This window comes from Streptomyces sp. NPDC003077 (assembly GCF_040611095.1).
Taxonomy (GTDB): domain Bacteria; phylum Actinomycetota; class Actinomycetes; order Streptomycetales; family Streptomycetaceae; genus Streptomyces.
On record NZ_JBEXNM010000005.1, the window covers coordinates 1 to 56552 of the forward strand.

Annotated in this window: 50 protein-coding genes, 2 pseudogenes and 1 CRISPR repeat array (1 of these 53 running past the window's edge); of the genes and pseudogenes, 26 read left to right on the plus strand and 26 right to left on the minus strand. The window is 71.4% G+C overall.

Annotated elements, in window-relative coordinates:
* The first annotated feature begins 239 nt into the window (after positions 1-239).
* Positions 240-1118 (plus strand): carbohydrate-binding protein, encoded by an 879-nt coding sequence (locus ABZX96_RS05155; RefSeq protein WP_355538081.1) that lies wholly within the window; start codon positions 240-242, stop codon positions 1116-1118.
* A gap of 175 nt (positions 1119-1293) precedes the next feature.
* Here ABZX96_RS05155 and ABZX96_RS05160 read toward each other — a convergent pair whose 3' ends face one another.
* Together ABZX96_RS05160 and ABZX96_RS05165 are read right to left on the minus strand one after the other, a co-directional pair.
* Positions 1294-3981 carry an MFS transporter gene (locus ABZX96_RS05160; protein WP_355538084.1) on the minus strand — a complete coding sequence of 896 codons (2688 nt, stop codon included), beginning with the start codon at positions 3979-3981 and terminating at the stop codon, positions 1294-1296.
* Between the two features lie 266 nt (positions 3982-4247).
* A complete protein-coding gene (locus ABZX96_RS05165) occupies positions 4248-4691 on the minus strand; it encodes an SRPBCC family protein (RefSeq protein WP_355538086.1) in 444 nt (147 codons plus the stop codon).
* A gap of 324 nt (positions 4692-5015) precedes the next feature.
* Between ABZX96_RS05165 and ABZX96_RS05170 the strand changes: the two genes are divergently transcribed.
* Entirely contained in the window at positions 5016-6041 is a 1026-nt protein-coding gene (locus ABZX96_RS05170) for an Rv2578c family radical SAM protein (RefSeq protein WP_355538089.1), read from the plus strand.
* A gap of 70 nt (positions 6042-6111) precedes the next feature.
* Here ABZX96_RS05170 and ABZX96_RS05175 read toward each other — a convergent pair whose 3' ends face one another.
* Positions 6112-6309, minus strand: a complete 198-nt coding sequence (locus ABZX96_RS05175; RefSeq protein WP_355538092.1) for a hypothetical protein — start codon at positions 6307-6309, stop codon at positions 6112-6114.
* A 286-nt stretch (positions 6310-6595) separates the two neighbouring features.
* On the opposite strand from ABZX96_RS05175, the gene ABZX96_RS05180 reads away from it, so the two are divergent.
* Positions 6596-7177, plus strand: a complete 582-nt coding sequence (locus ABZX96_RS05180; protein ID WP_355538607.1) for an XRE family transcriptional regulator — start codon at positions 6596-6598, stop codon at positions 7175-7177.
* Between the two features lie 77 nt (positions 7178-7254).
* On the opposite strand, the gene ABZX96_RS05185 is transcribed toward ABZX96_RS05180, so the two are convergent.
* The 3 genes from ABZX96_RS05185 to ABZX96_RS05195 all read right to left on the minus strand — a co-directional run bounded on the left by ABZX96_RS05185 (position 7255) and on the right by ABZX96_RS05195 (position 10106).
* Positions 7255-7653: a MerR family transcriptional regulator gene (locus ABZX96_RS05185; RefSeq protein WP_355538095.1), complete on the minus strand. Its 399-nt coding sequence runs from the start codon at positions 7651-7653 to the stop codon at positions 7255-7257.
* Between the two features lie 75 nt (positions 7654-7728).
* Positions 7729-8496: an SDR family oxidoreductase gene (locus tag ABZX96_RS05190; RefSeq protein WP_355538610.1), complete on the minus strand. Its 768-nt coding sequence runs from the start codon at positions 8494-8496 to the stop codon at positions 7729-7731.
* Positions 8497-8627: 131 nt separating this feature from the next.
* Entirely contained in the window at positions 8628-10106 is a 1479-nt protein-coding gene (locus ABZX96_RS05195; protein WP_355538098.1) for a SulP family inorganic anion transporter, read from the minus strand.
* A 295-nt stretch (positions 10107-10401) separates the two neighbouring features.
* Here ABZX96_RS05195 and ABZX96_RS05200 point away from each other — a divergent pair, with 295 nt between their 5' ends.
* Together ABZX96_RS05200 and ABZX96_RS05205 are read left to right on the plus strand one after the other, a co-directional pair.
* Positions 10402-10794 (plus strand): MerR family transcriptional regulator, encoded by a 393-nt coding sequence (locus ABZX96_RS05200; protein ID WP_355538101.1) that lies wholly within the window; start codon positions 10402-10404, stop codon positions 10792-10794.
* A gap of 10 nt (positions 10795-10804) precedes the next feature.
* Complete coding sequence (locus ABZX96_RS05205) at positions 10805-11329, plus strand: GNAT family N-acetyltransferase (protein ID WP_355538104.1); 525 nt, start codon at positions 10805-10807, stop codon at positions 11327-11329.
* 85 nt (positions 11330-11414) lie between these two features.
* Here the strand turns inward: ABZX96_RS05205 and ABZX96_RS05210 are convergent, their stop codons facing one another.
* On the minus strand, positions 11415-12038 hold the full coding sequence (locus ABZX96_RS05210; RefSeq protein WP_355538107.1) for a HEAT repeat domain-containing protein: 624 nt from the start codon (positions 12036-12038) through the stop codon (positions 11415-11417).
* Between the two features lie 342 nt (positions 12039-12380).
* Between ABZX96_RS05210 and ABZX96_RS05215 the strand changes: the two genes are divergently transcribed.
* From ABZX96_RS05215 to pssA, 9 genes and pseudogenes are all read left to right on the plus strand, one after another.
* Positions 12381-14264 (plus strand): 3-hydroxyacyl-CoA dehydrogenase family protein, encoded by a 1884-nt coding sequence (locus ABZX96_RS05215; protein ID WP_355538110.1) that lies wholly within the window; start codon positions 12381-12383, stop codon positions 14262-14264.
* A gap of 139 nt (positions 14265-14403) precedes the next feature.
* Positions 14404-15213 carry a TetR family transcriptional regulator gene (locus ABZX96_RS05220; protein ID WP_355538113.1) on the plus strand — a complete coding sequence of 270 codons (810 nt, stop codon included), beginning with the start codon at positions 14404-14406 and terminating at the stop codon, positions 15211-15213.
* 497 nt (positions 15214-15710) lie between these two features.
* Positions 15711-17057, plus strand: a complete 1347-nt coding sequence (ccrA, locus tag ABZX96_RS05225; RefSeq protein ID WP_355538116.1) for a crotonyl-CoA carboxylase/reductase — start codon at positions 15711-15713, stop codon at positions 17055-17057.
* An 18-nt stretch (positions 17058-17075) separates the two neighbouring features.
* On the plus strand, positions 17076-19175 hold the full coding sequence (locus ABZX96_RS05230) for a methylmalonyl-CoA mutase family protein (RefSeq protein ID WP_355538119.1): 2100 nt from the start codon (positions 17076-17078) through the stop codon (positions 19173-19175).
* Positions 19172-20185 (plus strand): CoA ester lyase, encoded by a 1014-nt coding sequence (locus tag ABZX96_RS05235; RefSeq protein WP_355538122.1) that lies wholly within the window; start codon positions 19172-19174, stop codon positions 20183-20185. The genes ABZX96_RS05230 and ABZX96_RS05235 overlap by 4 nt, the downstream gene beginning before the upstream one ends.
* Before the next feature lie 3 nt (positions 20186-20188).
* Positions 20189-20683, plus strand: a pseudogene (locus ABZX96_RS05240) (MaoC family dehydratase); the annotation flags it as partial.
* Between the two features lie 214 nt (positions 20684-20897).
* A complete protein-coding gene (locus ABZX96_RS05245) occupies positions 20898-22103 on the plus strand; it encodes an acyl-CoA dehydrogenase family protein (protein WP_355538125.1) in 1206 nt (401 codons plus the stop codon).
* A gap of 169 nt (positions 22104-22272) precedes the next feature.
* Positions 22273-22920, plus strand: a complete 648-nt coding sequence (locus ABZX96_RS05250) for a phosphatidylserine decarboxylase (protein ID WP_355538128.1) — start codon at positions 22273-22275, stop codon at positions 22918-22920.
* Complete coding sequence (gene pssA, locus ABZX96_RS05255) at positions 22907-23764, plus strand: CDP-diacylglycerol--serine O-phosphatidyltransferase (RefSeq protein WP_355538131.1); 858 nt, start codon at positions 22907-22909, stop codon at positions 23762-23764. The genes ABZX96_RS05250 and pssA overlap by 14 nt, the downstream gene beginning before the upstream one ends.
* Positions 23765-24345: 581 nt before the next feature.
* On the opposite strand, the gene ABZX96_RS05260 is transcribed toward pssA, so the two are convergent.
* Positions 24346-25470 carry a glycerate kinase gene (locus ABZX96_RS05260; RefSeq protein ID WP_355538613.1) on the minus strand — a complete coding sequence of 375 codons (1125 nt, stop codon included), beginning with the start codon at positions 25468-25470 and terminating at the stop codon, positions 24346-24348.
* A gap of 328 nt (positions 25471-25798) precedes the next feature.
* On the opposite strand from ABZX96_RS05260, the gene ABZX96_RS05265 reads away from it, so the two are divergent.
* Both ABZX96_RS05265 and ABZX96_RS05270 read left to right on the plus strand, forming a co-directional pair.
* Positions 25799-26314, plus strand: a complete 516-nt coding sequence (locus ABZX96_RS05265) for an NUDIX hydrolase (protein WP_355538134.1) — start codon at positions 25799-25801, stop codon at positions 26312-26314.
* A 231-nt stretch (positions 26315-26545) separates the two neighbouring features.
* Complete coding sequence (locus ABZX96_RS05270; protein ID WP_355538137.1) at positions 26546-27355, plus strand: nucleotidyltransferase domain-containing protein; 810 nt, start codon at positions 26546-26548, stop codon at positions 27353-27355.
* 64 nt (positions 27356-27419) lie between these two features.
* Here ABZX96_RS05270 and ABZX96_RS05275 read toward each other — a convergent pair whose 3' ends face one another.
* Positions 27420-27626 carry a DUF397 domain-containing protein gene (locus ABZX96_RS05275; RefSeq protein WP_355538140.1) on the minus strand — a complete coding sequence of 69 codons (207 nt, stop codon included), beginning with the start codon at positions 27624-27626 and terminating at the stop codon, positions 27420-27422.
* 29 nt (positions 27627-27655) lie between these two features.
* A complete protein-coding gene (locus ABZX96_RS05280; RefSeq protein WP_355538143.1) occupies positions 27656-28555 on the minus strand; it encodes a helix-turn-helix transcriptional regulator in 900 nt (299 codons plus the stop codon).
* Between the two features lie 340 nt (positions 28556-28895).
* On the opposite strand from ABZX96_RS05280, the gene ABZX96_RS05285 reads away from it, so the two are divergent.
* Entirely contained in the window at positions 28896-29819 is a 924-nt protein-coding gene (locus ABZX96_RS05285; protein WP_355538146.1) for an ATP-binding protein, read from the plus strand.
* A 213-nt stretch (positions 29820-30032) separates the two neighbouring features.
* A CRISPR array of direct repeats spans positions 30033-30672; the repeat unit is 29 nt; unit sequence GTGGTCCCCGCGCGTGCGGGGGTGGTCCC.
* A 16-nt stretch (positions 30673-30688) separates the two neighbouring features.
* On the opposite strand, the gene ABZX96_RS05290 is transcribed toward ABZX96_RS05285, so the two are convergent.
* Both ABZX96_RS05290 and ABZX96_RS05295 read right to left on the minus strand, forming a co-directional pair.
* Positions 30689-31192, minus strand: a complete 504-nt coding sequence (locus tag ABZX96_RS05290) for a methylated-DNA--[protein]-cysteine S-methyltransferase (RefSeq protein WP_355538149.1) — start codon at positions 31190-31192, stop codon at positions 30689-30691.
* Between the two features lie 136 nt (positions 31193-31328).
* Entirely contained in the window at positions 31329-32801 is a 1473-nt protein-coding gene (locus ABZX96_RS05295) for an AlkA N-terminal domain-containing protein (RefSeq protein WP_355538152.1), read from the minus strand.
* 240 nt (positions 32802-33041) lie between these two features.
* On the opposite strand from ABZX96_RS05295, the gene ABZX96_RS05300 reads away from it, so the two are divergent.
* Together ABZX96_RS05300 and ABZX96_RS05305 are read left to right on the plus strand one after the other, a co-directional pair.
* A complete protein-coding gene (locus ABZX96_RS05300; protein ID WP_355538155.1) occupies positions 33042-33728 on the plus strand; it encodes a phosphoribosylanthranilate isomerase in 687 nt (228 codons plus the stop codon).
* A 789-nt stretch (positions 33729-34517) separates the two neighbouring features.
* The gene (locus tag ABZX96_RS05305; protein WP_355538158.1) at positions 34518-35165 is read left to right on the plus strand and encodes an XRE family transcriptional regulator; all 648 of its coding nucleotides are present in this window, start codon (positions 34518-34520) and stop codon (positions 35163-35165) included.
* Positions 35166-35506: 341 nt separating this feature from the next.
* Here the strand turns inward: ABZX96_RS05305 and ABZX96_RS05310 are convergent, their stop codons facing one another.
* Together ABZX96_RS05310 and ABZX96_RS05315 are read right to left on the minus strand one after the other, a co-directional pair.
* A complete protein-coding gene (locus ABZX96_RS05310) occupies positions 35507-36406 on the minus strand; it encodes a dihydrodipicolinate synthase family protein (RefSeq protein ID WP_355538161.1) in 900 nt (299 codons plus the stop codon).
* A gap of 1 nt (position 36407) precedes the next feature.
* The gene (locus ABZX96_RS05315; protein ID WP_355538164.1) at positions 36408-37343 is read right to left on the minus strand and encodes an aldolase; all 936 of its coding nucleotides are present in this window, start codon (positions 37341-37343) and stop codon (positions 36408-36410) included.
* Between the two features lie 395 nt (positions 37344-37738).
* On the opposite strand from ABZX96_RS05315, the gene ABZX96_RS05320 reads away from it, so the two are divergent.
* Entirely contained in the window at positions 37739-38977 is a 1239-nt protein-coding gene (locus tag ABZX96_RS05320; protein WP_355538167.1) for a GNAT family N-acetyltransferase, read from the plus strand.
* A 293-nt stretch (positions 38978-39270) separates the two neighbouring features.
* Entirely contained in the window at positions 39271-39867 is a 597-nt protein-coding gene (locus ABZX96_RS05325) for a cupin domain-containing protein (protein WP_355538170.1), read from the plus strand.
* 280 nt (positions 39868-40147) lie between these two features.
* On the opposite strand, the gene ABZX96_RS05330 is transcribed toward ABZX96_RS05325, so the two are convergent.
* From ABZX96_RS05330 to ABZX96_RS05340, 3 genes are all read right to left on the minus strand, one after another.
* A complete protein-coding gene (locus ABZX96_RS05330) occupies positions 40148-40669 on the minus strand; it encodes an O-acetyl-ADP-ribose deacetylase (RefSeq protein WP_355538173.1) in 522 nt (173 codons plus the stop codon).
* 130 nt (positions 40670-40799) lie between these two features.
* A complete protein-coding gene (locus ABZX96_RS05335; RefSeq protein ID WP_355538176.1) occupies positions 40800-42230 on the minus strand; it encodes an NAD(P)/FAD-dependent oxidoreductase in 1431 nt (476 codons plus the stop codon).
* A gap of 61 nt (positions 42231-42291) precedes the next feature.
* Positions 42292-43236: an inositol monophosphatase family protein gene (locus ABZX96_RS05340; protein ID WP_355538179.1), complete on the minus strand. Its 945-nt coding sequence runs from the start codon at positions 43234-43236 to the stop codon at positions 42292-42294.
* A gap of 643 nt (positions 43237-43879) precedes the next feature.
* Here ABZX96_RS05340 and ABZX96_RS05345 point away from each other — a divergent pair.
* A complete protein-coding gene (locus ABZX96_RS05345; RefSeq protein ID WP_355538182.1) occupies positions 43880-44131 on the plus strand; it encodes a hypothetical protein in 252 nt (83 codons plus the stop codon).
* Between the two features lie 2 nt (positions 44132-44133).
* Positions 44134-44346 carry a hypothetical protein gene (locus ABZX96_RS05350; protein WP_355538185.1) on the plus strand — a complete coding sequence of 71 codons (213 nt, stop codon included), beginning with the start codon at positions 44134-44136 and terminating at the stop codon, positions 44344-44346.
* A 167-nt stretch (positions 44347-44513) separates the two neighbouring features.
* On the opposite strand, the gene ABZX96_RS05355 is transcribed toward ABZX96_RS05350, so the two are convergent.
* From ABZX96_RS05355 to ABZX96_RS05365, 3 genes are all read right to left on the minus strand, one after another.
* Complete coding sequence (locus ABZX96_RS05355; protein WP_355538188.1) at positions 44514-45704, minus strand: spore photoproduct lyase family protein; 1191 nt, start codon at positions 45702-45704, stop codon at positions 44514-44516.
* A gap of 268 nt (positions 45705-45972) precedes the next feature.
* On the minus strand, positions 45973-47889 hold the full coding sequence (locus ABZX96_RS05360) for a gamma-glutamyltransferase (RefSeq protein ID WP_355538191.1): 1917 nt from the start codon (positions 47887-47889) through the stop codon (positions 45973-45975).
* Positions 47890-48135: 246 nt separating this feature from the next.
* Positions 48136-48369 (minus strand): aminoglycoside adenylyltransferase domain-containing protein, encoded by a 234-nt coding sequence (locus ABZX96_RS05365; RefSeq protein WP_355538194.1) that lies wholly within the window; start codon positions 48367-48369, stop codon positions 48136-48138.
* A gap of 254 nt (positions 48370-48623) precedes the next feature.
* Here ABZX96_RS05365 and ABZX96_RS05370 point away from each other — a divergent pair, with 254 nt between their 5' ends.
* Entirely contained in the window at positions 48624-49688 is a 1065-nt protein-coding gene (locus ABZX96_RS05370) for a biotin/lipoate A/B protein ligase family protein (protein ID WP_355538616.1), read from the plus strand.
* Positions 49689-49730: 42 nt separating this feature from the next.
* On the opposite strand, the pseudogene ABZX96_RS05375 reads toward ABZX96_RS05370, so the two are convergent.
* The 6 genes and pseudogenes from ABZX96_RS05375 to ABZX96_RS05400 form a co-directional block, all read right to left on the minus strand.
* A pseudogene (locus ABZX96_RS05375) lies at positions 49731-50120 on the minus strand (alpha/beta fold hydrolase); the annotation flags it as partial.
* A gap of 48 nt (positions 50121-50168) precedes the next feature.
* Complete coding sequence (locus ABZX96_RS05380) at positions 50169-51167, minus strand: TIGR03842 family LLM class F420-dependent oxidoreductase (protein ID WP_355538197.1); 999 nt, start codon at positions 51165-51167, stop codon at positions 50169-50171.
* A gap of 66 nt (positions 51168-51233) precedes the next feature.
* Positions 51234-52640, minus strand: a complete 1407-nt coding sequence (gene hydA / locus ABZX96_RS05385; RefSeq protein ID WP_355538200.1) for a dihydropyrimidinase — start codon at positions 52638-52640, stop codon at positions 51234-51236.
* A gap of 199 nt (positions 52641-52839) precedes the next feature.
* Positions 52840-53070: a hypothetical protein gene (locus ABZX96_RS05390; RefSeq protein WP_355538203.1), complete on the minus strand. Its 231-nt coding sequence runs from the start codon at positions 53068-53070 to the stop codon at positions 52840-52842.
* Between the two features lie 125 nt (positions 53071-53195).
* Positions 53196-53516, minus strand: a complete 321-nt coding sequence (locus ABZX96_RS05395) for a plasmid stabilization protein (protein ID WP_355538206.1) — start codon at positions 53514-53516, stop codon at positions 53196-53198.
* 113 nt (positions 53517-53629) lie between these two features.
* Positions 53630-54076, minus strand: coding sequence for a hypothetical protein (locus tag ABZX96_RS05400; protein ID WP_355538209.1), 447 nt, complete (start codon positions 54074-54076; stop codon positions 53630-53632).
* Positions 54077-54403: 327 nt separating this feature from the next.
* Between ABZX96_RS05400 and ABZX96_RS05405 the strand changes: the two genes are divergently transcribed.
* Both ABZX96_RS05405 and ABZX96_RS05410 read left to right on the plus strand, forming a co-directional pair.
* The gene (locus ABZX96_RS05405; protein ID WP_355538212.1) at positions 54404-55300 is read left to right on the plus strand and encodes an SDR family oxidoreductase; all 897 of its coding nucleotides are present in this window, start codon (positions 54404-54406) and stop codon (positions 55298-55300) included.
* Positions 55301-55503: 203 nt separating this feature from the next.
* Positions 55504-56552, plus strand: the 5' portion of a protein-coding gene (locus ABZX96_RS05410; protein ID WP_355538215.1) for an FAD-dependent oxidoreductase. The gene runs 520 nt beyond the window's last position; the window shows 1049 of its 1569 coding nt (coding positions 1-1049); the start codon lies at positions 55504-55506; the stop codon falls past the right edge of the window.

The window sequence follows — 56552 nt, forward strand, 5'->3', positions numbered from 1 at the left end:
GCCGCTGTACGGCGGTGCAGCGGCCCGCGCGACGGCCGGCACACGCCCCGGTGGATCCGGGACGGCGCCGCCGGCGGTGGCATCCGCACGTCACCGCCGGTCCGACCGCGGGGCCGGCCGCCGCACCCACGCACCATCGAACGGCGCACCACCGGACAACCCCACCCCCCAACGGAAAGCCCCGCCGGGACCGCTCCGGCGCCCCCAAGAACGGCCCCTTTCCCCCGAAGGAGCGCACGATGGAACACTCTGGAGACCACCGGTACGACGCCGGCACCGGCCCGGACGCGGGCGCCGCGGACGGCGCGGCGCCCGCCGCCCGGCGCGGCCTCACCCGGAAGAACCTGCTCAAGGCCGCGGTCGCCGCGGTACCGCTCCCCCTGCTGATGGGCAGCGTCGCGCTGGCCCGGGACGCCAAGCCCGTCAACGGCGAACTGGAGCCCACTCCGTACTGTGACGACGGCGACGAGCCCACCATCCCGCAGATGGAGGGCCCGTACTTCAAGCCGAACTCGCCGCTGCGCAGCTCGCTCGTCGACGCCGGCACGCAGGGCACGCGCCTGACGGTGAGCGGGTACGTCTTCGGGCTGACCTGCCAGCCGATCGCCAACGCGTTGCTGGACTTCTGGCAGGCGGACGTGAACGGGGCCTACGACAACGTGGGATTCCGTTTCCGCGGGCACCAGTTCACCGACTCCCGCGGGGCGTTCAAGCTCTCCACGATCGTCCCGGGCCTGTACCCGGGCCGGACCCGGCACATCCACGTCAAGGTCCAGGCGCCGAACCAGCCCATCCTCACGACCCAGCTCTACTTCCCGGGCGAGCCGCGCAACAACACCGACACCATCTTCGACCCGCGGCTGCTGATGAACGTGCGCAACGTCGGGACCGCCAAGGAGGCCACGTTCGACTTCGTCCTGCGGGTGCGGGGGCAGCAGCCGACCGGGCAGCCCACAGGGCAGCCGACGCAGCCCGGCGGAACCTGGGCCGCGGGCACCGCCTACCGGCAGGGTGACCAGGTCACCTACAACGGCGTGTCGTACCAGTGCATCCAGGCGCACACCGCCCAGCCCGGGTGGGAGCCGCCGTCCGCTCCGTCCCTGTGGCGGGCCGCCTGATCCCAGTGGAGCGACGTCGGCGGCGCGAGGGGCGCCGGCGGCTCCGCTCGGGCGCCGGCGGCCGGTACCCGTAAGGGTTCCGGCCGCCGGCGGTCAGGGTTTTCCGGGGGAAGAGTCGTGTGAGGGGCTCGGGATACCTGGGAAAACCCAGGATTGTGAGTGCCCCTCCACTGCCTCAGTCCTCGTACCCGAGGTGCAGGTCCCGCTCCGTCCGGCCGCCACCCGCCATGTGCAGGACGGTGGCGACCGGCGGGTACCCGGCCGCGATGACCGTGTACTCGCCCGCCGCCAGGTCGACGAACCGGAACTGTCCGTCCGGCCCGGTGGTGACGGTGTCCACCACGTTGCCCGCCGCGTCCAGCAGCGTCACCCGGGCGTCGCCCACCGCCCGGCCGCCGCCGGCCCGCACGGTCCCGCGCAGCACCGCGCCCCCGGCCAGTTCGATGTCCTGGCGGGTCTCGCGCGAGGACTGGACCGTCACCGGCAGCGCCGCGGGCCGGAAGGCCGGGGCGCTGGAGGCCAGGGTGTACTCCCCCGCCACCAGTTCCGTGATCACATAACCGCCCTCGCGCCCGCTGCGCGTGCTCGCCACCACCTCGCCGCGCACGTCCGTGAGGGTCACCAGGGCGTCGCGGACGGGCGTGCCGTCGGCGGTGGTCACCGCGCCCGCCAGCCGGCCGGCGCCGCCGAGCACCACGTCCAGCTCCACCGGCCGTTCGCCGACCGTGACGCCGACCGCCCGCGGCTGGTGGCCGCCGGCCGCGGCGATCAGCACGTACGCCCCGGCGCCCGGTGTGCCCAGCGCGTACCGGCCGTCCTCCCCGGTGGCACCGCGTCCGACCTGCCTCCCGGCGACGTCGATCAGGGTGAGGGCGGCACGCGGGACGCTCGTGCCGTCGTGGTGCCGGACGGTCCCGCAGACCGGGACGCCGGCCATGGCCGCCCGGCGCGCGGCCTCGTACGGATCGTCTTCGTAGGCGTCCCTCTCGTACGCGTCCCTCTCGTACGCGGGTGACTCCGGGCGCCGGGCCGTCGCGGCGCGGGCGTGCGGCACTTCCGGGGAACCGGGGCGGTCCGGCGCCGGACCCTGGCCGTGCGGGGCGTACGGCGAGGTCAGAGGCTGGCCCTGGGGCGGCGGGGCGACGACGTTGTGCGGGTCGGCGGCCTCCTCCGGGCCGTGCGCGGTACGGGGGAACGGCGCGGTCGCGGCCTGGGAACCGGCGGGGTCTCCCGTGGGGACGTGCGGGGTGCGGGTGGCGTAGGACAAGGGCTTCGCTTTCAGGAAGAGGGCGAGCAGGAAGGCGAGGACGAGTACCGGGACGAGCCAGAGGAAGAGCCCGGACACGGCCTGCGCACCGGAGGACAGGCCGTCGCGCAGCGCGGCGGGGAGCGCGTGCGCCGCCTGCGGGACCACCGGCTGGGGACCGGGCAGGCGGGCGGCCTCCGGAAGAGCGTGGTCCAGTCGCCGCCCCAGGGGGCCGGCGAGGAGCGCGCCGAGGACGGCCGCGCCGGCCGCGCCACCGATCTGCCGGGCGTAGGTCTGGGCGCTGGTGGCGACACCGAGGTCGGTGGGATGGACGGAGTTCTGGACGGCCACCAGGAGGGCGGTGAGGACGAGACCGGCGCCCGCGCCCAGCAGGCCCGTCCCGAGGAGGACGGTGTGCCCGGGGTCCATGCCCCACGGCCCGGTGACCGCGCCCACGCGGGACAGCAGCCACATTCCGGCCGCGGCCAGCGCGCAGCCCAGGGGCGGCGGGAGGCGGTAGCCGCCGGTGCGGCTGATGACCGGGCCGATCACCAGGCAGGCGAGGGCGGCGCCGCCCGCCAGCGGCAGGACCCACAGCCCCGCCTCGGCCGCCGGGACGCCGTGGGCAAGCTGGAGCAGGAGCGGCAGGTAGCCGACGACCGCGTACAGCGCCACGCCGGTGAGCGCGGCCAGGACACCGCCGAGGACGAAGACCGGATCGAGGAAGAGCCGCAGCGGGACGAGCGGGTCGGTGACGAAGAACTCCACGGCCACGAAGAGCAGGACCGTGCCGAGCGCCCCCGCCCCCAGGCCCACGACGACCTGGGAATCCCACGCGTACGCGGTGCCGCTCCAGCCGGCGAGCAGGACGAGGAAGGTGGAGAAGGCGGCCAGCAGCAGGGCGCCGAGCACGTCCGGCCTGCGCCGCGTCCCGTTCCGGGCCGGTTCGGGGAGCCGCAGCGCGAAACCGAGGACGGCCAGGGCCGCGAGGCCGAGGGGGACGGCGGTCAGGAAGCACCAGCGCCAGGAGGCGTGTTCCACCAGGTAGCCGCCGAGCACGGGTCCGGCGCCGCAGCCGAGCGCCAGGGCCGCGCCCAGCGGTCCCAGGAGCCGTCCGCGGCGGCGGGCGGAGGCGAGGTCCGCGGCGACCGCCTGGGCGCCGGCCACCAGGCCGCCCGCCCCCAGTCCCTGCAGGGACCGGAAGATGATCAGCTGTTCCATGTCGCGCGCCCGGCCGGCCAGCGCCGCGCCGACGACGCACAGGAGTACGGCGCAGATCAGGACGGGTTTGCGGCCGAAGAGGTCGCCGAGCTTGCCGTAGACGGGCAGGCCGACCGCGGTGGCCAGCAGCGGGGCGGTCAGGAGCCAGGAGGCCGCGTCCAGGCCGTGGAGGTCGCCGGCGATGGCGGGGAGCGCGGCGGTGGTGATCGTCTGTTCCAGCCCCGCGAGCAGCAGCGCGAGCGCCAGTCCCAGGACCACCACCGGGACGCGGCCGGGGCCGGGCCGGTCCGGCTCCGGCCCGGCCGTCTCACCGGTGCGGGGACGGGGTAGTCCGGGGGCGGGCACCTCGTACCACCCGTCCCATTCATCCCCTTTTTTCAGGGTCGAACCACCCACGTACTGCTCCCCTCGTCACGCCTGCACTGCCGCCCATTTCTCGCATCGGGCGACAACAGCGAGCAACCACGACAAATCGGAGCGCGCGGGGCAGAGCCCGTGGTGAACTTCCTTGGACCCCGCACCCCTTGGCCCTCATCAGGGCTTTCCGTATGACGACGAGGGGAACGACCGCACAGCGGGCCACGACGGAAACCACCCGAACCGGTGAGCATGACGATGCCCCCGGCCGGACGCAAGAGCCCGCCCTCGACCCTATGGGCGGGTCACTTCTCCGTTTCGGCGGCGAGGTTGGCCAGGATGGCGTCGTAGATCCGGTTCAGCCCCTTGGGTGCGAACGTCTTCTCGAAGAAACCGCCGATGCCGCCGGCGCCGGTCCAGGTGGTGGTGACGGTCACCTTGGCGCGGCGCTCCCCGGCGGGGGTGACGACCCAGCGGGTCACCATGGAGGAGTTGCGGTCCTTCTCCACCAGCTCGCCGTCGGTCGGCTCGTCCACCTCCAGCAGGCAGTCCCGCACCCGCTTGCTCGTGGCCTGGAGCTTCCAGTGCACGAGGGTGCCCTTGCCGTCGCCGCCCTCGCGCACCTCGTACTCGCTGAACTGCTCCGGGAGCAGCTTGCGGCGGGTGCCGCTGTAGTCGGCGAGCGCGTCGAACACGTCCTCCGGGTCCGCCGCGATCTCGCGCTGCGTGGTGGCCTCGACCTGGCCCATCTGCCTCTTCCTCCGTACTCGGCTCCGGTGCCGCGCGGCCCGTCCCGGCGCCGCCCGGTGGTGCGGCCCCGCCACCGCGCGACGGCGCAAGCCAACCACCACCGGGCGGCGCGCCCAAAATCCCCGGGGCCGAACGAGTCCCGGACTCCGGCGCGGGGCGCGCGGAGCGGCGCCCGCGATGGGCGGCGCCCGCCCGTACGGCAGTCCCGTACCGGATCAGAGAGGACAGAACGGTCACCTCGTACGAACGCTTGTTCTATTATCGTCGCCGGGGGCACGCCGGTACCGACAGCGGGGCAGCAGCCCCGGGCAAGGAGAGACGCGATGCGCTGGGACAACCTGAGCGAGGGCTCCGCCGCACTCTTCGGCACGGACGTCGTCAGCCGCACGTTCGACACCCCCGAATTCCGCGGGATCACCTTCCACGAGGTCCGGGCCCGTTCGATCGTGAACCGGGTGCCCGGGGCCTCCCGGATGCCGTTCGAATGGACCGTGAATCCGTACCGCGGCTGCACCCACGCCTGCGTCTACTGCTTCGCCCGCAAGACGCACGCCTACCTCGACCTGGACACCGGCACCGGCTTCGACTCGCAGATCGTGGTGAAGGTCAACGCACCCGACCTGCTGCGCCGCGCCCTCAGCGGGTCCCACCCGCGCGGCGAGCACATCGCGATGGGCACGAACGTGGACTGCTACCAGCGCGCGGAGGGCCGCTACCGCCTGATGCCGGGCATCATCGAGGCGCTGCGCGACCACGCCAACCCGTTCTCCATCCTCACCAAGGGCACCCTCCTCCTACGGGACCTCGACCTGCTGCGGCAGGCCGCCGAGGTGACCGAGGTCGGCATCTCCGTCTCCGTCGGCTTCACCGACCCCGAGCTGTGGCGCACCGTCGAGCCCGGCACGCCGTCCCCCGAACGCCGCCTGGACATGGTGCGGACGCTCTCCGAGCACGGCATCCGGTGCGGCGTCCTGATGGCCCCCGTGATCCCCTTCCTCGGCGACACCCCGGAGCAGCTGCGAGCGACCGTACGAGCCATCGCCGCGGCGGGCGCCACCTCCGTCACCCCGCTCGCCCTCCACCTGCGCCCCGGCGCCCGCGAGTGGTACCTGGCCTGGCTCGCCCGGGAACACCCGCACCTGGTGCCGCGCTACCAGCGGATGTACGCGGGCGGGGCCTACGCGCCCAAGTGGTACCAGCGGCAGATCACCCGCCAGGTGCACGAGTTCGCCGCCGAGTACGGCATCGGACCGGCGCACCGGGGCGAGGCGCGGCGCATTCCCGAACGGCCCGCCGGGGAGCACACGGGGCGCCCTATGGGCGAGGCGATGCAGTTGTCGTTGCTGTGAGGGGTGGGTGTCCTCTCATAGACACCCACGCGCCCCGGGTTGGGTGCCGGTGATCATCCGGCCCCGCCGGTCATCCGTGCCCCTCCGGGTGTCGACGCAGAAAGACGTTGCAGTCGGTGACGGTCGTCATATCGCCCACAGCACGGGCGCGGTCACGCACGGCGGCGAGTTCGGCGCACCCCGCGCACCCCTCGACAGGGGTGGGCTCCAGATCGAGTCGCCATGGCAGTTCAAGCGGAGTGGTGCTGTATCGGGTCGGTTCCGTCATGGCGTGATCGTGGCCCACCCTTACGGACGTAGCTCCCCCCATGCCAAGGACCCTTGGGCCGTAGAGCGCTAGGTTCACAGAAAGCCCAAAAGCCCATGGCAAAGGGGTTGACTTGAACGCTGCTCTCCAGCTGGCCATAGATGATGCGGGCGTGTCCCCACGGCAGCTGGCGCTACGAGTGGGGGTATCCCCCAAGCAAGTGGAACGCTGGCTGGGTAACGCCGACCTGACACCACACCCGAGAAACCGAGCGGACGCCTGTCGAGCGCTGGGAGTGGACGAGACAATGTTGTGGCCGAAGGCCGTACAGGACCGCGTGAAAACCGGCACCGACCGGGAACTGATCCACAGCTATCCCTATCGCTCCGCCTGCCCGTCCACCGTGTGGGCCGAACTCGTGGAGACGGCGGACGACGACCTTTTCTTCGCCGGTTACACCAATTACTTCTTCTGGACCCAGGTCCCGCACTTCGCCGACACCATCCGCCGCAAAGCCGAGTCCGGCTGCCGGGTACGGTTCCTGCTCGGCGCACCCGACGGAGAGGTGACCCGGCAGCGCGAGGCCGTTGAGAACGTGGCACTGTCGGTCTCCACGCGCATCAGGACGACACTGGAGCAACTGGACCGCATCGGCCCGGTGGAGGGCTTGGAGACCCGGTTCTCCGCGCCGCTGGACGCCATCAACCACGTGAGCCTGTCGGTGTTCCGGTTCGACCATGACGCACTCGTCACACCGCACCTGGCACGGCTTGTCGGCCACGACTCGCCGCTGTTCCACCTCCGCCGCCAGGGAGACGGAGGGATGTTCGCCCGGTTCGCGGAACACGGCGAGGAACTGTGGGAACGGGCGGAGCCGGAGATCCGCTGAGCGCGCGGGGCGGCCCGGACGGCTCGGAAGCTGCGTAAGGATTCCCTGCGGCCACCCCTCAGCCCAGCGATCATCCCTCAGCCCACCGACACCCCCACCCCCGCAGACGCCCCGGCTTCCGCCGACATCGCCTCCGCCCGGTCCAGCGCCCCCGCGAGGCGGTTTCGGGCCTCCGTCTGGGCGGCTATCCGGGCGTCGATCACCGCCAGGCGCTCGCGGGCTATGCGCAGGCCCTCCGGGGACGGCGGGGCCGTGGTCATGTCGCCGTCCAGGCAGTGTGTGAAGCAGCGGACGTCGGCGAGTGTCAGGCCCGCGGACAGCAGGTGGCGGATGTTGCGCACCCGTATCGCCGCCCGTTCGTCGTACTCGCGGTAGCCGTTGGCCGCCCGTGTCGAGCCGATCAGGCCCTCGTCCTCGTAATGCCGCAGTGCCTTGGGGGTCGCCCCCGTGGCCGCCGCCAGTGCGCCGATCCGCATCGTCCCCTCACCTCCGCCACCGTTGTATCAGCGGGCACTGACAACGCGACCGGACCCGGCCGGCGGCCGGGTTTCTCACGCCACCACCGCGCCCCCGTCCACCGGCAGCACGACGCCCGTCACGAACGACGCCTGGGGCGCGGCGAGCTGGGTGATCGCCCAGGCCACCTCTTCCGGGCGGCCGATCCGGCCCAGCGGTGTGTGCCCGATCTGCCACGTGCGGATCGCGGCCCGCTCCTGCGGGGTGTAGCCCGTGTGCTCGCCGATCGGGGTTTCCACGGCGCCCGGCGCCACGGCGACGACCCGGACGCCGCGCGGCGCCAGTTCCACCGCCCAACTGCGGGTCAGCAGTTCCAGGGCGGTCTTCGTCGCCGCGTAGAAGGAGTTGCCCGGCCAGGCCCTCTGGCCGACCGAGGTGGTGACGTTGACGATCACGCCGCCGCTCTCTTCCAGGGCGGGCAGGGCGGCCTGGGTGAGCAGGACGGGCGCCAGCAGGTTGGTGCCGAGCTGGTGGTTCATCGTCTCTCCGGTGAACGAGCCGAGGGCGCCCTTGCCCACGATGCCCGCGTTGTTGACCAGCACGTCCAGCCGCCTGTGGGTGCGCAGGGTGTGCCGGACGATCTCCTCAGGGGCGTCCGGGGCGGTGATGTCCACGCTCAGCGGCGTGATGGCGGGCCGCCCTTCGGCGGTCTCCGCGAGCGGGCCGGGGCGCCGCCCCACCGCGACCACCCGTACCCCGGTGTCCGCGAGCGCGTGCGCGGTGGCGCGGCCGATGCCGGTGCCCGCCCCGGTGACGACGGCCACCCGGGGCACGTCCGAGGAAGAAGAGGACGGAGAGGGCAGAGAAGACGGAGCGGACGGGAGGGACGAGATGGCCGTGTGGTCCTGAGAGGCGTTGCCGTTCATGGCGAGGAGTCTGGAACCCTCCTTCCAGGGGCAAGGTCAAACGCCCGCGGAAACCCGGCCGAGGATCCCTACCCCAGCCGCCCCGCCAGCCGCCCGTGGAGCGCCGCGCTCCCCTCGTTGAGCCCCGTGATGGTGACCCGCTTGCCGCGCTGGGCGTACTTCGTCTCGATCGCGTCCAGCGCGGCGACGGACGAGGCGTCCCAGATGTGGGCGGTCGAGAGGTCGATCACCACCTCGTCCGGGTCGTCCTGGTAGGAGAACCGGGTCACCAGCTCGTTCGATGAGGCGAAGAACAGCTCGCCGGTGACCGCGTAGCGAACCCGCTCGCCGTCGGTTTCGACCGTGCGGCGCACTCCCACCAGGTGGGCCACCCGGCGCGCGAAGATCACCATGGCGGTGACGGAACCCACCACGACCCCGACGGCCAGGTTGTGGGTGGCCACCACGCACGCCACCGTCACCACCATCACGATCGTCTCGCCGGGCGGCATCCGGCGCAGCGTCCGGGGCCGGACGGAGTGCCAGTCGAAGGTGCCGACCGAGACCAGGACCATGACGGCGACCAGCGCGGCCATCGGGATCCGCGAGACGAGCGGACCGCAGGCGAGGCACAGGACCAGGAGGAAGGTTCCGGCGAGGAAGGTGGACAGCCGGGTCCGGGCGCCGCTCGCCTTCACGTTGATCATCGTCTGGCCGATCATGGCGCAGCCGCCCATGCCGCCGAGGAACCCGGTCACCACGTTGGCGATGCCCTGGCCGATGGACTCGCGGGTCTTGCCGGAGCGGGTGTCGGTGATGTCGTCGACGAGCTTCGCCGTCATCAGCGACTCCATGAGGCCCACCAGCGCCATCGCCAGCGCGTACGGCGCGATGGTGGCCAGGGTGCCGAACGTGAGGGGCACGTCGGGCAGGCCCGGGACCGGGAGCGAGGACGGCAGCGCGCCCTTGTCGCCGACCGTGGGGACCGCGATGTGCGCGGCGATGGTGACGGCCGTGAGGACGACGACGGAGACCAGCGGCGCGGGGACCGCCTTGGTCAGTTTCGGGAAGACCACCATGAGGGCCAGCCCCGCCGCGAAGAGCGGGTAGACCGGCCACGGGACGTGCCACAGCTCCGGGAGCTGCCCCATGAAGACCAGGACGGCCAGCGCGTTCACGAAGCCGACCATGACGCTGCGCGGCACGAACCGCAGCAGCCTGGCCACCCCGAGGGCGCCCAGCACGATCTGGAAGACGCCGGCCAGGATGACGGTGGCGATCAGGTAGCCGAAACCGTGTTCCCGGTTGACCGGGGCGATGACCAGCGCCACCGCGCCGGTGGCCGCCGAGATCATCGCGGGCCGGCCGCCGACGAAGGCGATGGTGACCGCCATCGTGGCGGCGGCGAAGAGGCCGACCTTCGGCTCGACCCCCGCGATGACCGAGAAGGAGATCGCCTCGGGGATCAGCGCCAGCCCGACGACCAGGCCGGCCAGCACCTCGGTGCGCAAGACCCTCGGCGAGGCCAGCCAGGCGGGGCGGGAGAAGGGGAGGACAGGAGCGGACATGCGACCGTTTCTCGTCGGACGGGGAGGGAGGGGGCCGGCCGGCGCCGGCCGCACCCGGGCGCCACCGGCCGACGGCCGCGACCCGGGACACCGATTGACGGCCGCCACCCGGGAGCACCGGCCGGCGGGCGTCGGGCGGCCGGCCCGGGATCGCGTCGGGCATCATGGCCCCGGAATCGGAGGGCGGAATTCCGCCCCGCCATCCACACTCTACCCTTACGTAAGGGTAGAGATGGATACGCGCCCGAGGGACCTCACGCCCCGGCGCCACGTACCGGGGAGAGGGACCACGGCGATGGCCGAAGCACGGATGCGGATCGGTGAGGTGGCCGAACGTACGGGCCTGTCGCTGCGCACGATCCGGCACTACGAGGAAGTGGGCCTGGTCACCCCGTCCGCCCGCAGCAAGGGCGGCTTCCGCCTCTACACCGCCACCGACGTGGACCGCCTGATGGTCGTCCGCCGGATGAAGCCGCTGGACTTCACCCTGGACGAGATGCGCGAGCTGCTGGAGGTCACCGACCGCCTCTCCGACCCGCGGCGACCGCCCGCCGAGGACGAGACGCGGCAGCTCCGTGCCCGCCTGGAGGACTACCACGCCGCCGCCCTCTCCCGGGTGGAGAAGCTGCGCACCCGTCTGGCCATGGCCGAGGAATTCGCCGCGACATTGCACGACCGCCTCTCCTAACCTGCCGCCCATGAGCGGATTACGCATACGGGAGATGACCGAAGCGGACGTCGAGGATGTCTCGGCCCTCCGCATCCGGGGCTGGCAGGTCGCCTACCCGGGACTCGTCCCGCAGCCGTACCTGGACGGGCTGGACATCGCCGAGGACGTCGAACAGCGGCGGAAGTTCCTCGCCGACGCGCCGCCGGACGTGGTGAACCTGATCGCCGAGCGCGCCGGCGAGGTCGTCGGCTGGCTCGCCTTCGGCCCCGCCCGCGACCGTGACGTGCCCGCCGGCGAGGGCGAGGTATACGCCGTCTACGTCCGGCCGGGCGACTTCGGCACGGGCGTCGGCCGCGCCCTGATGAAGGCCTGCCTGGCCCGGGCCCGGGACGACGGCCGGCGCGCGCTGCGCCTCTGGGTCATCGACGGCAACGTCCCGGCGCAGCGCTTCTACGAGCGGGCGGGGTTCACCGCGGACGGCGCGGTGAACTCCTTCGAGGTGACCGGCGGGCGGGTGCACGAGTCGCGCTACGCGCTCGTACTGATCCCGTAGGGGGCGAGGCAAGGAGTCCCGCCCGCACGGAACCCGCGGAAAGGGCGGCTCCCCATAAGAGCCCCCTCAAGCCATGACAGACCCCTCAAGCCCCCTCCTCCCGCCGCCCCTCCGGCACCTCCAGACGGGCCAGCGCCGCCGACGCGGCGGCGGCGAGGCGGGGGTGTTCGCGGGCGGCGGTGAGGACCGGCAGGGCGCGGCGGTCGCCGAGGGCGCCCAGGCCCTCCACACAGGCGAGCGCCACCCGCCAGTACGGGGTGTTCGGGACGAGCAACCGTTCCAGCGTGGCGATGAGCGCCGGTACGGATTCGGGGGCGCGCAGTTCCGCCAGCAGCCGTACGGGGTGCAGCGCGTAGGCCGTGCGCAGCGGGTTGGTGGCCAGGGCCGCGGCGGCGCGGGCGGTGCGCGGGTCGCCGAGGCGGGCCAGGGCGTAGGCGGCGGTGGCGCAACGCGCCGGGTCGCGGTGGTTGAGCAGCAGGACCAGCGTCTCGAAGGCCCGGGCGTCGCCGGCGCACCCCAGGACGAAGGCAGCGATCTCACGGACCCATAGAGGACGCTCGTCTGCGGTGAGCGTCCGGGCCAGTTCCTCGCGGGCGGCGGGGGTGCCCTTGCGGGCGAGGCCGAGCAGCCGCTCGTAGGCGACGAGGTCCTGTGGCGTGCGAAGCTCGGCGCGCGCCCGGTCCGTCAGTTCGTGGAACTCCTCTTCCATGTGCGGCTCCCCTTCCGCGAATGGATACCCCGATGTGACGGTTCCCTTCCTCAGCGTAATTCCCGGGTCACCTCTGGCGCTCTTGGTTACCGGCCAGTTAATGTTCGAGGACGGACAGCACACCTGTCCGGGCGGCTTGGTGACGCAGCCGCCTTGGCATGACGTCGGTTCGGCACGTGCACCCGCTCCCCCGCCACGACGGGGAGCGCTTCGGGCGCGGCCCCGGGACAGGGCCCGCCGCAACTCCCGCCCCGCGCAGGCAATGCGCGCCCGCGCGCGGCCGGCGAACCCCAGTCGTCACCTCTCCCCTGCCCGTAGGGGAACACCCTCAGGAGTCTCGTGATGGACCGACAGTCCACCCCTGACCTCTCCACCACCCCACCCTCCGCGTCCGCCGACAACGTCGCGTCCGCCGAATCATTCCCTTCCGTCCCACCGGCCACTCCCCCCACGCTCCTCCCCACCGTCGCCGTCATCGGCCTCGGCACCATGGGCACCGGCATCGCCGACCTGCTCACCCGCTCCGGCCGTGAGGTCATCGGCATCGACGTCGACGAGGCCGCGGCCCGGAACGCCGTCGCGGCCCTGGAGGCCGCCACCGCCCGCGCGGTGCGCCGCGAGCGCATCGGCGAGCGCGAGCGCCGCGCCGTCCTGGCCCGCTTCCGCACCTTCGCGGACCTGAGGGCGGCAGCCGAGGCCGATCTCGTCATCGAGGTCGTGCCGGAGGACTACGCGCTCAAGGAACGGGTCATCGCCGCCCTGGACGAGGTGGTCCGGCCCGACGCCATCCTCGCCACCGGCACCAACGCCCTGTCGGTGACCCGGCTGGCGGCCGGCTCCCGGCACCCCGAACGCGTCCTGGGCCTGCACTTCTTCAACCCGGCGCAGGCCATGAGGCTCGTCGAGGTGGTCTCCTCGGTGCTCACCGCGCCCGGCGCGGTGGCCGCCGTCACCCAACTCGCCCGCGACCTGGGCAAGGATCCGATCGCGGTGGGCGACCGGCCCGGCTTCGTCGCCGACGGCCTGCTGTTCGGCTACCTCAACCAGGCCGCGGCCATGTACGAGTCCAGGTACGCCTCCCGGGAGGACATCGACGCCGCCATGCGGCTCGGCTGCGGCCTGCCCATGGGGCCGCTGGCGCTGCTCGACCTGATCGGGGTGGACACCGCCCGCACCGTCCTGGAGGCGATGTACGCCGCGTCCCACGACCGGCTGCACGCGCCGGCGCCCATCCTGGGGCAACTCACCGAGGCGGGGCTGACCGGCCGCAAGGCGGGCCGCGGCTTCTACACGTACGCCGCCCCCGGCAGCGCGGAGGTGGTCCCGGACACCCCCGGCGCGCCGTCCCGGGTCCCGGAGGCCGCCGGCCGTCCGGTGCGCACCGTGGGCGTGGCGGGGTCGGGAACGATGGCGAGCGGCATCGCCGAGGTGTTCGCCAAGGCGGGGCTGCCGGTGGTGCTGGTCGCCCGGTCCGCGGAGAAGGCCGCCCGGGCGCGGGGCCGCGTCGCCGCGTCGCTGGACCGCTCGGTGGCCAAGGGACGGCTGACGGAGGCGGCCCGTGACGCCGCGCTGGCGGCCGTCACCCCGGCGCACTCCCTGGAGGCGCTGGCGGACGCGGACCTGGTGGTGGAGGCCGTCGCCGAGGACCTCGCCGTCAAACAGGAGCTGTTCGCCACTTTGGACAAGGTGTGCAAGCCGGGCGCCGTCCTCGCCACGACCACCTCCTCCCTCCCGGTCATCGCCTGCGCCCGCGCCACCGCGCGCCCCCAGGACGTCGTCGGGATGCACTTCTTCAACCCGGCGCCGGCCATGAAGCTGGTCGAGGTGGTCCGCACGGTGCTGACCGCCGACGACGCCCACGCGACCGTGCGGGCGGTGTGCGCCCGGGTGCGCAAGCACCCGGTGGACTGCGGGGACCGGGCCGGTTTCATCGTCAACGCGCTGCTGTTCCCGTATCTGAACAACGCGGTGAAGATGGTGCAGGAGCACTACGCGTCCCCGGACGACATCGACGCCGCGATGAAGCTCGGCGGCGGCTATCCGATGGGGCCCTTCGAGCTCCTGGACGTGGTCGGGCTGGACGTGTCGCTGGCCATCGAGAGGGTGCTGCACGCCGAGTTCCGCGACCCGGGGCTCGCGCCGGCGCCGCTGCTGGAGCATCTCGTCGCGGCAGGCTGCCTGGGCCGCAAGACCGGCCGCGGCTTCCGTGAGTACGCCCGGCGCTGATCCCTGGGAGCACTCCGGGAGGTACGCCGGGGACGGGTGGGGCGGACTGTTCGCGCGTTCCGACGGTCCGCCCCGCGCGTCCGGGGGCCGCCGCCCACCTCATGCCGCAGGCCGCAGGAATATGCAGTACCGTCCCCCCATGTCCCAGCCCGCCCGTACGCAGCCCACCGACGGAACCGACGCCAGCACCCCCGGCACCCGCCGCGCCGCCGCCCAACGCCTGAAAATGCGCCGCACTCTGGCCGCGGCGGCAATGGAGCTGTTCGCCACCAAGGGCTACGAAGCGACGACGGTCGACGAGATCGCCGCAGCCGCCGGCGTCGCCCGGCGCACCTTCTTCCGCCACTTCCGCTCCAAGGAAGAGGCGATCTTCCCCGACCACGACGACACCCTCGTACGCGCCGAAGCGGTCCTGGAGGCCGCCCCGCCGCACGAGAACCCCCTGGACACGGTGTGCCGCGGCATCAAGGAGGTCATGCGGATGTACGCGGCCTCCCCGTCCGTCTCCGTGGCCCGCTACCGCCTCACCCGTGAGGTGCCCACCCTGCGGGAGGCGGAGATCGCCTCGGTCGCCCGGTACGAGCGGCTGTTCACCCGTTATCTGCTCGGGCACTTCGACGAGGGCGCGCACCACGAGGGCGACGACGACCCGCTGCTCGCGGAGGTCGCCGCGTCCGCCGTCGTCACCGCGCACAACCACGTGCTGCGGCGCTGGCTGCGGGCGGGCGCCGAGGGTGACGTGGAGAGCCAGCTCGACCACGCCTTCGCCATCGTGCGGAAGACCTTCGGCGCCGGCATCGGCATCGGGCGCGGCCTCAACGGCCGTCCGGAGGCGGCGCCTTCGGTGACCAGCGCGCACGAGGGCGAGGTGCTGGTGACGGTGGCCCGTACGGACGCGCCGGTGGAGGAGATCATGCGGACGATCCAGAAGGCGCTCAAGGAGCGCTGAGGACGCGGCAAGGGGGCAGGCCGCCGACGGGCGTCCATAAACGAGAGCGCGCCGTCGCGCCCCCTCTGGGCCCGGAGTGACACCGCCGCCGACACGACCACTCACCAACGCCCCAGTACCGACCCCCGAACGCACACAACCGAACACCTTTCCTCAACGGCCGTCCCATCCGGGGCGGCCGTTGCCGCTCATGCGTGACGTCCAGGCGACAACTGAGAGAAATTGTTGGCACTCAGTGCCTTGTCGACCGGCACCCGGTGTCATACCTTGAGGGTGTCCGGGCGGCCGGCGCGCACCGATCCACCGCGCGCCGGGCTGTCCCCTCGGGCCGTACGCGCCCGTGCGCCCGGACGCCTGCGTCACAGGCATCCCCCGGCCCTCCGGGGTCCGCGCTCACCCGCGCCGCCGCACCACCCGCCGAACCGACGGCACCGCCTTCGCACCACCCCCGACGTTCCCTCAAGCCGTTGCCCTACGCGCTTCGCCGGAGGCCCACCGTGAACCACATCCTGGACGCGATCCTCGCGTCGGACAGTTCGGACAGTACGGGCGAGGACTTCGCCCACCTGCCCATCCCCGAGAGCTACCGCGCGGTGACCGTGCACAAGGACGAGGCCGAGATGTTCGCCGGCCTGTCCACCAAGGAGAAGGACCCCCGCAAGTCCCTGCACGTCGAAGAGGTCCCCGTCCCCGAACTCGGGCCGGGCGAGGCCCTGGTGGCCGTCATGGCCTCCTCGGTGAACTACAACTCCGTGTGGACCTCGATCTTCGAACCGCTGCCCACCTTCGGCTTCCTGGAGCGCTACGGGCGCACCTCCCCGCTCGCCAGGCGCCACGACCTGCCGTACCACGTCATCGGCTCCGACCTGGCCGGTGTCGTGCTGCGCACCGGCCCCGGCGTGCACGCCTGGAAGCCGGGTCAGGAGGTGGTCGCGCACTGCCTCTCGGTGGAGCTGGAGAGCGCCGACGGCCACAACGACACCATGCTCGACCCGGAGCAGCGCATCTGGGGCTTCGAGACCAACTTCGGCGGTCTGGCCGAGCTCGCCCTTGTCAAGTCCAACCAGCTCATGCCCAAGCCGAAGCACCTGAGTTGGGAGGAGGCCGCGGCGCCGGGCCTGGTGAACTCCACCGCCTACCGGCAGCTCGTCTCCCGCAACGGCGCCGGGATGAAGCAGGGCGACAACGTCCTGATCTGGGGCGCCAGCGGCGGCCTGGGCTCGTACGCCACCCAGTTCGCGCTGGCCGGCGGCGCCACGCCCATCTGCGTGGTCTCCAGCGACCAGAAGGCGGAGATCTGCCGGAGGATGGGCGCCGAGGCGATCATCGACCGCTCGGCGGAGGACTACCGCTTCTGGAAGGACGAGCACACGCAGGACCCCAAGGAGTGGAAGCGCTTCGGCAAGCGCATACGGGAGCTGACCGGCGGGGAGGACGTAGACATCGTCTTCGAGCACCCGGGCCGGGAGACCTTCGGCGCCAGCGTGTACGTGACCCGCAAGGGCGGCACCGTCGTCACCTGCGCCTCCACCTCCGGCTACAAGCACGAGTACGACAACCGCTACCTGTGGATGTCCCTCAAGCGCATCGTCGGCTCGCACTTCGCCAACTACCGCGAGGCGTGGGAGGCCAACCGCCTGGTCGCCAAGGGGAAGATCCACCCCACGCTCTCCCGTACGTACCCCCTCGCCGAGACCGGGCAGGCCGCCCACGACGTGCACCGCAACGTCCACCAGGGCAAGGTCGGCGTCCTGTGCCTGGCCCCGGAAGAGGGCCTGGGCGTCCGGGACCCCGAGACCCGCGCCCGCCACCTCGACGCCATCAACCGCTTCCGTGACGCCTGAGCGACGGGAAGAGACCCGATGACCGAACCTCACGAAGACCGTGCGCGGCCACGTCACAGAGACCGCCCGTGGCTGATGCGCACCTATGCCGGGCACTCCACCGCCGAGGCGTCCAACGAGCTGTACCGGCGCAACCTGTCCAAGGGCCAGACCGGCCTGTCCGTCGCCTTCGACCTGCCGACGCAGACCGGGTACGACCCCGATCACGTGCTGGCGCGCGGCGAGGTGGGCCGGGTCGGGGTGCCAATAGCACATCTGGGCGATATGCGGCGGCTGTTCCAGGACATCCCCCTGGAACGGATGAACACCTCCATGACCATCAACGCCACCGCCATGTGGCTGCTGGCCCTCTACCAGGTGGTCGCCGAGGAACAGGGCGCGGACGTCACCGCGCTGGCCGGCACCACGCAGAACGACATCGTCAAGGAGTACCTCTCGCGCGGGACGCACGTCTTCCCGCCGGGGCCGAGCCTGCGCCTGACCACCGACATGATCGCGTACACGGTGGCCCGCATCCCCAGGTGGAACCCCATCAACATCTGCAGCTACCACCTCCAGGAGGCCGGCGCCACGCCCGTCCAGGAGATCGCCTACGCGATGTCCACGGCGATCGCCGTCCTGGACGCCGTCCGCGACTCGGGGCAGGTTCCACCGGAGAAGTTCGGGAACGTGGTGGGGCGGATCTCCTTCTTCGTCAACGCCGGGGTCCGCTTCGTCGAGGAGATGTGCAAGATGCGCGCCTTCGGGCGCATCTGGGACCACGTCACCCAGGAGCGGTACGGCATCCGCGACCCCAAGCACCGCCGTTTCCGGTACGGCGTGCAGGTCAACTCCCTGGGGCTGACCGAGGCGCAGCCGGAGAACAACGTCCAGCGGATCGTGCTGGAGATGCTGGCCGTCACCCTGTCCAAGGACGCCCGGGCCCGCGCGGTCCAGCTCCCCGCCTGGAACGAGGCGCTGGGCCTGCCGCGCCCCTGGGACCAGCAGTGGTCGCTGCGCATCCAGCAGGTGCTGGCGCACGAGAGCGACCTGCTGGAGTACGAGGATCTCTTCGACGGTTCGCGGGTGGTGGAGGAGAAGGTGGCCTCCCTGGTCACCGACTCCCTGGCGGAGATCGCGCGCATCCAGGAGATGGGCGGGGCGCTGGCCGCCGTCGAGTCCGGCTACCTCAAGTCGCAACTGGTGGCCTCGCACGCGGAGCGGCGGGCCCGGATCGAGACCGGCGAGGAACGCGTCGTCGGCGTCAACTGCTACGAGGCGACCGAGCCCAGCCCTCTGACCGCCGACCTGGACACCGCCGTCATGACCGTGGACCCGGCCAACGAGGCGGGCGTGGTCCGGGCACTGCGCGACTGGCGGGAGCGTCGAGACGAGGACCGCGCCCGGGAGGCGCTGGCCGCCCTCAAGAAGGAGGCGGCGGGTGACGCCAACCTCTTCCCGGCCACGCTGGAGTGCGCCCGCGCGGGCGTGACGACCGGGGAGTGGGCGGGGGCACTGCGGGAGGTGTTCGGCGAGTTCCGGGCGCCCACGGGGGTCTCCGGCGCGCCGCTGGCGGTCGCCGCCGAGCCCGGCAGCCCGCTCGCCGCCGTGCGCGAGAAGGTGGCGCGCACCGCCGCCGACCTCGGTGTCGGACGGCTGCGCCTGCTGGTGGGCAAGCCGGGGCTGGACGGGCACAGCAACGGCGCCGAGCAGATCGCCGTACGGGCCAGGGACGCCGGCTTCGAGGTGGTCTACCAGGGCATCCGGCTGACACCCGAGCAGATCGTGGCGGCGGCGGTGGCGGAGGACGTGCACTGCGTGGGCCTGTCGATCCTCTCCGGCTCGCACGCGGAGCTGGTGCCGGAGGTGCTGGACCGGCTGCGGGCCGCGCTGGGGGCGGGCGAGGACGGGGCCGCGCCCGGCGCTGTGCCCGCACCCGGCGGGCCGCCCGTCCCCCACACTCCCCTCCCCGTCGTGGTCGGGGGCATCATCCCCGCCGCCGACGCCGCCGCCCTCCGCGCGGCCGGGGTCGCGGCGGTCTTCACCCCCAAGGACTTCGGCATCACGGAGATCATCGGCCGTATCGTCGACGCGATCCGTACCGCACACCGGCTCGACCCCCTGGAGGTCCCCGCATGACGAACACCCCCCTGCTCCCCGGCGCCGCCCCGGACCGGCCCGCGGCCTCGGCCGAGACCAACCGGCTCCGGCCGCGCCGCTCCTGCCTGGCCGTGCCCGGCAGCAACCCGCGCTTCCTGGAGAAGGCCCAGGGCCTGCCCGCCGACCAGGTCTTCCTGGACCTGGAGGACGCCTGCGCCCCGCTCGCCAAGGAGGGCGCCCGGCACTCCATCGTGGAGGCCCTGAACACCGGCGACTGGACCGGCAAGACCCGCGTGGTCCGGGTCAACGACTGGACCACCCACTGGACCTACCGCGATGTCATCACCGTCGTCGAGGGCGCCGGCCCCAACCTGGACTGCATCATGCTCCCCAAGGTGCAGGACCCCCAGCAGATCGTGGCGCTGGACCTGCTGCTCACCCAGATCGAGAAGACGATGGGCTTCGAGGTCGGCCGCATCGGCATCGAGGCGCAGATCGAGAACGCCAAGGGCCTGGTCAACGTGGACGCCATCGCGGGCGCCTCGCCGCGCCTGGAGACGATCGTGTTCGGGCCGGCCGACTTCATGGCGTCCATCAACATGAAGTCGCTGGTCGTCGGCGAGCAGCCGCCGGGCTACGGGGCGGACGCGTACCACTACATCCTCATGCGCATCCTGATGGCGGCGCGCACGCACGACCTCCAGGCCATCGACGGCCCCTACCTCCAGATCCGCAACGTCGACGGCTTCACCGAGGTGGCCCGCCGCGCGGCGGCGCTCGGCTTCGACGGCAAGTGGGTGCTGCACCCCGGCCAGGTCGAGGCCGCCAACGAGGTCTTCTCCCCGTCCCAGGAGGACTACGACCACGCGGAGCTGATCCTCGACGCGTACGAGTGGCACACCTCCGCGGCCGGTGGCGCCAAGGGTTCCGCGATGCTCGGCGACGAGATGATCGACGAGGCGAGCCGCAAGATGGCGCTGGTCATCAGCGGCAAGGGGCGGGCGGCGGGCATGACCCGCACGTCCAAGTTCGAGGCTCCGGAGGCATAGGCGATGCAGTTCGGCCGCACGTACGAGGAATTCACCGTCGGGGACGTCTACAAGCACTGGCCGGGAAAGACCGTCACCGAATACGACGACCACCTTTTCTGTCTGCTCACGATGAACCACCACCCGCTGCACATGGACAGCAACTACGCCGAGCGGACCACCGATTTCGGCAGGAACGTCGTCGTGGGCAACTACATCTACTCGCTGCTGCTGGGCATGTCGGTCCCGGACGTGTCCGGCAAGGCCATCGCGAACCTGGAAATCGAGTCGCTGCGGCACGTCGCGCCGACTTTCCACGGGGACACGCTGTACGGCGAGACGACGGTGCTGGACAAAACCCCGTCCCGGTCCAAGCCGGACCGCGGAATCGTGCACGTGGAGACCCGCGGTTACAAGCAGGACGGCACGCTGGTGTGCGTCTTCCGCCGGAAGGTGATGGTCCCCACGGCGATGTACGTGAAGGAGCGCGGCGGCGAACAGCCCGGCCGCCCGGAACTCCGCACGCCGGCCGACGGGCATTCGTCCGCGTCCGCCGGAAACCACGCCGCACGGTCCGCCGGAAACCGGGCTGCGGAGTCCGCCGGAAACCACGCCGGGGGGCCGTCGGCCTCCGGCACCGAAAAGGCCGTCGGCGCCCCCGGAAACCCCCTCGGCACGCCCGGGAACCCCGCCGCCGATTCCTCCGACACCCCCGCCGCGAAGGAGAACTGAGATGAGCCGGCTCGCCCGCACCGAGGGCCTCACCGACGTCCAGCGGGAAATCCTGGCCACCCTCCGCGACTTCGTCGACAACGAGATCCTGCCGGTCGCCACGGAACTGGAACACCGCGACGAATACCCCACGAAGATAGTCGAGGGCCTGAAAGAGCTGGGTGTCTTCGGCCTGATGATCCCCGAGGAGTACGGGGGCCTGGGCGAGTCGCTGCTCACCTACGCGCTGAGCGTGGAGGAGATCGCACGCGGCTGGATGAGCGTGTCCGGCATCATCAACACCCACTTCATCGTGGCGTACATGCTCAAGCAGCACGGCACGCAAGAGCAGAAGGAGTATTTCCTGCCGAAGATGGCGACCGGCGAGATCCGCGGCGCCTTCTCCATGTCCGAGCCGGCACTCGGCTCGGATGTGTCGGCGATCACGTCCAAAGGCGTGCGGGACGGCGAGGAATACGTTCTCACCGGCCAGAAGATGTGGCTCACCAACGGCGGTTCGGCCACGCTCGTCGCCGTGCTGTGCCGTACGGACGAAGGCCACCCGGAAGGCACCGCCCCGCACAAGTCGATGACCACCTTCCTCGTCGAAAAGGAACCCGGATTCGGGACGGTGCGGCCGGGTCTGACGATTCCCGGCAAGATCGACAAGATGGGTTACAAGGGGGTCGACACCACCGAAATGATCATGGATGGGCTGCGCATTCCGGCCGACCGGGTACTCGGCGGAAAGACGGGGCGTGGCTTCTATCACATGATGGACGGCGTCGAGGTCGGCCGCGTTAATGTCGCAGCGCGTGGTTGCGGTGTCGCGCTGCGCGCTTTCGAGCTGGGTGTTTCCTATGCGCAGCAGCGACACACCTTCGGAAAGCCGATCGCGCAGCACCAGGCCATCCAGTTCAAATTGGCCGAAATGGCCACAAAGGTCGAGGCCGCCCATGCGATGATGGTCAATGCGGCCCGCAAAAAGGACTCCGGTCAGCGCAACGACCTGGAGGCGGGCATGGCCAAGTACCTGGCCTCCGAGTACTGCAAGGAGGTCGTGGAAGACGCGTTCCGCATCCACGGCGGCTACGGCTTTTCCAAGGAGTACGAGATCGAGCGGCTCTACCGGGAGGCCCCGATGCTCCTGATCGGCGAGGGGACCGCCGAGATTCAGAAAATGATCATTGGGCGCCGACTGCTGGAGGAGTACCGCATCCCGGGGTGAACGCCCCCATTCGTCCGATTTCCTCTAGACGAAGATCACACTCGGTCATCGTTCTTCGGCCACGGATTGGCGCTGGCTCTTGGCCAGTTGCCGCCCGCAACCGATAGCATCCCCGGAAAGCCGCCGTCCCCCATTGCATATGCGGCACCCTCCGCTACGAAGGTCATCCATGCCCCACAGCCCATCCTCTGCACAACGCGGTCGCGTCCGCCTCGCGCGCGGAGCGTCGCCGTGGCTCCTGCCGACCGTCGCGACGGCGGCGGTCAGCCTCGCCCGTTCGCGCCGTTCGGGACGCTGGGCCGCCGTCGCCGTGCCCACCACCGCCCTCGCGGCGGGCATGCTGTGGTTCTTCCGCGACCCCGAGCGCGAGATCGCTCAGGGCCGGGTCATCTCTCCGGCCGACGGCGTGGTGCAGAGCATCATGCCGTGGAAGGACGGGCGCACCCGCGTCGCGATCTTCATGAGCCCTCTGAATGTCCACGTCAACCGGGCGCCGCTGGCCGGCACCGTGACGTCCGTGGAGCACATCCCCGGCGGATACGTTCCGGCGTTCAACAAGGAGAGCGAGAACAACGAGCGGGTCGTCTGGCACTTCGACACCGAGCTCGGCGACGTCGAGATGGTGCAGATCGCCGGCGCGGTCGCCCGCCGCATCGTTCCGTACGTGCCCCAGGGCACCAAGGTCGAGCAGGGCGAACGCATCGGTCTGATCCGCTTCGGCTCACGCGTGGACGTCTACCTTCCGGAAGGCGTCGAGGCCGCGGTCGAGGTCGGCCAGGCCACCACCGCGGGGGTGACACGTCTTGACCGTGATTGATCCGGACACACAGGCCGGCTGGACGCCCGAGGCCGACGAGGACGAGGACGACATGCCGCTGTCCACGCGGCTGTCGATAGCGGACACGCTCACCCTGGGCAACGCGATCTGCGGCTTCATGGCCGTCTACTTCACGACCACCGGCGTCCTGATCCCGCACCTCACGGGGAACGAGGACGGCGGCATGGCCCGGCACAGCGCCGCCATGGCCGTGATCCTGATGCTCGCGGCGTCGGTGTTCGACCTCTTCGACGGGCTCGTGGCGCGCAAGCTCCGCAGCTCCGCGATGGGCGCCGAGCTGGACAACCTGTCGGATCTGATCAGCTTCGGTCTCGCCCCGGCCTACTTCGTCGTCACCTGGGGCATGGTCGCTCAGGACGCTCACCAGCGGGTCTCGGTGGTGGCGGCCGTCGTGGTCCTGCTGGCGGTGGTGCTGCGGCTGGCCCGGTTCTCCTGCGTCACGCTGCGTGACGGGATCTTCCAGGGCATGCCGAGCCCCTTCGGCGCGCTGACGGTGGTCGCCATCGTCCTGCTGGAGCTGCCGTTCCTGCCGACGCTCCTGGCGATCATCGGGGTGGCCTGGCTGATGGTGAGCCGGGTCGAGTACCCCAAGCCCCGCGGACGGCTCGCCGTCGCGATGCTCACCTGGATCATCCTCAGCATGGGCATGCTGGCCGCCTGGGCGCTGGACGCCCCCGGCGGGAAGGTCCTCCTCCAGACCGGCTGCTCGCTCCAGGTGGTCCTGGGCGCGATGATCCCGCTGTTCGCCACGGCCCGGCGGGTCAACGCCTTCCGCGACCACCGGCGGGAGGGGCGCGAGGCGCGGGCGGCGCAGTTGCCGTAGGCGCGCACGGACGAGGGCGAGGGCCCCGGTCGATTCTTCGGAGTCGGTCGGGGCCTTCTCTTTTGTGTCGGGGGCGCTTTTTGCGTCGGGGGCGCTTTTGGTGTCGGCGGCTTTCCGCGCTTGCGGGGGTTGTTCGTGCTGCTTGCGCGGGGGCCCTTCGTGCCTCCGGGCGATCTGATTGTCTGCGGGCGGCCGGAGACGCTGAGGTTTCCGTGTCTTCGAGCGCTCCTGGTGTCCGGTTTCCGTGCCTGCGGGCACCTCCCTGGGGTTCATGGGCGGCCCGCGTCGCCTGTGTCACCTGGGTCGCCTGCGTCGCTTGTCAGCGGGGCCGGGGCGCTGACACCGCACGGCGCTCGGGACGGGCGTCCGCCCGCGCGCCGCTCCGGGACGGGCGGAGGTCCGGCACGCCGCTAGGGAGCCGCGTGGAGGCCCGGCACGGTGCTCGGTCGCGCGGACGCCCGGCACCCCGATAGGGGGCCGGGCGGAGGCCCGCACACTTCCAGGACGGGCGGACGCCCGCACGCCGCCGTACAGCGCGGTCTGACGGCTCACAGGGGTGTCCGCGCGTCCCGGCCCCGGACTCAGACCAGGAAGTCGCGCGCCAGCTGCTCCGCGACCCTCTCCAGCAGCGGCCCCGCCTCCGCCATCGAGCGGGCCGGGTCGGGCTCCAGGTTCGCCAGGGCGTACGCGCGGCGGATGCCCGCCCGGCCCAGCACCTCGGGGGCCAGCGCCAGCCGGCCGCACACGGCGACCACGTCCCGCCCCGCCGCGCGGGCTGCCTGCGCGACGCCCGCCGGAGCCTTGCCGTGCAGCGTCTGCTCGTCCAGGGAGCCCTCGCCCGTGATGACGAAGGTGGCGCGGTCCAGAGCCGGTGCGAAGCCCAGCACGTCGAGCATCACCTCGATGCCCGCCCGGAACGTCGCGCCCAGCCCGACCAGCGCCCCGTACCCGATGCCGCCCGCCGCGCCCGCTCCGGGCGCCAGCGCGTGCTCGGCGGCCTTCGGGCCCACCGCCGCCTCCAGGACCTTGGCGTAGTGGGCCAGGGCCGCGTCCAGGGCCGCCACGTCCGCCGGGCTCGCGCCCTTCTGGGGGCCGTAGACGGCGGGCGCGCCCTTGGGGCCGGTGAGCGGGTTGTCCACGTCGCTGGCGAGCACGATGTCCGTCCGGGCCAGCCGCGGGTCCAGGCCCGACAGGTCGGCGGTGGCCAGGCCGCTCAGCGCGCCGCCGCCCGGTCCGACGGGCTCGCCCGCCGCGTCCAGGAACCGGGCGCCCAGCGCCGCCAGCATCCCCGCGCCGCCATCGGTCGTCGCGCTGCCGCCGACGCCGAAGACGATCGAGGTGGCGCCCGCGTCCAGCGCGGCGAGCAGCAGCTCGCCGGTGCCGTACGTGGTCGCCGTCAGCGGGGCGAACGTGCCCTTGGGGAGGTGCTGGAGGCCGGACGCCTCCGCCATCTCCACCACGGCCGTCCCGTCCTCGCGCAGGGCGAAGGTGGCCGTCACCGGCTCGCCCACAGGACCCGTGACGCGCGCCTCATGGCGCGCGAAACCGGCGGCCAGCGCCGCCGCGACCGTCCCGTCGCCGCCGTCCGCGACCGGGATGGACTCCACCTCCAGACCCGGCACCACGCGCCGCAGCCCGGCCGTGACGTGCGCGGCGACCTCGACGGCCGTGAGCGAGCCCTTGAACTTGTCCGCGGCGATCAGCACCCGGGGCGGCTGCTCCCCCGATGCCGTCTGTCCTGCCTGCGTCCTTGCTGCGTCCGCCACTGTTTCCCCTTGCTTTCGAACTGGCAGTCGCGCCGCTGCGACCTTATCCGGCAAGAGCGCCGACGAACAGGGACGCCGGGGACGACGACCAGGAGCGCAAGGCGTTCCGAAGGCGTTCCGACGACTTTCCAAAGACGTTCCGAAGACTTTCGGAAGGTGTTCCGGTGGGACAACGCGGGTTTTCGTACGCGGTCAGCCTCTCCCCCTTTCCGCTGAAATCCCCACATACGGCCATACCTGAATGCCGCGAGCGATTACGCTCCCTCAAATGACCACGGACTACGCCACGTACATCGCCGGCCTGCCGCGCGTCCTCGCGGGCGCGGGCGTCCTCTTCCGCGACGCCGAGAGCCGCATCCTGCTCGTCGAACCCAACTACCGCGACACCTGGATCCTCCCGGGCGGCACCGTCGAGTCCGACGCGGACGAGTCCCCGCGCCAGGCCGCCCGCCGCGAAACCGCCGAGGAGATCGGCCTCGACATCGACCCCGGCCGCCTCCTGGTCGTCGACTGGGTGCGCGGCCAAGCCCGCCCGCCGCTGGTCTCGTACATCTACGACGGCGGCGTTCTGGACCCGGACCAACTGGCGGCAATCAAGCTCCAGGAGGACGAACTCCTCTCCTGGCGCCTCCTGCCCTGGGATGAGGCGGAACCGCTGCTCGCTCCGGGCATGGTGCGCCGTCTGCGGGCCGCGCTGGACGCGTTGGAGCGCGGCACGGGGGCGGTTGAGCTGGAGGACGGGGTGGCGCCGGATCTGGAGGCGGGGGTGAAGGCGGCAGGGTAGGGCGGCGGTACCGGGGCGTGCGGCGTGCGGGGCCGGTTCCTGCCGATGTCGTTCCTGCCACCGCACCGTTCCTGCCACCAGGATGTTTCCGCCACCGGCACCATTCCTGCCACAGCACGGTTTCTGCCACCGGCATTGTTCCTGCCAGGTCCTGCCGGACGCCCCGTCACCGCCACCAGGCGGGCGCACTCCAGCGAACGAAAAGGCCTCGGGCCCTCTACCCTCGCCCGCATGGAAGAGATGGCCACAAAGATCGCAGACGTCCCGGGAGTCGTCGGCGTAATGCTCGGCGGAAGCCGGGCCCGGGGAACCCACCGCCCCGATTCCGACTGGGATCTGGGCGTCTACTACCGGGGGGACCTCGACCTGTCCGTCCTCAAGGCGCTGGCCGCCGAAGTGACGGGCGAGCCGGTGGACATCCATCCCCCCGGCGCCTGGGGCGCCTGGGTGAACGGCGGCGCCTGGCTGGCCCTCCCGGACGGCAGCCACGTCGACTGGATCCTGCGCGACATCGACCGCGTACAGAACGTGTGGCAGGACTGCCACCATGGCCGTTTCGAAATCGGCGCCCAAACCGGCCACCCCCTCGGCTTCTGGTCCCCGGCGTACGCGGGCGAAGTCGCCCTCGGGCGCGTACTGGCCGACCCAAGTGGCGAACTGACGGCCCTGAAGGCGGAGACCGCCACATACCCGGAGCCGCTGCGCGAGGCTCTGACGGGAATGGCCGTCTGGGACGCCGGTTTCTCGGTGAGCATGGCGGCCAAGTCGTACACCGCCGAGGACGTACTGCACGCCGCCCTGTGCCTGTCCCGCGCGGTCGGCGACCTTGTCCAGGCCCTGCACGCCCACCACCGCACCTGGTGCCTCAACGAGAAGGGCGCCTTGACGGCGGCAGCCACGATGCCGGACACCCCGGCGGGCTTCGCGGACCGGGCCCGTGAGTTGCTGGGCGCGATGGGGCGGACGGCCGATGAGCTTCGGGGGTCCTTGGCCGCTGCGGAGCGGTTGGTGGGGGAGGTTCGGAAGGTGGTCGGGGGCTGAAAGCCGGCGTGCGGAGCGGCCGGTGTTTCCCTGGGGTGGGAACACCGGCCGCTTGGCGTTGGAGCTACTGGCCTGCGGCTCCGTCCTGCTCGTCCCCAGCCCCTACGAGGCCCAGGAAGGCGGACCAGGCGGAGGCGGAGACGAGGAGCTTGGGACCGGTCTTGTCCTTGGAGTCACGGATACCTACGTGGGTGGTGAGGCCGGCGATTTCGACGCAGGACCCACCGGTGTCATTGCTGTACGACGACTTGAACCACGCTGCTTCGGTCACTTCTCGTGACGGCTTATGCCTAATGATGGCTACTTCCACTCTCGCGCTAGGGCCTGCAGTAAACCGGCTGTACCGGTCGGGGCCATGGCACTCTCACGCATGGCATCAAAGCGGCGCACACCTTTCTGCACTTCCCGCCACTCGTCGGTAACGCTGATCGTGTTCGGCATGTCCACCTGGACGATCGGATCGAGCCCGTCGGGAAAGTCCAGCACCGCGAAATTACTCTCCGACCGGTAGCCCACCACCTCGTGCGGGAGGATCTGCACCGAGACGTTGTCCAGCCTGGTCAGCTCCATGATCTCTTCGTACTGGCCACGCATCACCTCCGGCCCGCCGACTACGCGCCGTACGGCTGCCTCATCCATGATGACGCGCAGCTCCAACGGACTTTCCGAACGGGTGATCAGTTCCTTCCGCTCCAGCCGCAAGCGGACGTTGTACTCCACGTACTCCGTCGTCGTCTCGTCCACCGGTTTGGCGACGAGGAAGAGCGACCGTGCGTACGCCTCGGTTTGCAGCAGGCCGAAAACGAAGCTCGGCTGGAATGCGCGCATTACCTTTGCGTCCTGCTCCAGCCCCCTGTACGTCGGCATTTTGGACGGCATGACGTGCCGATAAGGCGTCCATGGATCCTTGCTCAGCGACTCTCGGTGCAGCTTGAGGAGCGTTTCGCGATCCTCCCTGCTGTCGAGCTCGTAGAGGCTGAGCAGGTCTTCCAGATCGCCAACCCGTGGCAGATCATTCGCCCCCGTCTCCACACGCGCCAACTTCGTGTGTGAGAACCCCAATCGGCTCGCCACTTCTTGAAGCGTGAGGTTCTTTTTCTCCCTCAGCTTGCGCAACTCCTTGCCAAGCTCTCGCCTCCGGAATGTCGGACCTCGCCGTGCTGCCACGTGCTGGTGCCTCCCACTTGCCTGTTGAGGCACACCGAACCTTTGTCGGGTATCGGCGCGCTTTGTGCCCCAGAGTGTGCCAGCACTCCCCCCTCCCTCATCAACCTCTGTTAGCGATTTGGCATTTGCCAATTTTTCAGCATCACTCGTTCCCCTTGCACAGCAATTCGCACACGCCTCAGGGTGGTTGCACCAGCCGGAATCCGTGCAAGGGCGTGACTCCATGACTCTCGCTGTGCGAATGCCGAATCTCGAACGCGCTTACGAGCGGATTGCTCATTTCTCGGAGAATCCCCAGGTGGCCACCCGGACCCGTCACATAGGCAGTTGCCGCCCTCGCCGCGACAATCTCGAACACACGGCAAATAACGCCATGGAGAAACAACACATGTACGAAACCGAGCGGGTGGTTGTCTCCTTCTCTCCCGAAAAGAGCCGGGTCGGTCAGATGCGCCGCTTCGGCGCCGATCAGCTCCGGAACTGGAACCTGCCGCACCTGGTCGACACCGCCGAGCTGCTCATCAGCGAACTGGTCACGAACGCCGTCGTACACGGCGAAGGCCCCGATGTCAGCGTCTCCCTGGCCCACGCCTATGGCCAGGTCCGCATCGAAGTCACCGACGGCTCGTCCCGCCGGCCGATGATCCAGCACCCGGACCAGGACGAAGAAGGCGGCCGGGGCCTCCTCCTCGTCCAGGCCCTCGCCCACCGCTGGGGCACCAGCCCCGACGGCACTCGGACCTGGTGCACTCTCCCGCCGCCTCCAGTCCCCTGCGTCACTGCCCTACCAGACGCCCAAGACCCGCCCCCGGTCCGCATCAGCGGCCACGCCCTCCTCCGCGACCAAGCCCGCCGCCTGCTACTTGTCCACCCCACCGGCCACCGCCACCACGTACTACCGGGCGGCCCGGTCACCGACAACGAACCCGACTGGGTCGCCATGACCCGCCGTGTCCTCCAGCAAACGGGCCTCAGCGTCATCCCCCGCCACCTCATCGCCAAAGACTGGACACCCGCCGAGCACCCCTCCCTCCCTCACCCCCGCCTCGACTTCCTCTACGACTGCGGCCGTCTCCCACCTGACCAATCGATCACCCTGCCCACCGCCCCTCCACTGCCCCTGGACGACTACCGCTGGGCCCGCAAGGACGACCTACACCGCCTTTGCCACCCGGACGACGCCCGACGCATCCTCGCCGCCGTAGCCGGCACTCACCGGCGCCATCGGGTGGCCGATCTCGTACAGGGCGTCCCCGTCCAGCCAGGCGACAGGATTGAGCCGACGACGGGCAGTTGAGTCGGGCCCTCATCGGTCGTCGTTTCTCGCGTGCGAGGGACTTCGGCCGATGGAGGCCTGATTGGATGGGTGCGGTAGCTGTTTGCGGGTGAGGGGGCGACGGTGAGTGGTTGCGATAACTGGTCGAGAATGTCCGCAACACGCGTTATGCGCGACTCTTTGGAAGTGAGTAAAAACCGGGTCCGGCTGCCGTAAAGCCCCAGGTCGCGGCCTGTGGTCCCCGCGCGTGCGGGGGTGGTCCCCTCACGTGCGTGTCCCTGGCCATCTCTCTACTGTGGTCCCCGCGCGTGCGGGGGTGGTCCCGCGTCCCCCCGCACGGTCTGGACAGTCTGGTCGTGGTCCCCGCGCGTGCGGGGGTGGTCCCAGGCCCCAGGTGTCGCACGCGGGGCACGGGTGGTGGTCCCCGCGCGTGCGGGGGTGGTCCCGGGCGGCTGCGGAGGCCGGGCGGCACCTTCGGGTGGTCCCCGCGCGTGCGGGGGTGGTCCCATCCTGGCTGGCGAAAACGTTAGGTGGCTGCCGTGGTCCCCGCGCGTGCGGGGGTGGTCCCTGCCCAACACGTCCCGGTAGTACCGGCTGCCGTGTGGTCCCCGCGCGTGCGGGGGTGGTCCCATGCTCCACTCGGCCCGCTCCATTGAGGGCGCGTGGTCCCCGCGCGTGCGGGGGTGGTCCCGGGTTCACCATGTCGGCGTGCCGGTGGGCCCAGTGGTCCCCGCGCGTGCGGGGGTGGTCCCACCTCGTCGATCAAGTCGGGGTCCTCGAAGCAGTGGTCCCCGCGCCTGCGGGGGTGATCCCGGGAAGTCGCCCTATCCGTCCCCAAACTCGTTGTGGTCCCCCGCGCCCACGGGGCGCCCGCCAAGTGCCCGCCCCCCCTACCACTCCAGCTCCAACTCCCCCTCCCCCCACCCAACCCCAGCCACCTCGAACTCCAGCAACATCCTCTTCCGCTCCAACCCGCCCCCATAACCCGTAAGGCTCCCCGAGGCCCCCACCACCCGGTGGCACGGAACGATGACCCCCAGCGGGTTCTTGCCGTTCGCGAGGCCGACGGCACGAGCGGCGGACGGCTTGCCCAGGCGGTCGGCGAGTTGGCCGTACGAAAGAGTCTCGCCGTACGGGATGTCGCACAGGGCCTGCCAGACCTGGCGTTGGAACGGGGTGCCGTGGAAGGCCAGGGGGAGGGCGAAGGTCCGCAGGTCGCCGGCGAAGTAGGCACGGAGTTGAGCGATGGCGGCGGCGAACGGTTCAACGGTCTGGGCTTTACGGGGGCCGAGGGTTTCCTCCGGCGGGCGGTGGCGCTGGTTGGTCATGTAGAGGCCGGTGAGAGCGGCGCCGCGAGCGACAAGTGTCAGAGGCCCGACCGGTGTGTCGGGCATGACGGTGTGTGTCACGACGTCAGCGACAGCCGGGGCGGGCGCGGTGATGCGTACGGCGGGGCCGGGCGCGGGTGCGGGTTGCGCCGATGCGGAGGTCGGAACGGGTGTCGCAGAAGTAACAGTCACGAGAGCGGCCTCAGTTCGCGGGGAGGTGGTTGATGGGGTGGTCATCGGTGGCCCAGAGGTATTGGACGGCGTAGGCGCGCCAGGGGCTCCAGCGGGCGGAGTGGCGGGTCAGGGCGGCGGGGGTGGCGGGGAGGCCGAGCCCGGCGGCGGCGCGGCGGACGCCGAGGTCGGTGGGCATGAAGGCGTCGGGGTCGCCGAGGGCGCGCATGGCGATGCATTCGACGGTCCAGGGACCGATGCCGGGCAGGGCCGCGAGTTGGGCGCGGGCCCGTTGGCGGTCGGCGCCGATGCCGAGATGGAGGTCACCGGAGGCGAGGGCGGCTATCAGTCCGGTGAGGGTGGCGCGGCGGGTGCGGGGCATCGCCAGAGACTCGGAGTCGAGGGAGGCGAGCGCGGCGGCGGAGGGGAAGAGGTGGGTGAGACCGCCCTCGGGGTCGTCGATCGGCGTGCCGCGGGCGGTGACCAAGCGGCCCGCGTGCGTACGGGCGGCGGCGGTGGAGACCTGCTGGCCGAGGACGGCGCGTACGGCGAACTCGTCCGCGTCAACGGTACGGGGCACACGCCGGCCCGGCGCCTTGAGGACGAGCGGGGCCAGCACCGGGTCTTCCTGAAGGAGAGCGTCGACGGCCTCCGGATCCGCGTCCAGGTCGAGCAGGCGACGGCAACGCGCGATGGCGCCCGAGAGGTCCCGCAGGTCGGTGAGGGACAGACGGCACTCGACATGGTCGGGGCGGGGCGTGAGGGCGACGATGCCGTGACCGTACGGGAGGGTGAGGGTGCGGCGATACGCACCGTTTCTCCATTCCTCGACGCCGGGTACCGCCGTCGCGGCGAGGTGCCCGAAGAGGTTGTCGGGACACATGGGACGCCGGAAGGGGAGGCGGAGGGAGAGGGTGCCCGGGGCGGCCGACCGGACGCCGGGGCGGGCTCGGCGGCGCAGCTCGGTCGGGGCGAGGGCGAAAACCTCGCGGACCGTCTCGTTGAAGCTGCGGACACTGGCGAACCCCGCGGCGAACGCGATGTCCGCCATGGGCAATTCACTGGTCTCGATGAGCAGCCGGGCGGTCTGGGCGCGCTGGGCGCGGGCAAGGGCGAGCGGGCCGGCGCCGAGTTCGGCGAGGAGTTGGCGCTCGACCTGGCGCGTGCTGTAGCCGAGGCGGGTGGCGAGGCCGGGGACGCCCTCGCGGTCCACGACCCCGTCGGCGATCAACCGCATGGCGCGGGCGACCACGTCGGCCCGCTCGTCCCACTGCGGGGAACCGGGTGCGGCGTCCGGGCGGCAGCGCTTGCAGGCCCGGTAACCGGCCTGCTGGGCGGCTGCCGCGCTCGGGTGGAAGGACATGTTCTCCGGCTTGGGAGGCACGACCGGGCAGCTGGGGCGGCAGTAGATGCGGGTGGTCCGCACCGCCGTGAAGAACCAGCCGTCGAAGCGCGCGTCCTTCGACTGGACGGCGCGTACGCAGCGTGCGAAATCGGTGTGCATGGGCTCAGGATCCAGGACAGGGCACGGCTTCGGCTGGCGGAAATCCGACATGGACGTGGGGGTGGCCTGGTCATTCTCCGGCGACTGCGTATTCGTACACATCCCTTCCGGGGTCTCTCAGGGGTTTCTCGGGGATCTCCCGGACGCATGCGGGATTCCGGCTCTTTACCGTTGAGGTGTGAGGCAGATCACGACTGGTGCGGGAGGTGAATGAACGTGCAGGGCATGAGGAGCGGGCTGGTGCAGGTCGCAGGGGTCATGGACGAAGCGGAGGCGGCGCTGCTGTGTGCGGAGGGGGTGGATTGGCTGGGGCTGCCGCTGCGGCTGGAAACACACAAGGAGGATCTGTCGGAGACGGAGGCAGCGGGAGTCTTCGCTTCGATCCGGCCGCCGCACAGAGGCGTACTGATCACGTACCTGACGGAGGCGGAGGCGATCCGCGCCTTCTGCGCGGAGCTGGGGGTGCGGACGGTGCAGTTGCACGGTGACGTGCCGGCGGAGGAGCTACGGGCGCTCAAGGAGACCGATCCTGGACTGTACGTCCTGAAGAGTCTGGTGGTGCGGGAGGGCAATCACGAGGAGCTGCGGGGGGCGGTGGAGGAGATGTCCCGGTGGGTGGACATGTTCATCTCCGACACCTTCGATCCGGCGACGGGGGCGAAGGGGGCAACCGGGTTGGTGCATGACTGGGAGGTGAGTGCCGAGCTGGCGCGGCGCTCACCTCGGCCGCTGATGCTGGCAGGCGGCCTGACGCCGGAGAACGTGGCGGCGGCGATCGAGCGGGTACGACCAGCGGCCGTGGACGCCCACACGGGGCTGGAGGGGACCGACGGGCGGAAGGACCGGGCGAAGGTACGGCGGTTCGTGACGGAGGCCCGGCAGGCATTCGCGCGGGCGGGGGTCGGGGTGCCCCAGAGCGAGAGGTGAGCAAGAGCAGGGCGGCGATACCAGCTTGCCGCGGGTGGTCTCCTCCGAACACGGCCCTTCCTGAAGAAGACGTGGCCTGTCTCCAAGATGCGATCTGTCCATGGGCAACGGTCCGCCTCCGACCGCTGCCCTCCCCTCCCACGAACCGCCTGCCCCCACAGGCCCTCCGCCCTGCCGCCGGCCTGTTTCCCTCACGGGCACTGCCCTCCCGTGGGTGCTGCCCTCCTCAGGTGATGATCGTCGGTTACGTACGTACGCCGATAACGCTCCTCGTCCGTACCACTGCGTAACCGCCTCCGTCGTACGACACCCGCCGTGCCAGCCCCCAGCCATCCCCCCTGCCCGCTCCACCAGCCACGGTCGTACGACACCGCCCTGATCCTGCCGCCTCCCGCCATACGCCTCTCCCCTCACCGCCCCCGCTCCCCAACCCGCCCTGGCCAACCAACGCGCCGACCCGCACGCACCCCAGCCACCCACCACTCCTGCCTCACCCGCCCGGTCGCCCAGCAAATCAGCCCACCAACCGCCGTCACCGCCCTGCACACCACCCCCAACACCCGCAGAGACTCCTCGGTAGGGCCCCACCTCGCCCGCGCCCGAGCCCCACACGGCCCCGCCACCGCACCCCCAGCCCCACCACGCCATCACCCCAAGCCCGTGGCGCCGGCTCTCCTCCACCCCAACCAGTGATGGCCCCCACCGCCGTCGCCCCGATCGGTCCGACCCGCGCCGGCCGATCGGCAGCGATGGATAATGAAGCATGAGTTCGTGGGCGGGGCAGACCGCATGAGCAGCAGGCTGCGTGTGCTGCGGAGACAGAACCGGATGACGCTGGACACGCTGGCCACCCAGGCCGGGGTGACCAAGAGCTACCTGTCGAAGATCGAGCGGGGACTGAGCGTCCCGTCGATCTCCACCGCCATGAAACTCGCGCAGGTGCTCAACGTCGACGTGGGCCGCCTGTTCGCCGACGAGGTGGAACCGGAACTGATCACGGTGGTGCGTGCGGGCGAGCGCACCCCCGTCCCCGGAGCGACACGCCCCGGCGATGCCTCGTACGAAGGCATCGCGGTGCAGGTCAGCAGCAAGAAGCTGGCGCCGTTCATGATGTACCCGCCGCCGACGTTCGCCGGTTCCGCATTCAAGTCGCACCCGGGTGAGGAATTCTTCTTCGTCCACGCAGGGGACGTGGAGCTGGAGTTTCCCGACCGGACGGTGACGCTCGCCGCCGGAGACAGCGTCTACTTCAACGCCGAGGTGCCGCACCGCTCACGAAGCCTGGGCAAGGCAAAAGCCGCCGTCCTCATCGTGATCCACGATGATTCGGCGACTTCCACGAACACAGGCTCTGAAACGGACGCGGAACCGGAGCTGGGGCCGGGGCCGGGGCCGGTGACTGGGAAGAGCTCCGGCACGGGCTGCGGAATGCCGTAGGCCGGTGTGCGACCGACCGGCCCCGCACACCGGCCGATCGGTCGGCCGCCACGGCAGTTCGTGCGAGCAGACACTGTGGCCTGCCCGCACGAACCACCAACGACGACATAAGCGACGCCCCACCCGCACGAATCACATGCGGTGGCGAGAGACGAACCGCCTGCACGAAACAGGAGCGGCGGCGCAGGCGACGGTCTTCCCGCACGCACCACGACAGAAGACGGCAGGCCCTCACGCGAAACAGCGACGGCCTGCCGCGAGCCGACCGCACGAGCAGCCTCGGCTCCTGCTCGGCTGACGACCTGCCCGTACGACGGTCCCTATCAGGGCCGGTCCGATGCCTACTCGCCCAGGGCCTCCAGCCCCACCAGCAGTTCCTTCAGCCGCTGGGTGCCCTCGGCATCCAGGGGTAGCAGGGGACGGCGCGGTTCGCCCGCGTCGAAGCCCTGGAGGGACAGACCTGCCTTGATCGTCGTGGGCAGGCCGCCGTCCAGGATGAAGCGCAGGAAGGGAGACAGCCGGTCGAAGATCTCCTGCGCCGTGGTGTCGTCACCGGTGCGCACGGCCTCGTACAGGTCCAGTGGCAGGCGCGGAACCAAGCACGGTGCCGCGGTGCACCAGCCCGCGGCACCCGCCCGCAGCGCCTCCAGTGCCAGCGGGTTGGAGCCGTTGAAGAAGGGCAGGCGGCCGTCGGTGAGTTCGGTGAGCCGGTGCATCCGCTGGATGTCGCCGGAGCTCTCCTTGACCATCGTGATGTTTTCGAACTGCTCCCACAGGGCCACCATCAGTTCCGGCGTCATGTCGATGCCGCTGGTCCCCGGGTTGTTGTAGATCATCACGGGGATGCCGACGGCTTCGGCGATACGGCCATAGTGCTGGACGATCTCGCGGGGGCTCAGCTTCCAGTACGACACCGGGAGCACCATCACCGCGTCCGCGCCCACCTGTTCGGCGAACCGGGCCCGGCGTACCGCGCTGTGGGTGGTGAGGTCCGACACGCCGACGACGGTCGGAACCCGCTTGGCGACCGCGGCCACCGAGGCGTGCGCCACCGCGTGCCACTCGTCGTCGTCCAGGTAGGCGCTCTCCCCCGTGCTGCCGAGCGGGGCCACGGCGTGGGATCCGCTGGTCACGAGGCGGTCGACCAGGGCTTCGAGGGCCGGGATGTCCACCTTGCCGTCATCCGGCCGGAACGGAGTCACCGGGTAGGCGACGATGCCGTGCAGCGTGGTCACCGACATGTCAGGCACCGCCCTTCGCGCCGATCCGGACCGCACCGGCCGGGGCCGCATCCGCCGGGGCCACATCCGTCGGGTCCACAACCGTCGGGTCCGCAACCGTCGAATCCCCGGCAGCCGAAACCCCGTTCGCCGTGACAGTGTCCCCGGTGGCGGGTCGGCTGATGCAGTCGGGGTGGTCTCGCAGGGCGCGGCGCGCGTAGTACGAGAAGGTCGCCTGGTCACGCTTGGGGGTCGAGACCCAGTCGTGGGCCTCGCGGGCCAGCTCCGGGGGGAGCGGGCGGATGGTTCCGGCGGAGGAGGCCATTAGCTGGAGTTTGGCCGCGCGTTCGAAGAGGAGGGCGAGGACGCAGGCTTCCTCGATGGTGCTGCCCGCGACGAGCATCCCGTGGTGGGCCAGCAGCAGGCCGCGCTTGTCCCCGAGCGCGGCCGAAATGATCTCGCCCTCCTCGTTGCCGACCGGGATGCCCGGCCACGTCTCCAGGAACGCGCAGTCGTCGAAGAGCGGGGTGGTGTCCATGTGGGAGACGACGAGCGGCTTTTCCAGCATGGAGAGCGCGGCCGTGTGCAAGGGGTGGGTGTGGATGATGCAGTTGACGTCGGGGCGGGCACGGTAGACCCAGCTGTGGAAGCGGTTGGCCGGGTTGGGCATTCCCTCGCCGTTGAGGACGTTGAGATCCTCGTCGACGTGCACCAGGTTGTCCTCGGTCACCTCGTCGAAGCCCAGCCCGAGGCGTTGCGTGTAGTAGGTGCCCGGGGTTTCGGCCCGGGTGGTGATCTGTCCGGCGAGGCCCGAATCATGCCCGCCGTCGAACAGGATGCGGCAGGTCAGCGCGAGTTTCTGTCGGGGTGTCCAGTCGTTGTCGGGGATCACCTCGCGCATCCGGCGGTGTGCTTGCTCGACCAGTTCGGATTTGGCGGTGGCCAGCGTCTCGGCCATGGGGGGTTCCTCCTCGGAACGAAAACGGAACGGGAACGGAACGGGAACAGCGGAGAGGCATGTGTCAGGCGTGCGTGCCCGGGCGTGGTCGGTGCTACCGAGCCCGCCCAACGGAAGACACCTCGTTGACTTTAGGACACCTTGTGTCATCACGTCTAGAGGAAGGCTTCCTAACGCCGCGATCCGACCAATTCGCGACCTTTGCCCAGCAGTTGAGAGGTGCCGAGCGGGCCCCGAGACGCCCCGGGAAGTCGAAGCGGCGGGGAATCGGGACACCTCAGCGAAGCGGGTCCCACCACCCGCCGGCCAGACCGTCAGCCGCTCCCGTCCGCATTCCGTGCCCTCCCGGCCGAAAACCGAATGCCGTAGCGCGGCAAGGGAGTTAGCTTCCCCCCATGACCACCCTGGAATTCCGCACGATCCCGGAAGCGCACGCGGACCGCGCCCTGGACCTGCACTACCTCGTCTTCCATGACGACGCCGAAGAAGAGCGACGCAAGGCGCACCGCGACATCCTGCTTCACTGCGACCGCATCGGTGCCTACGACGGGGACGAACTCGTCGGCCTCCTGGGCGCCCACCCGCTGCGACTGTCGGTGCCGGGCGGGGAACTGCCCTGCGCGGGCGTCACGTTCGTATCGGTCGCACCGACCCACCGCCGGCGCGGCGTGCTCAGCGGCATGATCCGCGAGCTGTGGCGCCGCTGCGCGGCGGCCGAACAACCGCTTGCAGCCTTGTGGGTGTCCGAAGCGGCTATTTACGGACGTTTCGGCTTCGATCCCGCCACTCGCTCCTACACCATCGAAATCGACTCCAGTCGACCGCTCGCCCTGCGGATCGAGCCTGACGACCGCCCCCTGCGGCTGGTCCCGCCGCAGGACGCGCCGGCGGTGATCGGCGCCCTCCACGAGGAACACCGCGCCCGTCGCGCCGGGCGGGTCGGGCGCGACGACTTCTGGTGGCGTACGCACATCCTGCGGGAGAAGAGAGACGAGAACGAGGACCTCAGCCCGCCGCGCGTCGTCACGATCGGCGGCGGCCGGAACGGGGAACCGCCGGCCGGATACGTGCTGTACCGCACCCTGGGGTCCGACGACGACAACGGGACCCCCGGCGTCGTGTACGTCGAGGAGTTGGAGGCCGACTCGCCGGCCACGGCGGCGGCCCTGTGGCGCTACGTCGCCTCGATCGACCTGACGGACAAGGTCCGTGCCTGGGGACGCCCGGTGGATGACCCGCTGCTGCACTTCGCCGCCGACCGCGACCAGGTGCGGGTGGTCCAGGAGTTCGGCGCGCTGTGGCTGCGCCTGGTCGATGTGCCGGCCGCCCTGCGGGCCCGCGCGTGGGCCGCGCCTGCCGACCTGGTGCTGGACCTCACGGACGCCGGGGTGCCCGCCAACGCGGGTCGCTACCGCCTCACCGTCGCCCATTCCGGCGCCACCATCTCCCTTACGGACGACGCACCGGACCTCTCTCTGGACGTACGGGAGCTCGCCGCCTGCTACCTGGGCGGCACGGAACTGCGCCACCTGGTGGCGGCGGGCCTGGTGACCGAGCACACGCCCGGCGCCGCCTCGGCACTGGACGCGGCCCTCCGCACGCGAGAACTGCCGCACACGGCGGACGAGTTCTGACGAGTTCCGAGGCCGGGCAAGCGACGAAGTCGAAGTCCTGGTGCGTCACGGTGGGCACGTCCCGGTGATGTGACGCCTGCGGGCGCTCGTCGCCGCCCGCTGGACCTCACCGGTCACCCACTGGTGTCGCCGGCTCCCCGAATGCCATATGGCAACTGCCGGCCACCGGACACATCGGCCGGGCCCGTGGCGCGCCTCGGCGAGGGCGCAGGGCGCGCCACGGGCTCCTGACCTGCGCCAGAACTCAGTTGGGGCGCCGGGGAGCCGCACGGGCGGCAGCATAGGATGCGGGCATGGCTGACCCGGACCCCTCTGCCCCGACCGCCGACGCGCGGGATCCGGAACTCGGTTTCCCCCCTCCCGGCGAGGTGCTGCACCGGCTGCGTACGCAACGGGGAATGTCGCTGCGCCAGGTGGCGGCGGAGTGCGGACTGTCGGTGTCCTTCCTGGCCGCGCTGGAACGGGGCGAGACCGACATCGCGCTGGAGCGTCTGGGCCGTCTGGCCAAGGTCTTCGACCACGATGTCGGCTCGTTCCTCGGTTTCTGCCGAGGACGCGCCACCCCTTCCGTCTTTCCCCGGGAGGAGCAGGGTGTCCTGGAGCGGGCGCCCGGGGTCGTCTACCGGCTGCTGCGTTCTCCGGAGCTCGGATACCAGGTGGTCACGGGGGATTTCGCGCCCCGCAGCGGACTGACCGCGGAACTCCAGCACGAGGGCACGGACTTCATCACGGTCACCCAGGGCACGCTCGTGTGCCGGTACAACGGGGTGGATCACGTGCTGCGCGCCGGTGACTGCATCCAGTGGTCGGCGGGCCATCCGCACAGCTTCCGCAATGACACGGACGAGCCGGCGCAGATGGTCACCGTTCTCTTCTCCAGCCTGTACTGACCCGCTCCCGCGCCGACCGAATCGGTAGGGACTTCCGCTGCCGCCTCTATCGGCGTCAGGCCTCATGGCCCCTAATTTGCCGGTGAGCGGACGCCGATAGGGCTCTTGGGTGCCTGGGCTCTGCTCTCCCGCGCCCTGTCGCTATCGGTCGCGCCGCTCACTCCGACGCGTTCGGCCTGGCCATTTCGGCCCGGCCATTCGGCGGCCCAGCCCCTCGTTGTCAGGGCCGGAGCGTCCCGACGCCCCGATGTCCCAACATCCCAACGTCCCGATGTCCCCGTCACTCCACCCACGACGCGAACGCCGTATACGCACCCGCACCGAAGAGCACGAAACGTACCTCCTCCACCCGCGTGTCCGCGGCGCGCACGGTTTCCACCGCGATCCGGGCGCCGTCCTCCATGGGCCACCCGTAGATCCCCGTCGAGACGGCCGGGAAGGCGACCGTGCGGGCGCCTAGTTCGTCCGCGACGCGGAGCGACTCCCGGTAGCAGGAGGCCAGCAGCGGCGAGCGGTCCTCCTCGGGGGAGTAGCGCGGGCCGACGGTGTGGATCACCCAGCGGGCGGGGAGCCGGCCGGCCGTGGTGGCGACGGCGGCGCCGGTGGGCAGGCCACGTCCGTAGTGACCGGCGCGCAGCGCACGGCACTCCGCGAGGATGTCCGGGCCGCCGCGGCGGTGGATCGCGCCGTCCACTCCTCCTCCGCCGAGGAGTGAGGAGTTGGCGGCGTTGACGATGGCGTCCACCCGTTGTTCGGTGATGTCGCCGCGGACGAGGGTGAGCGAGGGGTGGGGCGGAGTCATGGGGTGGCCTCCCTCTGGCGCGTCGTCGTGGTTGGTCCGGGCGTCTGGGCCCGCCCTCCTCGCGGTGCGTACGGGGCAACGGCTCGGCGGCGCATACGAGCAACGGCCCGGGATTCCTCCCCGGGGCGGGTCATCGTCCCGTCCCCCGCCCGGAACGCAGGCGGCGCCACACCGCCCGCGCCGCGTGGTGGCCGGACATGCCGTGCACGCCGGGGCCCGGGGGCACGGCCTGGGAGCACAGGAAGACGGCCGGGTGGGCGGTGGTGTAGGGGACGCGGGAGAGTTTGGGGCGGATGACGAGGCGGAGGCCCTCGGCCGAGCCGGTGGCGATGTCGCCGCCGACGTAGTTGGCGTTGCGGGCGGCCAGTTCGGGCGGCCCGGCGACCGACCGCGCCAGCACCAGGTCGCGGAAGCCCGGCGCGAACCGCTCCAGTTGGCGCTCGATCACCTCGGTGGCGTCGCCCTCCCAGCCGTTGGGGACGTGGCCGTACGCCCAGAAGGTGTGCTTGCCCTCGGGGGCGCGGGTGTGGTCGAACAGGCTCGGCTGGGCGGTGATCAGGAACGGCACGGACGGGTCGCGGCCGTCCACCGCGGCGTGCAGCGCGGCGTCGATCTCGCCGAAGGTCGGGCCGATGTGGACGGTGCCGGCGCGGCGCGCCTCCGGCGACTTCCAGGGGACGGGGCCGGACAGCGCGTAGTCCACCTTGAAGGCGCTCGCGCCGTACCGCGTCCGGCGGTAGGCGTCGCCGAGCCCGGCGATCCGGGCCAGGGCGGTCGGTGAGGTGTCGAAGACGTACGCGCGGGCCGGGGGCAGGTCGTCCAGGCGCTTGACCTCGAAGCCGGTGTGGATCACGCCGCCGTGTGCCCGCAGCAGTCCGGCCAGCGCGTCCGGGATCGCCTGGGAGCCGCCGCGCGGCACGGGCCAGCCGTTGGCGTGGGCGGCCAGGGCGAACATCAGGGCGGCGCCGCCGGTGCCGAGGCTGCTGGTCGGGGCGATGACGTGGGCGGCCAGCCCGGCGAACAGGCCGCGCGCCTTCTCGTCCCGGAACCGGCGGACGAGCAGCCCGGCCGGCTGGATGGCGGACAGGCCGAAGCGCGCGAACATCACCGGATCGCGGGGCAGCCCGTTCCACTGGGTGCGCAGGAAGTCGGCCGCCAGGGTGTCCCACTTGCCGAGGAAGGGCGTGACCAGCCTGCGGTAGGCCCCGGCGTCGTGCGGGCCGAAGGACATGGCGGTCTCCCCGACCGACCGGGCCAGCACCGCCGCGGAACCGTCCGGAAAGGGGTGCGCCATCGGAATCTCCGGGTGCAGCCACCGCAGGCCGTACCGCTCCAAGGGCATGGCGGTGAAGGCGGGCGACCCTATGGCGAGCGGGTGGACGGCCGAGCAGGGGTCGTGCCGGAAGCCGGGGAGCGTCAGCTCTTCCGTGCGGGCGCCGCCGCCGATGGCCTCGCGGGCCTCGAAGACCTCGACGGTCATGCCGCGCCGGGCCAGCTCGACGGCGGCGGTCAGCCCGTTGGGTCCCGCCCCGATCACCACGGCATCGAGCACTCTCGGCACCTGCGCCACTCCCCTCGCGTCCGGTCCCCGTCCCTGGGGACTCGATCCCCGTCCCTGAGGATCAGTTGGCGGCTGCCAGCAGTCCGAGGATACGCCGGGCCGTCCCGGCGTCCCGGGCGGCGGCGAAGGGCAGCGCGTTGCCCCCCGATATGCGAAACGGCGTCCCGGCGACGGTGCCGCTCGCGCCGCCCGCCTCCTGGACGAGCAGCAGGCCGGCGGCGTGGTCCCAGGCGTTCTCCCAGCTGAACGCGAGGCCGTCGAGCCGTCCCTCGGCGACCGCCAGGTACTCCAGCCCGGCCGAGCCGCAGGGCCGGGGCGCGTACCCCTCGGTCTCCAGGGCGGCGAGCACCCGCTTCTCCTCGTCCGTGGTGAAGTCGAAGTGCGAGATCGCCACCTCCAGGACCGCGCCGGCGGCGGGCGAGCCGGAGCGCAGCGGCGCGCCGTTCAGCCGGGCGCCCCGGCCGCGGTGGGCGACCGCCATCAGGTCCAGCGCGGGGGCGTACGTCCAGGAGGAGAGCACCTCGCCGCGGTGCGCGAGCGCCACCAGCGTGGCGAAGCCGGGGTCGCCGTGCACGAACTGGCGGGTGCCGTCGACGGGGTCGACTATCCATACGGGAGCGTCGCCGCTCAGTGCGTCGAGGACGGTGGGGTCGGCGTGCACCGCTTCCTCGCCGACCACGACCGAGCCGGGGAGCAGCGCCGTCAGGGACACGGTGAGCCGTTCCTCGGCGAGGCGGTCGGCGGTGGTGACGAGGTCGTGCGGGCCGTTCTTCTGGACGACCTCGTCGTCGGCGAGCTGCCGGAAACGCGGGACGACCTCGGCGGCGACCGCCTCCCGTATCGCGGCCTCGACCGCCGCCGCGTCCACGGCCCGCGCCACGGCCTCGTGTCCGCCCGCCGGGCCCGTGCCGGTACCCGTCACCCCGTGCGCGCCGGTGGCGTCCACCGCGCGCGACTCGTCAGTTCCCGTCGTGTCTCCTGTGTCCATACATGTTGCCTCGATCATGCGTCCATCGAACCACGCGCCACTGACATCGAGCCTGGACGGGAGGTGAACAGCGGATTCCGGGGCGAGCGCGGGCGCGCGGGCGGCGTCGTACCGCGCGGGCGGGGTGTCGTGGGGTGTCTACGCATGCGGAGGGCGTCTACGTTTTTCTAGCCGCCGTGCGCGGGTGCGGCCCTCCGCCGGGACGGCGAGCGCGGGCCGTCGTACGAAGTGCCCGGGGCGGCCTGGCAAACCCCTGCGCACGCGCGTCCCAGCCGGTCCGGGAAGTCCCGCACCCGCTGCCCGATCTGCGGAATTCCCCTCTCCCATTCCCCAGGGAGGTTTAATTTTAAAGCGGAAGAAATTCCGTCAATACGGCACCGCATGCGGAGTTTTCCAGGGAGCGCCAGAGGGCCATCACACTGCTCACCGGTGGCTCGCATTATGGGCCTTGAGCGGTGGCCTCCTCTGCGTTTTCCAGCCCTCTCCCGTATCGCGTGAACGCATATCCTGGCAACGTTATAGGGATGAGATCCACGGCAAATACGGTCTGAATACAGAATTCCTCTTGATTGCCGCTTGTCCAGAGGTGATTCTGGCCTTCCTGCTTCGGTTCCACGGGGCGGGAGTACGCAAGCGATGACTCTGCTACGGAGGAGTTCGCATGGCATGGACGATCCCTGGCGGCACCATTGCGCCAGGAGTTACCCAGGAATTCACTTTCACCTTCTCGGGGGGTGCCGACGTCGGGCCGCAGTTCATCCAGGCCCGTCCGACCAGCAACAACGCCCTCCTCTACACCAACACGTTCGGCGAGGCGACCGGCGCCGCGGGGCAGCTCAGCTACCGGGCGACGCTCCGCAACGGCGGTGCCACCGTCGCCTCATACATCTGGCGCGGCGGAGGGGTGACCTGATCATGGCGAAAATCCAGGTACTGCTCGACGAGGCCGGCAACGTCCTGGGCACCACCCAGGTATCCGGCGCCGGTGAGGGCGAAGGCGCACCCGAGAGCGTCGGGGTCGTGCCCGGTCCCGGGCAGCGGGTGATCGAGACCGAAGTCGTCGAGCAGCTGTTGGAGGGCTCCCCGGCCTCGCTCCACGCCCACTTGAAGTCGCAGCTCACCGGCTGACGGTTCCCGGATGACGGGGCGTGACCCCACGTTCCGGCATCCACCGTGGCCGCGCACATCGGAATGCCCCGGCCCCCGCGAGGGACCGGGGCATTCCCCATCCGTGAGGCATTCCCCTCCCCGGGGCTTTCCTCCTGGCGCCGGGACGGGCCCTAAAAGGTCCCCGCTCAAAAGGCGTACCGAATGCGCAGCCACGGCGCATGAGCCGCCACCAGACCACGCAGCGTCTCGACGGCGGGCCCTTTGACTCCGGGCCGATATCGGACGTTCTCGCTCCCGTTCTCCGAGCGCTTGGCCTCCTGAATGCCCGGCTGCCAGAGCACCTCTTCGCCACGCGGATGCCAGCCCGTATTCACCTGGTGCAGTGCGCGGTTGTGGGTGAGCATGATGATTTCGACGGCCGCCTGTTCCTTCACCGCCGCCGGCAGGACGTCGTCCATCCGCCGCAGGAGATCGGCCCACGCTTCCCGCCAGCCCGGCCGCACCACCACGGGCGAGAAATTGAAGTGCACCTCGTACCCGGCCGCCACGAAGTCCGCCGCCGCCCCGATGCGCTCCTCGACCGGACTGGTCCGCAGGTCCAGCAGTCGCGCGTCCTGCGGCGGCATCAGCGAGAACCGGATGCGCGTGCGCCCGCGCGGATCGAGTCTCAGCAGGTCGGGATTGACGAATTTGGTGGCGAAGGACGCCTTGGCGGTCGGCCACTGACGGAAGGCACGCACGAGATCCGCCGTGTTGTCGCAGATCAGCGCGTCCACCGAGCAGTCCCCGTTCTCGCCGATGTCATAGACCCAGGCTTGCGGATCGCACTGGTTCGGTTCCGGCTTGGGCCCCAGTTTGGCGATATGGCGTCCGAGGTGGCCGATGACGCGATCGATGTTGGTGAAGACGGTGATCGGGTTGGCGTACCCCTTGCGGCGCGGCACGTAGCAGTACGCGCAGGCCAGGGCGCATCCGTTGGAAGGGCCCGGGGCGATCCAGTCGGCCGACCGGCCGTTGGGGCGGGTGGCGAGGGTCTTCTTCTCCCCCAGGACCAGCGTCCCACCCTTGACGCGCACCCACCGGCGAACATTCCCCTCATTGCCGTGGAGCTCCGGGATGCCCCAATGCGAGGGCACCTCGATACGCCGCACGTCGGGGAACCGGGCGAGGATCTCCCGGCCCCGCTCGGAGGCCGCGGCCCCCGGTTCGGCGTAGATCTCCCGGATGGGGAGCAGCCGGGCCGCCTCGGGACCGTCCCGGAACATCGCCTCCGACGGCCCGGCGCCCTGCCCCGGCAGCACGTCCGACCAGCCGAAAAGGGCCTCCTGGGCGGCGTCGGGGGAGCCGCCGCCGGGGGCGGGAGAGGGGCGGTGCATGAGAACTCCGAGGCCGGGGGCGGTGCGCCGTGTGCGGTGGGTGGTCGCGGGGCACGCCGGGTGCGGGACGAGGCCGCCGAGGACGACGCGGCCTTCTTCTACTGTATGGCGACGCGGAAGAAAGCAGTCCTCTCGCCCCAAAAGCGGCTTTCCCCACTTTCCTTACTTCCTCCGGCGGTGTGCGCAAGCTCCCCGACTCCCTCACGCTCCCCCGCGCCACCTCGCCCTCCCGCTCCCCGCACCGCTCCCGCACGTCCGGACGAGGCGCCTACCGCCCCACCGCGTACCCCTGCATGCCGCGCGGATTGGCCGCGGAGGACAGCACGCCCGTCTCCGGGTCCCGGGCCACCGCGCACAACCGGCCCTCCGACCACGGGCCGCCGACGGTCACCCGGTGTCCGCGGCGCCGCAGGTCCGCGACGATCGCGGCGTCGAGCCGGGACTCGACGGTGACCCCGCCGGGCCGCATCACCCGCGGGAAGAACGAGCCGGGAAAGGACTCCTGGTGCCAGTTCGGGGCGTCGATGGCGCCCTGAAGATCGAGGCCGCCCCGCACCATGGGGCGCAACGCGACGGCCAGGAAGAAGTGCAATTGCCACTGGTCCTGCTGGTCGCCCCCGGGGGTGCCGAAGGCCATGACCGGCACGCCGTCGCGCAGGGCGAGCGACGGCGTGAGGGTGGTGCGCGGGCGGCGGCCGGGGGTCAGGGAGTTGGGCAGCCCCTCCTCCAGCCACGCCATCTGGAGCCGCGTCCCGAGGGGAAAGCCGAGGCCCGGAACGACCGGGTTGGACTGGAGCCAGCCCCCGGACGGCGTGGCCGAGACCATGTTGCCCCAGCGGTCCACGATGTCGATGTGGCAGGTGTCACCGCGAGTGGCCCCACTGCGGTCGACCTCAGGGGCGACGACGGGCGGCTCGGACGGGGCGACGACGGACGGCTCGGCCACCTCCTCCCCCGCTCCGCCGCTCTCCCCCCGGCCCGCGGGGACGCTCACCGCCGCCCCGTTCCGGGCCACGGTCGGCTCCCCCGCGCCCGGGGCCGTGGCCCCCACACCGCCCCCGCCCCCCGCGACCGCCAGCGTGTGCGCGCTCAGCCGGGGCACGCGCCCGTCCGGCCGGCCGGGGCGCAGTTCGTAGGACGCGTCCGGCCCGATCAGCGCCCGGCGGCCGGCGTTGTACTCCGTGCCGAGCAAGGTCCCCAACGGCACCTCGGCGGCGTCCCCGTACCACGCCTCGCGGTCCGCCATGGCGAGCTTGCCGCCCTCGACGAGCAGGTGGACGTACTCCGCCGAACCGTAGGCGGGCAGTTCCGCCGGCAGCAGCGCGAGCTGCTGGAGCAGCACCGGTCCCTGCGACCAGGGGCCTGCCTTGGCCACGGTCCAGCCGTTCCAGTCGTAGGTGACCGGGTCCTCGTACGTGGCCCTGAAGGCCGCGAGATCGTCACCGGTCAGCGTGCCCGCGTGGCGTTCCCCGGAGGTGTCCATGGCGGGGCGGGCGGCAAAAGCGGCGAGCGCCTCCCCGATGAAGCCCTCGCGCCACACCCGCCGGGCGGCGTCGATCTGTCCCTCACGGTCCGCCGACGCGGCCCGCGCCTCCTTGATCAGGCGGGTCCAGGTGGCGGCCAGCGCCGGGTTCTTCAGGAGGCCGCCCGGCGCGACGGCCTTCCCCCGGGGAAGGTAGACCTCGGCGGAGGAGGTCCATTCGTCCTCGAACAGCGCGCGGACCGTCTCCACGGTCGCGCCGACCCCCTCGACGGCCGGGTGCCCGTCCCGCGCGTACCCGATGGCGTACTTCAGGACGTCGGCGAGCGACTTGGTGCCGTAGTCGCGCAGCAGCACCATCCACGCGTCGAACGCGCCCGGGACGGCGGCGGCGAGCGGCCCGGTGCCGGGGACGAGGTCGAGCCCCAGCGCGGTGTAGTGCGCCACGGTCGCGCCGGCCGGGGCCGGGCCCTGCCCGCACAGGACGCGCACCCCGCCGTCCGCCGGCGCCAGCAGGATCGGCACCTCGCCCGCCGGGCCGTTCAGATGCGGCTCGACCACGTGCAGTACGAACCCGGCCGCCACGGCGGCGTCATAGGCGTTGCCGCCGTCTTCCAGGACGGCCATCGCGCACTGGGAGGCCAGCCAGTGCGTGGTGGAGGCCATGCCGAACGTGCCTTGCAGGGTCGGGCGGGTGGTGAACACGGGGTGGGTTCCTCCTCGGTCCTGGGCGGCGGCTCCGCGGCGCGGGAAGGTGGCACGGGCCGTGGCGCGCGGGGCGGACGCCCCGGGCCCGTGGTCCGCATCCCGGCCTTGCGGTCCGGGGATCGTACGTACCGGCCGGTGCGGGAGGGAAGATCCAGTCGGAACGAGAGGGAGGACCCGGCCGGGCGGTGACGGTGCATCAGCGATGCGGACGAGGATCGCGCCGGGCGGCGGCCTCGGGGACCCTCACCCCACCGCGTCCTCGATCACCATCGCCACATAGTCCGTGACGGCCCGCCGACGCCGGAAGGCCGTGCGGAAGCGGGATGGGCCGGGCTCGCCCCGGCGCAGCCGCAGCGCCTCGGCGAGGACGGGCTCCCAGGTGTCACCGAAGGTCTTGAGGGCGTACGCCCCGGCGCCTCCCTTGGAGGTGATCTCCCCGGTCGCGATCGTGTAGTGGAGACGGCTGACGCCGAGCACCCCCCACTCGGCGGCCCAGCTCCCGGTTCGGGAACGCGTACGCCAAGCGCCGCGGCCACCGTCCGGTCCGGCCGAGTGGCTTTCCGGCGCTATCGGCGACCCGAAAGAGCAGAGAACATCGGGGAGTCCGGAATAACCTCGCGTTCCGCGCCCAATCGTCCGCTTACTCCGTCCCACTCCCGGAAGTGAGGCCGGAGAAAGGAATTCCTTCGACCGCGTTACCGTAGAAGCGGTTCATGGCAACGGAGGCATATATGCACGGCGAGTACAAGGTTCCCGGCGGCAAGCTCGTCGTGGTCGACCTGGAGAACCAGGACGGCGTCCTGCGCGATGTCCGGGTGGCGGGTGACTTCTTCCTGGAGCCCGACGAGGCCATCACCGCCATCAACCAGGCGCTCGAAGGCGCCTCCGCCGACACCGACGCCGCCGGGCTCGCCGCCCGCGTCGAGGCGTCCCTGCCCGAGGGCACCGTCATGTACGGCATCACGGCCGAGGGTGTCGCCGTCGCCGTACGACGGGCCCTGGCCCAGGCCACGGACTGGACCGACTACGACTGGCAGCTCATCCACGAGCCCCCGCAGACCCCCGCCCTCCACATGGCCCTGGACGAAGTCCTCACCGCCGAGGTCGCCGCGGGCCGCCGCCCGCCGACCCTGCGCGTGTGGGAATGGGGCGCCCCCGCCGTGATCATCGGCAGCTTCCAGTCCCTCCGCAACGAGGTCGACCCCGAAGGCGCAGCCCGCCACGACGTCACCGTCGTCCGCCGCATCTCCGGAGGGGGTGCCATGTTCGTGGAGGCGGGAAATACCATCACCTATTCGCTTTCGGTTCCGGCTTCCCTCGTTTCCGGTCTTTCCTTCGCCGATTCCTACGCCTACCTCGACGACTGGGTCCTCGCCGCCCTCGGCGACATGGGTATCAAGGCCTGGTACCAGCCTCTCAACGACATCGCGACAGAGGTCGGCAAGATCGCCGGCGCTGCCCAGAAGCGCATGGTCGGCCCGGGCGGTACGTCCGGCGCCGTTCTGCACCACGTCACCATGAGCTACGACATCGACGCCGACAAGATGCTGGACGTCCTGCGCATCGGCAAGGAGAAGATGTCCGACAAGGGCACCAAGTCCGCCAAAAAGCGCGTCGACCCCCTTCGCCGCCAGACCGGCCTCCCCCGCGAAGCCGTCATCGACCGAATGATCACTTCCTTCCGCAACCGCTACGGGCTGACGGTGGGCCAGGTCACGCCGGAGGAGATGGCCCGCGCCGAGGAACTGGCCGCCACGAAGTACAGCAGCCAGGAGTGGACTGCCCGCGTGCCGTAAGGCGGGGGTCATGCCCCGGCCTGCGCACCGTCCGCACCACACCTACGGCAGCCGTCTGCGGACTGCGGACTGCGGGCTCGTCATCTGCGGCATCGGTCCGCGGAGCACGGCCGACGGGTCCGCGAACCGCATCGTGACCGCCCAGCCGGGGTCCACCCGGTCCAGGGTCTCCGCGAGCGAAGCCGCCGTCGGGGAACCCGGCTTCCGAGTAGGTGGCGATACCACTGCTGCCGGGCTTGTCCGCCACCGCGACCGGGTCCAGGCCAGGTCGGGCTCCGCCGGCATGAGCCGGGCCACCAGATCCGGATGACGGTCGGCCGGCACGATGGCCACCGCGCCGCCCATGCTGTGCCCGATGACACCGGCCCGGGTCGCCCCGGCCGTGCGCAGGGCGGTGGCCGGCGCGTCGGCGTGGGACTCCAGGCCGTAGTCAGCCGTAGGGCGGCCGGGGCCACCATCTGCGGGAAGGCGGCCCCGTGCTCATGCCAGCGCCGGGATCACCACATCCCCGTACGCGTCGATGGTCGACTCCTTCGCGTCGTGCATCGCGTACAGCGCGAACTGGTCCACCCCCAGATCACGCAGGGCGCGCAGCTTGCGGATGTGTTCCTCGGCGGGGCCCAGGAGGCAGAAGCGGTCCACGATCTCGTCGGGCACGAAGGCGGTGTCCGGGTTGCCGGCGCGGCCGTGGTGCGCGTAGTCGTAGCCCTGCCGGGCCTTGATGTACGAGGTCAGCGCCTCGGGGACGACGTCGGAGTGCTCGCCGTAGCGGCTCACCAGGTCGGCGACGTGGTTGCCGACCATGCCGCCGAACCAGCGGCACTGCTCCCGCGCGTGGGCGAGGTCCTCGCCCACGTACGCGGGGGCCGCCACGCACACCGTCACCGCGTCCGGGTCGCGACCGGCGTCGGCCGCGGCCTTGCGGACGGCCTTGACCATCCACTCGGTCAGGAACGGGTCGGCGAGCTGGAGGATGAAGCCGTCCGCCAGCTCGCCGGTCATCGCGAGCGCCTTGGGCCCGTACGCGGCCATCCAGACGGGGAGCCGACCGTCGCGCACCCAGGGGATGCGCAGCGTACGGCCGCCGATCTCGGTCTCCCGGCCCTCGGCGAGGTCGCGGATGACCCGGATCGCCTCTCCGACCTGGGCGAGCGTGGTCGGGCGGCGGCCCGCCACCCGCTGCGCGGAGTCGCCGCGGCCGATGCCGCAGACCGTGCGGTTGCCGTACATCTCGTTGAGGGTGGCGAAGGTGGAGGCGGTGACTTCGAGGGCGCGGGTGGCGGGGTTGGTGACCATCGGGCCGACGATCAGGCGGTCGGTGTGTTCCAGGATGCGGCCGTGGATGACGAACGGTTCCTGCCACAGCACGGACGAGTCGAAGGTCCAGCCGTAGCGGAAGCCCTGGCGTTCGGCCCGGCGCATCAGGCCGACGACGGCCGATCCGGGCGGGTCGGTCTGCAGCACCACTCCGAAGTCCACGGCGACTTCCCTCCCTGTCGGTGTACGGGATCGGTGACCGGCGACGCCCCACGCGCCCGCGGGGCCCTACCCGGCGTACTGGCACAGCCCCCGCGGTACGTACTGCCCGTGTCCGGCGCGTCCGGTGAACTGCCCGGCGTCGACGACGACCTCGCCCCGGGAGAGGACGGTCTCGACCCGGCCTGTGATCTCTTTGCCCTCGTACGCCGAGTAGTCGACGTTCATGTGGTGGGTCTCGGCGGACAGGACGTGGCGGGCGGCGGGATCGTAGACGACCAGGTCGGCGTCCGAACCGGGGGCGATGGTGCCCTTCTTGGGGTAGAGGCCGAACATCCGGGCCGGGGCGGCGCAGGCCAGCTCGATCCAGCGGCGGCGGCTGATGTGACCGTCCAGGACGGCCTGGTGGAGCAGGTCCATGCGGTGCTCGACGCCGGGCAGCCCGTTGGGGATCTTGGAGAAGTCGCCGCGGCCGAGTTCCTTCTGCCCCCGGAAGCAGAAGGGGCAGTGGTCGGTGGAGACGACCTGGAGGTCGTCGGTGCGCAGGCCCCGCCACAGGGCCGCCTGGTGTTCGCGGGGGCGCAGCGGCGTGCTGCACACGTACTTGGCGCCCTCGAAATCCGGCTCGGCGAGGTTGTCGGTGGACAGGAACAGGTACTGCGGACAGGTCTCGCCGAAGACGGGCAGCCCCATGTCCCGGGCGCGGGCGAGCTCGGCGACGGCCTCCTCGGCGGAGACGTGCACGACGTACAGCGGCGCGCCCGCGACCCGGGCGAGCTGGATCGTCCGGTGGGTGGCCTCGGCTTCGAGCAGGACGTGCCGCACCTCGCCGTGGTACCGGGGGTCGGTACGGCCTTCGGCCAGCGCCTGTTCCACCAGGACGTCGATGGCGAGGCCGTTCTCGGCGTGCATCATGATCAGACCGCCGTTGCCGGCGGCCTGCTGGAGGGCGCGCAGGATCTGTCCGTCGTCGCTGTAGAGCACGCCGGGGTAAGCGCTGAAGAGTTTGAACGAGGTGATGCCCTCCTCCACCAGGAGGTCCATCTCCTTGAGCGAGTGCGGGTTCACGTCCGACATGATCATGTGGAACGCGTAGTCGACGGCGCACTGCGCGTCGGCCTTGGCGTGCCACCGGTCCAGCCCCTCGCGCAGCGCCTGGCCGCGCGCCTGGACGGCGAAGTCGATCAACGTCGTCGTGCCGCCCCAGGCGGCGGCGCGGGTGCCGGTCTCGAAGGTGTCGGAGGAGTACGTGCCCCCGAAGGGGAAGTCCAGGTGCGTGTGCGCGTCCACGCCGCCCGGGATGACGTACTTGCCGGTGGCGTCGAACGTGCGGGCCGCGCCGCCGCGCCAGCCCTCCGCGTACTCGCTGCCGTGCGCCGCGAGGGCCACCACGCGCCCGTCCTCCACCAGGACGTCGGCGTGGATCTCGTCGGCCGCGGTGATGACCAGCCCGCCCCGGATGACCGTACGGCTCATCTTCCCAGCTCCCTTCGCGCCCTCGGCGCCGGTGACACCGGAGCGTCACCAGGGAGCCGGCCGCCGCCCCGCACCCGGCCGGTCCGCTGCCCGCGGCGCCGCGTCACCGACCGCTCCTCCAGGGGCGGTCGCGGGGAACATCGACCGTAGAAGCACGTCAGCCGGCTGGCAATAGGGCGGCGTACGGGGAGCACGGAGGTCAGCCGCCTCGCCGGCCGCCCTCGTCGTCCATGCCCTCCCGGGCGTTCTCCTCCGCGGACTTCTGCGCGGAATCACCGGTGGTCTGCGGGTCGCCGCCGACGAAGTACTTCTTGCCGCGGGCGTTCCGGCGGGGGTGCTCCATGTCCTCCACGTCCCGCAGTTCCGCGTTCTCGAATTCGTCCAGCACCTCGTCGAAGACGCCTTCGTTCTTCTTCTTGGGAGGAGTCACGCGGGTCCTTTCCGGCGGGTTGTCAGGGGTTTGCCGGGTGTTTGTCGGGGGTGGTTTCGGCGGCCGGGTCCGTCCGCGCGCGTACCGGCGCTGTCCGTGCGCGCACCGGATCTCCGGGCCTCTCGTCAGCCCTTGCCGACCGCCTTCGCCAGTTCGTCCTTCGTCATCGACGAACGGCCTTTGACACGCTTCTTCTTGGCCTCCTCGTAAAGCTGATCGCGGGTCGGGCCGTGGGCGCCGTGGCCGGAACGCTGGCCGCCGCGCTTGTACGAGGACATGTCCTGCGTCGAAGTACGGCTGGCGGTCTTGGACTCGCCGCTGCGCGCGCGTTCCTTGTTCACGGTGCGGGCCGCGATCTCCTTCGCGCGCGGCTCGCCGCGGCTTTCCTCGCTCTGCTTGATCTTCTCGTACTGCCGCTCACGCTTGGCGTTGGAACCGCTGGGCATGGTGACGTGCTCCTTCGATCGAACGGGCCGGGAAGACGGAAGGACCCGGGAAGCCTGGGAATGCCCTGAGGACCCGGAAACCCGGGAATGCCGGGGAGAGCCCGGTAAAGGGGTCACCGGCCCGGTGTGTCGTTGTTTCCATCGGATATGTCGTCGGATATCGCGTCGGATATGGCATCGGCTATGCCCTGGCGTCCGCCTTGGCGGTGCGCCGGGTGGTGCGCGGCGGGCGCGGGCGGGCCCGGCGACGTCTTGGACAGTCGCCGTACGACCGTGAGCGCCGCGTCGGGCGGCTCCCCCATCGCGTGCCGCGGGCGGCCGGCGGGCCGTGCCTCACCGCCGTACCCGGGGCGGTGCGCGCACGCACTGCGGGCGCCCACCGCGGTCAGCGCGGCGCCGCCGAGCCGGGACCGCCGATGGCGGGAGCGGCGGGCGGGGATGGCCCCGAGCGCCTTGTCGGCGACGCGGCGGCCGGGAGGCAGCATCAGGTCCTCGTACCGGCCCAGAGCGATCAGCAGGGCGAACATCACCAGGGGAACCAGCACGGCAAGGGCCGGCATGTGCGTGTCCCTTCCGTTGACTACCCGGGCGTTGCTCCGGCGGAGCAGGACGGCTGCCTTTTCGGGTCACCCGGTGCGCTGGGCACAAACATGTCCGGCCATGGTCATTTCGATCAGTGCGCTGGAGCCGGGCCCGACCCCCGGACCCACCCCCTCCGGACGCACGCCCGCCCCGCGCGCTCATCACTTCGGGCCGCGTCGGAGTCCCCGTTTCCGCCCTGTCCGGATGCCCGCCCCGCATGCCGCCCGATCACCGTGCCGCCGGTTTTCCCGTGGCCGCCGAGGGCACCCGATCAGCGCACCAGTGGCCCTTTCCGGAGGCTTCTCATGCACAAGGACCAGCACCAACAGGAACAGCGGGATCCGACCACACGCTATCCGCGTCCCGAATTCCCCCAGCAGGACCAGCCGCATCCGGGCCGCACCGACCGGATGGATCCACGGCCCGATCACGGCGAGAGTTCCTACGAGGGCCACGGCCTGTTGCGGGACAAGCGGACCGTCATCACCGGCGGCGATTCGGGCATCGGGCGAGCGGTGGCGGTGGCGTTCGCCAGGGAAGGCGCGGACGTACTGTTCAGCCATTTGGACGAGGAAAAGGACGACGCGCGGGAAACCGTCCGCCTGGTCGAGGAAGCGGGCCGCCGCGCGGTCGCCGTCTCCTGCGACAACCGCGAGGAATCGGAATGCCGGAGCCTGGTGGACCGCGCGGTGCGGGAATTCGGCCGGATCGACGTCCTGGTGAACAACGCGGCCTATCAAATGGTCCAGTCGGAGGGAATCGAGGGCATCAGCACCGAGCAGTTCGACCGGGTGCTGCGGACGAACCTGTACGGCATGTTCTGGCTCTGCAAGATGGCGCTGCCGCACATTCCGGCAGGGGGCAGCATCATCAACACGACATCGGTCCAGGCGTATCAGCCGTCCCCGCAGCTGCTGGATTACGCGACCACCAAGGGCGGCATCGTCACCTTCACCCAGGGCCTGGCCCAAGGGGTGGCGGACCGCGGGATCCGGGTCAACGCGGTCGCCCCCGGGCCGGTGTGGACCCCGCTCATCCCGTCGACCATGCCCGAGACCTCGCAGTTCGGCGCGGACACCCCCTTGGGGCGGGCCGCCCAGCCGGCCGAGATGGCACCGGCCTACGTGTTCCTGGCCTCGCCACAGGCGAGCTACATCACCGCCGAGGTCGTCAACGCCACCGGTGGTACGCCGCTCCCGTAGGGCGGTGCGATAAACGCCGCTCCCGTAGGACGGCGCGTCGAACGCCGCTCCCATAGGGCGGTGGTCGAACGCCGCTCCCTTAAGCCCGCAGGGCGGCACCCAGAGGTGCCCCGGAGGCTCCGGAGGACCCCGCGTCGCGCGCACGCCGGAAGGCGCCCGGCGAGGGGCCCCGGCCCGTAACCCGAGAGAGCAGGGGACGACCCATGGCCCACAGCGCAGACCTGCCCGAGAACGCCCAGTCGTACTGGATGGCCACCTCGGACCGCACGTCCTACCCGCCGCTGGGCGGCCCGCTGGACATCGACGTGGCGGTGATCGGCGGCGGGATGGCGGGCCTGAGCACGGCGTGGGAGCTGACGCGGACCGGCCGTTCGGTGGCGGTGCTGGAGGCGGACCGCATCGCCGCCGCGGTCACCGGCCACACCACCGCCAAGGTCTCCGCGCTGCACACCGCCGTCTACGACCGGCTGCGGCGCACCCGGGGGCCGGACGGGGCGTGCCACTACGCGCGCTCGCAGCAGGAGGCCGTGGAGCGGATCGCCGAGATCGCCGCCGAACTGGACATCGCCTGCGACCTGGAGCGCCTGCCCGCCTTCACGTACGCGACGGACCCCGGGCGCGCGGCCTCCCTGCGGGCCGAGGCGCACGCGGCGCGGGAGGCGGGGCTGCCGGCCTCCTACGTCCAGGAGACCGGGCTGCCCTTCCCGGTGGCGGGCGCCGTCCGGGTCGAGAACCAGGCGCAGTTCCACCCCCGCGCCTACCTCCTGGGGCTCGCCGAGGGGCTGCTGGCGCGCGGCGCCGCGATCCACGAACGCACCCGCGTCACCGGCCTCACCGAAGGCTCCCCCTGCCGCCTCACCACCGCCTCCGGGTACACCGTCACCGCCCGGGACGTCGTCATCGCCACGCACTACCCGGTCTTCGACCGCGCGTTGCTGTTCGCCCGGCTGTCGCCGCGCCGGGAACTCGTCGTCGCCGGTCCGGTCCCGGCCGACCGCGACCCCGGCGGCATGTACATCACCGAGGAGGGCGCCAAGCGCTCGGTGCGCACCGCCCCGTACGGCCCCGGAGACGGAGAGCGGCTTCTGATCGTCACCGGTGAGAGCTACAAACCCGGCACCGAGGACAGCGACGATCTGTACGAGCGGCTGACCGCCTGGACCCGTCGCCACTTCCCCGACGCCCGGCTCGCCTACCGCTGGTCCGCGCAGGACAACGACTCCACCGACACCGTCCCCCTCGTCGGCCCGTT

Coding starts and splice junctions, on each gene's coding strand:
- ABZX96_RS05195 (WP_355538098.1), bottom strand. CDS start 10,106: ATGTCCGCTCCTGTCCTCCCCTTCTCCCGCCCCGCCTGGCTGGCCTCG.
- ABZX96_RS05345 (WP_355538182.1), top strand. CDS start 43,880: ATGGCATGGACGATCCCTGGCGGCACCATTGCGCCAGGAGTTACCCAG.
- ABZX96_RS05305 (WP_355538158.1), top strand. CDS start 34,518: ATGAGCAGCAGGCTGCGTGTGCTGCGGAGACAGAACCGGATGACGCTG.
- ABZX96_RS05315 (WP_355538164.1), bottom strand. CDS start 37,343: ATGGCCGAGACGCTGGCCACCGCCAAATCCGAACTGGTCGAGCAAGCA.
- ABZX96_RS05395 (WP_355538206.1), bottom strand. CDS start 53,516: ATGCCCAGCGGTTCCAACGCCAAGCGTGAGCGGCAGTACGAGAAGATC.
- ABZX96_RS05185 (WP_355538095.1), bottom strand. CDS start 7,653: ATGCGGATCGGCGCACTGGCGGCGGCCACGGGGGCGACCCCCAAGGCA.
- ABZX96_RS05330 (WP_355538173.1), bottom strand. CDS start 40,669: ATGACTCCGCCCCACCCCTCGCTCACCCTCGTCCGCGGCGACATCACC.
- ABZX96_RS05210 (WP_355538107.1), bottom strand. CDS start 12,038: ATGGAAGAGGAGTTCCACGAACTGACGGACCGGGCGCGCGCCGAGCTT.
- ABZX96_RS05325 (WP_355538170.1), top strand. CDS start 39,271: ATGGCTGACCCGGACCCCTCTGCCCCGACCGCCGACGCGCGGGATCCG.
- ABZX96_RS05180 (WP_355538607.1), top strand. CDS start 6,596: ATGTTGTGGCCGAAGGCCGTACAGGACCGCGTGAAAACCGGCACCGAC.
- ABZX96_RS05230 (WP_355538119.1), top strand. CDS start 17,076: ATGACCGAACCTCACGAAGACCGTGCGCGGCCACGTCACAGAGACCGC.
- ABZX96_RS05370 (WP_355538616.1), top strand. CDS start 48,624: ATGCACGGCGAGTACAAGGTTCCCGGCGGCAAGCTCGTCGTGGTCGAC.
- ABZX96_RS05295 (WP_355538152.1), bottom strand. CDS start 32,801: ATGCACACCGATTTCGCACGCTGCGTACGCGCCGTCCAGTCGAAGGAC.
- ABZX96_RS05215 (WP_355538110.1), top strand. CDS start 12,381: ATGGACCGACAGTCCACCCCTGACCTCTCCACCACCCCACCCTCCGCG.
- ABZX96_RS05320 (WP_355538167.1), top strand. CDS start 37,739: ATGACCACCCTGGAATTCCGCACGATCCCGGAAGCGCACGCGGACCGC.
- hydA (WP_355538200.1), bottom strand. CDS start 52,640: ATGAGCCGTACGGTCATCCGGGGCGGGCTGGTCATCACCGCGGCCGAC.
- ABZX96_RS05220 (WP_355538113.1), top strand. CDS start 14,404: ATGTCCCAGCCCGCCCGTACGCAGCCCACCGACGGAACCGACGCCAGC.
- ABZX96_RS05175 (WP_355538092.1), bottom strand. CDS start 6,309: ATGACGGAACCGACCCGATACAGCACCACTCCGCTTGAACTGCCATGG.
- ABZX96_RS05165 (WP_355538086.1), bottom strand. CDS start 4,691: ATGGGCCAGGTCGAGGCCACCACGCAGCGCGAGATCGCGGCGGACCCG.
- ABZX96_RS05245 (WP_355538125.1), top strand. CDS start 20,898: ATGAGCCGGCTCGCCCGCACCGAGGGCCTCACCGACGTCCAGCGGGAA.
- ABZX96_RS05340 (WP_355538179.1), bottom strand. CDS start 43,236: ATGATCGAGGCAACATGTATGGACACAGGAGACACGACGGGAACTGAC.
- ABZX96_RS05285 (WP_355538146.1), top strand. CDS start 28,896: ATGGAGAAACAACACATGTACGAAACCGAGCGGGTGGTTGTCTCCTTC.
- ABZX96_RS05200 (WP_355538101.1), top strand. CDS start 10,402: ATGGCCGAAGCACGGATGCGGATCGGTGAGGTGGCCGAACGTACGGGC.
- ABZX96_RS05250 (WP_355538128.1), top strand. CDS start 22,273: ATGCCCCACAGCCCATCCTCTGCACAACGCGGTCGCGTCCGCCTCGCG.
- ABZX96_RS05400 (WP_355538209.1), bottom strand. CDS start 54,076: ATGCCGGCCCTTGCCGTGCTGGTTCCCCTGGTGATGTTCGCCCTGCTG.
- ABZX96_RS05265 (WP_355538134.1), top strand. CDS start 25,799: ATGACCACGGACTACGCCACGTACATCGCCGGCCTGCCGCGCGTCCTC.
- ABZX96_RS05205 (WP_355538104.1), top strand. CDS start 10,805: ATGAGCGGATTACGCATACGGGAGATGACCGAAGCGGACGTCGAGGAT.
- ABZX96_RS05235 (WP_355538122.1), top strand. CDS start 19,172: ATGACGAACACCCCCCTGCTCCCCGGCGCCGCCCCGGACCGGCCCGCG.
- ABZX96_RS05155 (WP_355538081.1), top strand. CDS start 240: ATGGAACACTCTGGAGACCACCGGTACGACGCCGGCACCGGCCCGGAC.
- ABZX96_RS05355 (WP_355538188.1), bottom strand. CDS start 45,704: ATGCACCGCCCCTCTCCCGCCCCCGGCGGCGGCTCCCCCGACGCCGCC.
- ABZX96_RS05290 (WP_355538149.1), bottom strand. CDS start 31,192: ATGCCCGACACACCGGTCGGGCCTCTGACACTTGTCGCTCGCGGCGCC.
- ABZX96_RS05170 (WP_355538089.1), top strand. CDS start 5,016: ATGCGCTGGGACAACCTGAGCGAGGGCTCCGCCGCACTCTTCGGCACG.
- ABZX96_RS05350 (WP_355538185.1), top strand. CDS start 44,134: ATGGCGAAAATCCAGGTACTGCTCGACGAGGCCGGCAACGTCCTGGGC.
- ABZX96_RS05310 (WP_355538161.1), bottom strand. CDS start 36,406: ATGTCGGTGACCACGCTGCACGGCATCGTCGCCTACCCGGTGACTCCG.
- ABZX96_RS05405 (WP_355538212.1), top strand. CDS start 54,404: ATGCACAAGGACCAGCACCAACAGGAACAGCGGGATCCGACCACACGC.
- ABZX96_RS05270 (WP_355538137.1), top strand. CDS start 26,546: ATGGAAGAGATGGCCACAAAGATCGCAGACGTCCCGGGAGTCGTCGGC.